This window comes from Streptomyces sp. NPDC058145 (assembly GCF_042884245.1).
Lineage (GTDB): Bacteria > Actinomycetota > Actinomycetes > Streptomycetales > Streptomycetaceae > Streptomyces.
The window spans coordinates 1-45,885 of the sequence record NZ_JBHVUH010000028.1 but is presented as its reverse complement, the minus strand read 5'-3'; the positions used below and the strand labels follow the sequence as shown (position 1 = coordinate 45,885).

Below are 45,885 nucleotides of genomic sequence, written 5' to 3'. Positions count from 1 at the left end.
GCCATCAACATCAAACACGCGGGCGGGCAGCCCGTGTCAGCCTGTGGAGACCTCGCCGCCAGGCGGTCTGTGAAGCAGGAACCTGAAAGCCGGGCAACCGGCCCAACCCCCTCATAGGGGAATCTCCCTCGTTCACGAGGGGGAGGACGTCAATAGGGAGCTGCCTCCGCCTCGGGGAGCAGTAGCCTGCCTGGCTCGCAGGAAAGCACGTAACACAACGTCACCCGGCCGGGCCGGTGAGCGGTGCGGCCCGGTTGCTGCACGGGGCGGCGGGGCCGGGCCGGACGCGGTGTTCAGCAGATCGTCAGGCGCTCAGGGTCTGGAGGAGTTGCTTGGCGCGCTCGTGCTGTTGATCGGGGAGGGCCCTGGCCCAGACGGCGTTTTCGGGCAGGTAGGTGAGCAATGCTCGGGTGTCGGGGTCGGTGATGTCGAGGAGCGGCGGCTGAAAGGGGGTGGCCTCACGGCGCGGAGCCTTGGCGAGGGTGTCGCTCAGGTGTCGGAGGGCGAGGACGGTGGTGCGTTCCGCTGCGGCGGGCCAACGGTCGTCCTCGTCGCGCGCAGTGTCGAAGGCGTGGTTGTCGTCGATGAGGGTGAGGGCCTGCCCGACGGTGCCGGCCGCGGCGTCGTAGTCGGTGCCGGGCGCTTGCTCGGGTCGTGGCATGTGGGTTTCCTCGTTCGTGTCGGTGGCGTGGTGTTCACCGTGCGGAATCGGAGGGCTAGCGGCGCAAGGCGCTGGTGTCGCGGGCAGCGGTCGGTCCGCGATGCCAGTGGCAGGCGGTGGCGCGGTCGGTCACGACAGGCTCCGCAGCCCGGCAGCTAGGCAGTGCTCAGGGTTTCGGCGGACGGGCGTCCCGGCCGACGTGGGGCGGCCCCGCACCGCGGGTGGTTGCGGGGCGGGGCCGAAGGGGGGCGGTCGGTGTTGGTCGTCAGGGCTGGGCATGGGGGTGGGCGGGTGCGCCGGTGATGAGCACGTGGAAGAAGCTGGCGGCGAGTCGCCAGGCGTCGGGGCACGCGGCTCGGTTGCCGGGGGGGTGAGGGTGAGCAGGGCGTTGACGTCGCCGATGGTGTCGGGGAGTTCAGTGAGGGTTGCGGCCTCGACGTGGTCGGCCGGGTGAAGGTGGCCGGAGAAGCTGCGGTCCTTCCGGTGGGGGCGCAGTGACCAGGACGGCGCGACGGGTTCGGTGGGCGCGGCGGTGGGTGCGCCGGGGCGGATCGCGTCGGGATGGAGGGTGCCGACGTGGCGGAGGGCGGTGAGCCAGCGGTGGCCGGGGACGGTGTAGGGGCGGACGCTGAGGATTCCGTAGGGAGTGATGATGACGGTCCCCCGGGTGCGGGCCTGACCGGCGTGGGGGCAGTCTTCGATGAAACGCAGCCCCAGCATTCCAGCAGAGCAGGTGGAGCGGGCCGGCGCCTCCGCTATGCCGCCATTGCTCACGAGAGTTCGCCGATAACCGCCAGAAGACGGCCGGAGGAGGGGTGTTGACCGATCGCGTCCGGCCGGGCCAGCTGTCGCCTGGCGACAGGGTTCAATCCTGGCTCGACCGGTTCAGCGGCGGAGCGCTCGTGCTTCGGCCGTGGTGCCGAGCGCTTCCGGGGCGCGTGCGTCTGGAGCACCGCGCAGGGCGGGGCGCGGGTGAGGCAACCGCTGGGGCCTGCCCGTTATCCCAGGGAGGCGGGGGCGACCGCGGAGGTCATCAGCCGGCTGGCTGTTCCGGTGCCGTCGGCCGGGACGGTCCACAGGTCCGAGCCGTAGTTTCCGGGGATGGCGTAGACAAGGGTGGAGTCGTCGGCCCACAGGGCCTGGTCGTCGATGTTGCGCCGCTCGGCGGTGGCCGTCTCCTTCAGGGTGCGCAGGTTCAGGACGTACAGCCGCCAGGGGGCGTCGGGCGAGGCCCCGCGGACGCGTTTCTTGTAGGCGATGCGGGTGCCGTCGGGCGAGAGGGAGGGGCATTCGACGTTTGCGTGCACGGTGGTGAGGGTGCGGGCGGCGATGCTGCCGCGGACCAAATAGGTGTGGCCGCCGGTGGCCAGTGTGGCGTAGAAGCGGGTGTCGTCGGCGAAGGTGACGCCCCAGACGTTGGTGTCGGCAGCACGGTAGGTTCGGCCGTCCTTGATGACGCGGAAGGTCTCCAGGTTGTCGTCGATGGTCCAGGTCCGGGTGTCGACGATGCTCGTGCGGGTGGAGAAGTTGGTGCCGGCGTAGGAGTCTCCGTTGACGAAGACCGTCCAGGCCACCAGGTGGCCGGAGGGCGAGACCCGGGCCCGGGTGGGAATGCCGGCGGCCGGGAAGCGGTGCCGTGCGTGCAGGTGCGCGTCGAGCACGACCGCCCGGTAGGTGTCCCGCAGGGTGCCGTGCACGGCCTGCAGGCAGATGCCGGTCCCGGCCGCCGCGTGGAAGCGCAGGCACTTTACGCCCGAGGCGGTGCGTGGCCCCTGCGGATCGCTCGCGGGTACGCTAGCGATCTCGTCGCGGTGCGGGCCCCAGGCCAGGTTGCGCACCAGCAACCGGCGGCCGTCCGCTGGCCGGAGTGAGACGCTGCCGGTGCGCACGGTCGGCCCGTTGGTCTGCTGCTCGTCCCGCAGGCCCGAGCGGTGGGCGGCGTACAGCACCGCCCCGGTGCCGACGCTGGCGAGCAGCAGGACGGCGGCCAGCAGGATCAGCAGCCGGGTGGATTTGGTCATGGGGACACCTCGGCGGAGTTCACGTCGGCGGCGGGACGAAGGACGACTGCGGCCACGACGGCGCTGACGGCCAGCGCGGCGGCAGTGAAGGCGAGCGCGGTGCGGCCACCCCACAGACTCCAGGCCGCGCCGAATGCGAGCGAGCAGCCGAACCGGGCCAGCGCCTGGCCGGTGCCGACCAGCGCCTGCCCGGCGCCCTGGTGCTGCGGCGGCACGGCATCGGCGGTGGCGGCCGCGAGGACTCCGTCGGTGGCCGCGTAGAAGGTGCCGTGCAACACCAGGACGGCGACCACGGCAGGAAGGCCGTGCCAGGGCGAGAGCACCAGGCCGTAACCGAGCAGCAGGACACCGTGGCCGGCCGGGAATAGCCGGCGACGGCTGATGCGGTCGGCGAGCGCGCCGAGTGGGACGGCCAGCGTGAGGAAGACGGCGGCGGTGCCCAGCGGGAGCAGCGGGAACAGGTCGGTAGGCAGGTCGGCTTCGCGCTGCAGCAGCAGATACAGGAAGGAGTCGCTGACGGTGGAGAGACCGAGTAGGGCCGCGCATGCGGTGAGCCTGCGCAGCTCGGGGCGGCGCAGCAGTCCCAGCGAATCGCGCAGGGCCGGCCGGGGCGGCTCGGGCTGCGTGACGGCACCAGCGGGGATGATGCGGCGAGGCACGAAGAGCACCAGCACCAGGACCCCGAGCACCGCGATGCAGCCGCTGACCGCGAAGGCCGCGTCGTAGCCGTCGGCGGTGGCCCGCAGCACGGCGAAGGCGACGAGCGGGCCGAGCAGCGCGCCGGTGGTGTCCATGGCGCGGTGCACCCCGAATGCCCGTCCCCGGTGCTCGGGCTCGGTGGCCAGCGAGATCATCGCGTCCCGGGGGGCGGTGCGCAGTCCCTTGCCGGTGCGGTCGGCCGCTAGCACGGCACTGAGGACAGGGAGGGTGTGGGCGAGCAGCAGCAGTGGCTTGCACAGTGCCGATAGGCCGTAGCCGGTGCCCGCCACAATCTTGTGGCGGCGGCCGCCCCTATCGGCGAGGTGACCGCCGGCCAGCCTCACCAGCGCGCCGACGCCGTTGTTGATGCCGTCGAGGAGACCGAAGCCGAGCGGCGACAGGCCCAGGCCCGCGACCACGTAGAGCGGCAGGACGGCGGTGACCATCTCCGAGGAGACGTCGGTGATCAGGCTGACCGCCCCCAGGGCCAGCACGGTGGGAGGCACGGCGGCCTGCCGCCGCCCCGGACCGGAGTCCGGGGCGGTGGCAGGCTTGGTGCTGCGGGAGTCCGCGAGATACACGGGCGTCAGTTCCAGATGCCGGCGATGTCGGACGCGGAGGCGGCGTTACCCGCGTGCGCGGACAGACCGGCCAGGTCCTCCACCGTGCGCAGCACGTTGTAGTGGTTGTAGGTGGTCGCGCTCGAGCTGCCGGGGGTGACGTGCTGGCCGTAGAAGAGGGTGGGGATGCGGTTGCCGGAGAGCTTGTTGTCCTCGTCGAAGGTGACGGCGAGGATGCTGTTGTGACTCTGGGCCCAGGTGGCGTAGGCGCCCAGGTTGTTTTTGATCCAGGTGTCGCCCGTGGAGACCGAGCAGTCGTGCATGTCACTGCACAGGTTCGGGGTGACGAAGGAGACCTTCGGCAGGGTCGTGTAGTCGGTCGGGAACTGCGCAAAAGTCATCGCGGTGTTCGTCGGCACGTTAGAGAAGCCGAACCACGGGTTGTGCTTCTGCGCGTAGTTGCCGCTGCTGCAGGTCGTCGAGCCCTGGCTGGGCAGCGACTCGTTGTAGCTCTTCCAGGTCTTGCCCGCGGCGATCAGCTCGGAGGCCAGGTTGGGCGCGGAGATGGAGCCGACCGGGACGCAGCTGTCGTCGGTACGACCTTGGTTGGAGCCGGAGAAAAGCATGTAGTAGTTCGGCTCACTGGGGTGGGTGAGGCCGAAGGACTGGGTGAGGTTGGCGCCACCCGCCTTGAGGGTGTTGTTGATGTAGGGGGCGCTGGAGCTTCCGATCACCTGCGAGTAGGCGTGGTTTTCCATCACCACGACCACCACGTGGTCGGGGGTGGGCAAAGCGGCGGCCTGAGCGGTGGAGGCCGTGACGGTCCACACACCGATCGAGGTGGCTGTGAGGGCGACGGCCCCAGCGAGAGCGGTGAGGGGGTGTCGGGTGTGCTTGGAAGCCTTGACGGCGGCCATGACTGTCCTCCGGACAGAAGTGACGGGCACGTGTGGGGGACGGCGCCGCAACTCTAGGAGCCTCGAACCGGAACTGAGTGACGTTAAGACGAACGCTGGGCCCCGCTCGGCAAAGTTCATTCCAGGCGCAGGTCATGTATAGGGAAGGCAGCTGAGCAGGGTTCATGTTCTTGTCAGGTTCGCGGAAGAATCGCCGGGCTAAGAGGTCCCCGGCCGCCACGTTCGGGGGCTCCCTAGGACGTAACCCGGATTTGCGCATGCCCGCGAGCCGGGAGCCGAAGTGATGCCTGACAGCCTCAACTTGACTTCCTCCCCCGCCTAAACGCGGGGGATTCCAGCGGTCGCCCGCTGGGGTTCCTGCTTCACCGACGACCGCCCCGTCCGGGAGGACTCCCGTTGAGGTCTTACACCGTCTCCACAGGCAGACGCCGCCAGCCCGGCGGCCAGGATGTTGCGTGCCGCGTTCACGTCACGGTCATGCACGGCGCCACAGGCGCACGTCCACTCGCGGACGTGCAACGGCTGCTTCCCGCGAACCGTGCCGCAGACCCCGCACAGCTTGCTGGACGGGAACCAGCGGTCGATCACGACGAGTTCGCGCCCGTACCAGGCGCACTTGTACTCCAGCATGGAGCGAAGTTCCGTCCAGGCAGCATCCGAGATGGCGCGCGCGAGCTTGCCGTTCTTCAGCAGGTTACAGACGGTCAGGTCCTCGATCACGACCGTTTGGTTCTCACGGACGAGCCGAGCCGACAGCTTGTGCAGGAAGTCGCAGCGCCGGTCGGCGATCCGCACGTGGATGCGAGCGACCGACCACGCCCAGTCGCTGCAGCAGCAGGAGAGGCGCGCCCGTCAAGTGGCTGACGCCTGGCAGGGGTCCGCCTCCTCCGCTGTCTGGCGCAAGGGGGTACTACCCGATGGGCGACGCAGTGCAGGCACCGGAATCCGGTTGGCACAGCCAGACGGACAAGCGGGCCTATGAATCCAAGAACTTTGTGCGCGGCAAGCTACCGACCACCGCCGCTGACGAAGGCAAGGTGAACTGGGGAAGCGGGGACACACTGACCCGTCCACTGGTGGGTGCGAAGGAGGCGTATCAGTCGATCGCCCTCAACATCAGTGAGGGAGCCCGGCTGACCGTGGCGGGAGCGAGGCTCGGCGAAACCACAATTCCGACGAGCCGAGGCACAGCGACCGTTCCTGCCTGGCTGTTCACGCTGGAGGGCTACGACACCCCGCTCAAACGCGTGGCTGTCACCCCGTCACGGCTTCCGCAGCCGCCGATTGGACAAGCCCAGCAGGGTTCTGCCGGCGGGCTCAGGCGAGTCGCCCAACTGGCCGGGACGGCGACGGACGGCCGGTCCATCATGGTGAAAGCCACTCACGGATCATGTGACGACGGCCCCACCGTGAAAGCGCTGGAGACGAACGTGAGCGTCGTGTTGTACGCCTCCATTACAGGGGCACAAAGCGGCCCTTGCAACGCCGACATGATCGAACAGAGCGTGAAGGTGCAGCTACGGAAGCCGCTTGGTGGCCGAATTCTCTTAGACGCCCTCACCGGCGAGCCAGTGCCGTACGGAGAACCCGACGGGCCCTCCCCGAGCTGGACCTAGTACCTCCGCAGCCTGTCGGGTGCATCCGCGACCGTGGGCATGTAGTCGATCGTTTGCTCGAAGGCGATGTCATCGGTGTGACCTAGAGTCCTGGCCATGACGACTCTGATGATCGACGCTGGCCCGTCTGCGCCGGACTCGCTGGTGACCCGGACGGGTGGAGTGCCCCTGGCTCCCGCAGGCACTGAATGGCCGTGCTGCGCGTCGTGTGAGGGCCCGATGCAGTTCCTCGCCCAGGTCGTCCTGAATGACCTTGATGGAGGGGCAGCGGAGAGCAAGCGCGCAGTCCTCGCCTTGTTCGCCTGCCAGAACGACCCAGGCATGTGCAGCGACTGGGAGCCGACCTCGGGAGGGAACCGCGCCCTGCTCTTCCCACTGGATGGCCTGGAGTCGCTGCCCCGCCCCGAAGGTGCCGAGGAAGCTCTGCTCGTGCTCGGCGATGTCCGGGCCGTCGACCTGGAGCAGGAGTCCGAGGACGACTACGACCTGGCCCGTGAAGCCTGGGCAGCGAGGAGCGAACGCCCCGAATCGTCCGTGCTCGGGCAGCTTGGAGGGCGGCCCGCCTGGATTCAGGGCGATGAGACCCCCTCCTGCTCCTCGTGTGCTGGCACGATGCCGTTCGTCGTGCAGCTTGAGGAAGGGCCAGATCACAGCACCGCCATGAACTTCGGCGGCGCGGGCTGTGCATACGCGTTCGCCTGTCAGCCGTGCGACCATGCGTTGCTCCTGTGGCAGTGCTGAGTCGCGCTCGGACCACTGATTCGACCGCGCTCACTGCATGGCCCGATCACCTGCGTCTGCGGGGCGGGAAGACGGGCGATCCGAGTGCCTGCCGTGGAGGCTTCCCGCAGCCGGATGATGTCCTTGTGAGGGTGGCGGTCGGGTCGGGAGTGGTCACGGCGTGGGGCCTCTCGTGGTTGGCGGCACGCGCCGCTCGTCGGTGGTGCGGTAGTCGCACAGGCCTTGATCGCGGCATCGGCACTCGGTGACGGTCAAGTAGACGTAGGCCTTGAGGTCGGGTCAGTTGTCGGTGCCGGTGCGCAGGGCGTTGCCGCGGCCGCAGGACGGGCAGCGTCTGCGCTCGGCGCGGCTGCCTTTGGCGGCGCGCTGGGGTCCGCTGTCGCGGCGGGTCTGGCCCATCACAGTTGCTCGGTGCGGGCGGGGGTGCCGCGTTTGGTGTGCGGCTGGTCCATGGGGTGGGTTCTCCGTTTGGGGCGTGGTCGGGCGGCCCGGGAGAGCGGGTTGTGTTGTCACCGCTCCCCCGGGCCGGTGCGCCCTACCGTGGTGTGGCGGCGAGCAAGGCTCGCTACCCCGTCCGCCGGGCGAGCCGTGACGGGCACGACGAGCGGCATGACGCAGCCGGCCCCGCCTCCTCTGGTCGGAGAAGGCAGGGCCGTGAGATGAGGGTGGCCGCTCAGCAGTCGGTGTTTCGGGCCTGGCCCTCCGCTTCCGCCGGTCAGGGGGTGGGTGCCGGTTTCGCGCCGACCAGGTGGTCGACCGCAGTCAGCAGGTCCGTGGTAGCCCTCGTTCCGTCGAGTACGAGATCGGCCCGATGCCGGGAGGGGGCGACGTATTGCGCGTGGCGGGCTCGGCCGCTGAGCAGGTAGTTGCGCAGGGAGACCAGCGGGTCCTGGTGCTGAATCTCGATCTTGCGCACCAGCTTGCGGGCCAGGCGGATGTCATCGGGGGCGTGGACGTAGATCCGCCAGGTGGCTCGGGCCGCGATCTTGGGCAGGGTGAGGGCGAACAGGCCCTCCACCACCACCATGCGGTGCTGTCCGCTGGTGGCCGCTGCCTCGAGTGCGGCAGCCACGGCGTCCTCGTCGACGGAGCCGGGATGGTTCCAATCCAGCGTCTCGGCCCCCGTGGCGCTCAGCGTGCGGACCCCGCGGTGGGGCTCATGCGCGGGGACGTAGAAGTCATCCAGGTGGATGAGAGCCACAGCCATGGGCCGGAGCAGCGCCAGCGCCTTGGCAAGAGTGGACTTGCCCGAGGCGGTGCCGCCGGCGATCGCCAGCACGGGCGCTCGGTGCCCGACGCTCGCAACACCCGTGTTCCGCAACGGCACTTCTTCCCCCGGGAATGGGGTTCCGCCGACTGCCGGGCTGGGGTGGGCTTTGGCGCCAAGCCCAATATCCGCGACGCGTCCAATCGGCAGCTCTGTGCGGTCGCCTCCGTCTCGGCCAGCAGCGCCGCGGCCCGCTCGCGCCCGTGGCCCGCGGCCTCGGCGATCCGCGCGGTCGCAGCCGCCATGTCGGCCGGCCCCTTCAGTCAGCGCTCACCGCTGTCCAGGCCGTGCGGCGGGATCGGGCGCAGCAGCCGCGCCGCATCCAGCACATCCGCCAACCGATGCTGCTCGGAGTCGGCATAGCGGACCGCGTTCGAGACCACCACCGGCACTCCGAGGTCGTCGCCGAGCTGCACCGTACGCGCAGCCAGCCGCAACGAGCCCGCCCCGGTGCCCGACCGGCACGCTCGCCGACGTGATGGCGGGGCGGGTGACGCCGCCCGCGGACAGGCCGCTGGTGTTCTCGCCGTTCGGCCTGGGAGTGCTGGACCTCGCCGTCGGCAGGTTCGTCTACGACGAGACCGTCCGCGCGGGCCGACTCCACGTGGTCGAGGACTTCTTCCACGACCTGAGCCGGCATGGCTGACGATCCGTCCGATCCGGCACAACTCCTCGCGACTGCGTTCGAACACCGCCGAGTCCGGGTGATTCGGCCCTGGTCTGTTGAAAGCGGAAACCTCACAAGCGCTTGCTGACGTCATGATGTGATCGCCGCGTGGGGAGACGCGGCAGGCCTTGGGGGGTCACATGGAAACTTTGCGCGCGCTGGGGGCGGGGGATCCGAATCGGGTCGGTCCGTACCGCGTGGTGGGCCGGCTGGGTGCCGGCGGCATGGGACGGGTCTACCTGGCCCGCTCCAAGGGCGGCCGAGCCGTCGCCGTGAAGGTCGTGCGGCCCGAACTCGCCGAGGACCGCGAGTTCCGGCAGCGGTTCGCCCGGGAGGCCGCCGCGGCCCGGAGGGTCAACGGCGTCTTCACGGCGGGCGTGGTGGACGCCGACCCGGACGCGGACCCGCCGTGGCTGGCCACCGCCTATGTGCCCGGCATCTCGCTGGACACCGCCGTCGCCCGGCACGGCGCCTGGCAGGCCGGCCCGGTGACCACGCTGGCCGCCGGGCTCGCCGAGGCGCTGGAGGCGATCCACGCCGCGGGGCTCGTGCACCGCGACCTCAAGCCGTCCAACGTGCTGCTCGCCGCCGACGGTCCGCGCGTCATCGACTTCGGCATCTCGACGGCGACCGAGGCGAGCGCGATCACCCGCACCGGGATGGTGATCGGGACGCCCGGCTTCATGTCTCCGGAACAGCTCACGGGGGAGCCGGTCGGCCCGGCGAGCGACGTGTTCGCGCTGGGCGCGGTCCTCGCGTTCACCGCGTCGGGCTCCGGCCCCTTCGGCACGGGCTCGGCCCAGGGGCTGATGTACCGCATCGTCCACGGCGACCCCGATCTCGACGCGGTGCCCGGGCCGATCCGCGGTCTGGTCGGACGCTGTCTGGCCAAGCGGCCCGGCGACCGGCCGACCGTGGACGCGCTGCTGTCGGAACTGATCGACGCGGCGGGCGCGCCACGCACGGCGCTCCTGTTCACGAACGCGACGTGGCTCCCCCCGATGGTGGCCGCGGAGGTGCGCGTCGCCCGGGACGGCGGCCCCGAGGCGACGGTGCCCGAGACGCCGCCCGGGGGCGGCCGTCCGCAGGGCGGCACGCCGCCGGCCGCGGACCCCGCCGGAAGGAATCACCAGGCGCCGACCGTGACCGGGCCGGTGCCGCCGACCCCGCCGCCCGCCTACACGCCGACCGAGGTGCTGCCGACCCCCGTTCCGCGGCCGCCCGGGAAACCCTCCCGGGCGTCCACCGGCAGACGGCGAGCGGCCGTGATCGGCTCCGGTCTCGCCGGGGTGGTCGCGATCGGGCTCGTGGCGTGGCAGGCCGACGCCGTGCTCGGCGGCGGGTCCGGCTCCGGCTCGCGGGCCTCCTCGCCGGGGTCCTCGCCCTACGACAGCCCGGCACCGCTGGACGGTCCCTCCTCCCCCGCCGCCACGCCGGCGCCGCTGGACAGCCCGTACACTCCGGCCGGCACGCCCGATGACACCCCGACCCCGCCCGCGAGCACCCCGCCCGAGGACAGCCCGTCCGCACCCGCCTCCGACGTGACCGACCTTTCCGGTCGGTGGAACGGGAGTTACGTCTGCAACCAGGGCATCACCGGGCTGGTGCTCACCATCGAGGACCACGGCGACGGCACCGTGGACGCCGTGTTCGCGTTCTACCCCGCGCCGTCCAACCCGCAGGTGCCGCGCGGCTCCTTCGCCATGGCGGGCACCCTCCAGAGCGGCGTGCTGACGCTGCGGGCCACACGGTGGATCGAGCAGCCACCGAACTTCCTGGCCGTCAACCTCCAGGGCTCGTACGACACCCAGACACCGGATCACCTAGACGGCCGGGTCTACGGCCCCAACTGCACGACGTTCTCGGCGGACCGTTCCTGACCCGCCGGGCCGGTCCACCGGGGCGAGCCCGCGGGGGGGAGCCCGGTGGCCGGCAACACCCGTGATCCGCCCGTGTCTACGCGCGCAACTTCCTTTATCCGTAGGAGGATTGACGAGCGGCTCGTGCGACTGTTTCACTGATTCGGCAGTGGCTGAGCCACTCACCCACCGGCCGCTGTCCCGGAATTCACCGCCGGGACTGGTTTGTCATGAGCAGGGCAAACAGTTCGGCGGCTCGCGGTGATCCGACCCCGATCACGTCGAACGCCCGGACGCGGACCGGAGTACTGCATCGGCGACATCTGACGCGGCGACACCGACCAACGGAGATCACGATGAGCAGAGCAAGCAGCAGACGCAGAGCACTGATCGGCGCGATCGTGTGCGCCGCCGTCGTAGGAACCGCCCAGCCCGCCGTCGCCTCCACGGTGGCCGACGGTGGCCGACGGCATCCGGCCGCCCCGCACTCCTCAGTCCACGGCGTCGAGATGGCGGTCGCACGCTCTCTCGCCTCGTCGCTGGCACGGTCCGACTGGCGGGCGCGGGTACGGGCGGCCACGCTCGCCACCGAGGACGCCGATCTGCAGGCGCTGACCGACAAGGCCGGAAGCCTCGCGGGCAAGGCTCTGCCCGCGTCCGTGGCCGGCGCGAACCGCCGGGTCGCTGCGCTGAAGGGGCTGCCCGCCTCGACCGGTTCACTGCTTCGCGTGCGCCTCGGCGCCGCCTCCATGCGTGCCCGTCTGACCCCGGACATGACCCCCTGGGTCGCGGTCGCCGCCTCCGACGAGCGCGCGAAGACGATCACGGCGTACGACAGCCGGGGCCGCGGCCACACCGTAAACGCGACACACGTACCCGCCTTCCCCCTGTACGTCCTGGACATCGACGCGGCCAAGGCGCACAAGGCCGGACTCCGAGTGCTCCGCGAGCAACTCGCCGACAACGGCGTCAGCACACCCGCGCCCCAGGGCGCGCACGCCGCGGACACGGCGGGCTGGTGGGCCACCAAGGTCACCGCGGTCGAGGTGAACGACGACCAGGAACCCTGGTTCAAGGGCGCGGCCGAGATGTTCTCGCTGGTGACCGGCTTCGGACAGGACGGCAAGGCGCGCGTCGACTCGGTCGACATGCCCTACGTCGACTACGACGGGACGGTGTACTACCCCAACCAGATCCTGGTCAACTGGTCCAACTACAAGTACAACCTGGCCGACGTCGTCATGATGGAGGACGACGACGGCACCAACTACAAGTCGCTCGCCCAGGCCCTCACCACGGCCCTGCTGACCGTCACCGACCAGGGCACCTACATCCCGCTGGTGAACGCGGTGCTGTCGGCGATGCCCGACTCCTGGTTCACCGACGACCCCGACTACGTGGAGTCCTGGTACACCCTGGCCAGGAACTCCACGGGCCGTCTCAATGGAGCCGCCGGCAACGGCTGGATGACCGTCGAACCGTACTTCGTCGAGCAGTTCTGACCCTTGGGCCAGGGTTCACCCGAGGCCTGCGAGCGGGGCGGACGGCTGCCAGGCGACGGGCATGACGACGTCGACGGCGTCACGACGGGCCAGCGGCAGCAGTCGGCCCGTCGTGACGCCGAGGTCGTCCATGACGTATGACATGGGCCGCAGGGGCCGGTGGAGGCCGAGGAAGAAGTCGTCCCAGTGCACGAGGACGACACGGCGGGCCCCGGTCGTGACCACGACCTCGTCCTAGTAGGCACGCACGAACCCGGCCGGTCGCCTGCCCAGGTTGCCGACACCCAGATAGACGATGTCGGCGTCCACACCACGCAGCGCGCCGGGCCGGAAGTTGGCACTGGCGTGCAGCAGCACACGGCCCCCGGGATGGCACTGTAGGCGGTGCCGGTCCGCCAGGCGCCTGCGCGGGCCGGCGGGACGAGGGGCTCGTCGACGGTGCCGGGGAAGCGGTCGCCGGGGCTGTGCACGGAGTCCAGGAAGGTCAGCCCGAAACTCCCGTACGACACCGTGTCCCCATCCGCGACCGCGCGCAGGGACGACTCCGGCACGCCCGAGCCCCGGCCGATGTTCGCGGTGGACCGTGAGCCGATCAGGTCGGCGCCGGTCTCCAGCGCCCACACCGGGGCGTCCAGGGCGTGGTCGTAGTGGGAGTGAGCGCAGAACACCGCCGCGAGGTCCCGCGCCCGGAGCCGGTCGATCGCGGCGCGCACGAGCGCGCGGTCGGGTGAGATCCTGCCCACCGCCACCCGCAACAGCCCCGGTCGGCTGACGAATCCGTCGCTGAGCACCGAGGTCTCCCCGTCGGAGAACAGCACGGAACTGGTGCCCAGGAAGTGCGCGACCACCCCGTCGTGGCCGGGCGCGGCGGGCTGCTTGTACGGAAGGCACGGGCGCAGACTCGGACGGCCGAAGGGCGTTCTCATACGGGCATCCTGGCCCATCACGACGCCGCCGGGCGAGGGCGGCGTGACGGGAGGATCGGACGGCCCGCCTAGAGGTTGTCCCGTAACCGGTGGGGTGGTTGGTGCGTTGGCTGGGCATGGGTGGTGTGATCTCAGCGGATGATCCGAAGTGGATCGAGCCGTTCTCTGGGCTGACCGAGGTGCAGTTCGCCAGGTTGGTGGCGTTGGTGCGGAGTCGTGGTGGTGTCGTGCAGCGCGGCCGGCCGTGGCGGCTGCCGTTGGAGGATCGGGTGTTGCTGGTGGCGACGTATTGGCGCACGAACCTCACGTTGCGGCAGGTGGCGCCGTTGTTCGGGGTCTCGAAGTCGGCGGCCGACCGCATCCTCGATCACCTTGCACCTCTGCTGGCCATCTCGCCGGCCCGTCGGCCGCGCAAGGACACCGTCTACATCGTGGACGGCACCCTGGTGCCCACCCGCGACCGCAGCATCGCCGCCTCGAGCAAGAACTACCGGTACTCGACCAACCTTCAGGTCGTCATTGACGCCAACAGCCGCCTGGTGGTGGCGATCGGCTTGCCGTTGCCCGGCAGCCGCAACGACTGCCGGGCGTTCACCGAGTCCGGCGTCGACCGGGCCTGCCGCGGAGCCCCGACCATCGCCGACGGCGGCTACCAGGGCACCGGCCTGCTCATCCCGCACCGCAGACGACGAGGCCAGACCCGCCTCAGCCCGCACCAGGAAGCGGAGAACGCCATCCACCGGGCGCGAGCGCGCGTGGAACACGCCCTGGCGCGGCTGAAGAACTGGAAGATTCTGCGGGACTGCCGACTCAAGGGCGACGGAGTTCACCAAGCCATGCTCGGCATCGCCCGGCTCCACAACCTGGCCCTCACCGGATAACCCACATCCCATACGGGACAACCTCTAGGGGATGGACTCAAGGAAGGGGCGACCGTGTTCGCGCATCGCCTGAATGGCCTCCTCGTATTCGGCCTCGTCTTCGAGGAGCAGAGCCATCCGCGTGTGGATGTTGTAGATGGTGCCGAGTCCGAGGTCGGATGTGATGACGACCCAGCCGTCCTCGGTCCCGTCCCACAGGTAGTTCAGGCTCTCGGGTTGGGCGGTCATGGTGTTACCCCGTGCTTTGTGAAGGTGACAACCATGCCGTCATGCCCGATCGGAATGATCTGCGACGAACGCATGGGGGATCCTGCCTTTTCGAAGGCGTCCAAGAGCCTTCTGTCCGCTGGGCTCGGGTAAGCGTATCCCTTTGGGTGCGTGTGGTAGACGAGGATGGTGTCCGCCCGTACGGGGACCTGGACTCGGTTGGAAAAGCCGGAGTAGAGGAAGTACTGGCCGCCGGTTCCCTTGGGTCCTGGGCCCAGCTTGTAGACCACGGCGAACTCGACTCCGTGCTTGATGGTCAAGTTTTCAAGCTCGGTTGACCGGGAAGGTTCGCCGGGTGAGTACGCTCAGCCGGGCTGTTTTGGAGGAGGGCGGGCGTGGCGCGGAGACCGTCGGTGGATGAGGCCTTGGGACTGCTGGAGGGCGAACTGGGGGCCCGGGCGTTTACCGATCCGGTCACGGAGGACGTCTGGCTTGCCTTTCTCCGTTTCAGCCGATGGCTGTTCCACGTCCCGGACAGACCCGATGTCGACGGCCTTTTGTTCCAGTACGGCACCTACACGTTCGACGGTCCTCCGACGTTCACACTGGACCTCACCCGACAGTTCGAGGTCTCCGACAGCGACGGTGATCACGACCACTACGTGCAGGTCCACTGCGAGCTCAGATACGAACTCACACCCGACCTGGAGGCTCTGGGAAGCTTCGACTCGTGGTACTTTCACGACGCCGGAGGCGATCTCGAAGAGTGGGTCCAAGGACTGGTCGAACGGGCAGCGTGGGCAGCGATCCGCAGACTCAAGCCGACCGAGATCAGGGCGTACCAAGAGCAGGTGTAGTCCTCAGGCCGCCATAGTGGTGGGACGTGGGCTTCACCGAGGTCGAACGCGAGCGGCTTTCGGATGGACCGGATACCCCCGGCGAGACGGGCGTCCAGGTGAGGCGGCGCCTGCAGATGTAGCCTGACCCAGCCGGCGAGTTCGGTGAATACGAGCTTGTCCCGCCTGCCGCGGACGCGTGCTCATGGATCTGACCGTCGCCAGTGCCCTGCCGCCATAAATGGGGGCATGTCCTTCAGCCCACGGCACCAACAGGCTGCGATGGGGAGCTCTCGGGGAACAAGGGCAGCGCGGTTCGCCGGGGCCCGGGGCGGATGCAGGGGCTGTCCGGCGGTGATCTCCGCACAGCGGGCGGTGAGGCGTTCGAGGGCGCCTTGAACCTGCCCGGTTCGCGGCGAGTTGTCTTGCTCACCCAGTAGGCCGTTGCTATGCCTTGGGCACTCAACTCTAGGGAGCACGCTGTGTATCAAGAGCCCCCTCTTCCCGCTCCTCCGCGTTCACGTGCCCGGGGATTCATCTGTGCCGTCGCGGCGATCTCCCTCGTGACGCTCACCGCCGCGACAAGTCCCCCCGACGCGCACACCCGGACCGCGGCGGACCCGGCAGCCGTGGTCCGCGAGTGGAACGCCATCGCCACCGACACGATCAAGACCAGCCTCGGCCCACGCCCCTCCGGGCAGGCAACGATCTGGGAGGGATTCGTCTCCGTCGCCGTGTACAACGCCGTGGTGGGGATCGAAGGCGGCTACGCCCTGTACAAATGGCACGAGCGCGGTCCGGCCAAGGCATCCTCTGCGGCGGCCGCCGCCACCGCGGCCCACGACATGCTGCTCACCTACTTCCCCGCCTTCAAGGAGCGGCTCGACACCGCCTACGCGGACTCGCTCGCCGCTCTTCCGGCCAGTCATACCAGAGACCAGGGCGTGGACTACGGAAAGCGCGCCGCCGCCCGCATCATCGAACTCCGGGAAGGGGACGGAAGGTTCGCCGACGTTCCGTTCACCGCTTCCCCGGCACCGGGGGTCTGGCGGCCCACCCCGCCCGCGTTCCAGCCCTTCATCGACACCTGGCTCGCCAGGCTCCGCCCCCTCCTGCTCGCCTCCCCGCAGCAGTTCCGGCCCGGCGGACCACCCATCCTCTCCTCGGCCGCTTACGCCGAGGATGTGCAGGAGCTGAAGACCATGGGCGTGAAGACCGGCTCGGGCAGGAGCGCGCAGCAGACCGAGACCGCCCTCTTCTTCAGCGGCAACCTGGTCGAACAGGTCCAGATCGCCGTACGGGACCACGCCGCCCGGCACCGGCTCGGCATCGCCGAGACGGCCCGGCTGTTCGCCGCGGTGAACGCGTCGGCGACCGACGCCGTCGTCACGGCATGGGACGCCAAGCTCCACTACGGCACCTGGCGGCCGATCACCGCCATCCGCCTCGCCGACACCGACGGCAACCCCGCGACGACGGCGGACCCGGCCTGGGAGCCGCTGCTCCTCACCCCACCACACCCGGACTACATCGCCGGCCATACGACCGTCACCGCCGCCGTGGCACGCGCCCTGACCGGCGTCCTCCGCACCACGCACATCGACCTCTACGTCCCCTCCGAGGTCACCGGCACCACGCGGTTCTACGGGTCTGCCGACGACCTCAACCGGGACGTCGTCGACGCGCGTGTATGGGGCGGCGTCCACTCCCGCACGGCGGACGTAGTCGGCTGCCGGGCCGGCACCCGTGTGGCCGCCTGGGCGCTGGACCACTACTTCCAGCCGGTCGCCAAGGACGGTACCCAGCCTTCCCTGCCGACCCGAGCGGCTCGGCAGGACAGCCTCGCCGAGCCGGAGTGCGGCGACGACACCGACTGACCCACAGAGCCGCAGAGGACCCGGCGTCGAGCCGGGTCCCCTGCGGACCCTGCCTCGAGCACTGGATCAGCGGGGAGAGTTCTCCGAAGTCTCCGAGCACCACCTCTACTGAACGGTAACGTCAGAGGGGCCTTCGATACAGCCTTCACGCAGGCCGGGTGGGCCGACCGGAGGAACGCGGATAGTGATCGCTTGGATCACATCGGATCATGGTGCTCGGACTCCGATGCGACGCCAGGATGTGATCATGTGACGACTTCCCCAGGGTCCGAATCGGGGGCCGACTCCGGCTCGCACGTGATGGTGCGACGGGGCCTGACGAGATCAGCATGCTCGCGGGCGGAAATGGCCGGGGTCGTGCTGGTCCTGCTTCTGACGGGGTGGCCGGTGGCCTGGTGGGGCCTCCAGGACCTCAGCGAGGCTCTGACCTTCCCGAGTTGCGTCATCGGAGCGGCCCTCATGCTGGTGGCCCTCACCATGATCGTGGGTGTGGCCGCGGTTCTGGACTGTTGGGTCCGAGGGCCAATTTCCAACTTCAGGGTGGTCGCGCTGATCAGTACCGGCGTGGCGTTCCTGACGAACATCTTGCTCCTGTTCCAAACATGGAAGGACGGCGAGAAAGTCCGCTATCCGGTATTTTTCAGTCTGCTCGTGCTGGGTTCGCTCTGGGCAGTCATCTCGGTGTGGCGGAGACTGGACCGGATTCCCACTCCGAAGCGAGTGGCTATGGCAGTCATTGTCACCACCATTGTGGCGATCGCTAATTTCAGCTACCAGTACCTCTTTCAGCCGTACCGGCGAGCGGCCGCACCTCTCGTGCAGCTGTCCGTGGGCAAGGCGGTGCCCAGCGAGGACGGAAAGGCGTTCTCCCTGCCGGTCGACATCAAGCTCGTCAACCACAGTGATGTGAGTTTCCATGTGCTGGGTGCCGAGTTCCATGTCATGGGAGAGAAGGTCAAGCTGAACCCGAACGACCTGCCTCCCGCGAGGTGGCGGGAGGAGGCCGAGCAATGGGCCAGGGCTCGGGAGAAGCATCCGCTCACTCGCCGGGAGGTCTACCAGCCCGGCGAGCTGGTGGCGGCGCAGCCATGGATTCCCGCCGGAAACTGGATCCAGGAAAACGACGAGTCGCTTACGCGAATCATTGTCCAGCTTCCCAACGACACGCCGTACAAGAAGCTGACCTTCTACTCCTCCCTGAGTTTGGCGCGCAAGGACCGGCTTGTTATGGGAGTTTTCGGACCACCCGGATACTCTTGGCGGGGCGCCGAGATGCCCCAGTGGGTCAAGGGCTCGAAAGGGGACAACACCATCGTCAAAACTGCCAAGATGAGAGAGAACAGCGCGATCGATCGCTATACGAGGGCCCAGCGGTACGTCAGCACCTATTGGCGCTTTGGTTCCCACGGCGCTGAAGTGTCGGTAGTCATCGCGCGAAAGGGTGAGGAGGATCGAAAATTCCCCGAAGAGACAAACCGCGAGGTGCGGACCCGCTACGGTCTGCTCGACGTCCTGACGGGCCCAGTCGAACAGACGCTGGGTGAGATCAAGAGACTGAGCCGGCGCTGACCAGCCCCTCCAGCCACATCACCAGGGCGAGCGAGCTTTTCACGCGGCCCCAGGAGTACGCCGGAGAACGTCGCACCCTCAAAGGACACTCTGCCACCGGAGAACGTCGCACCGTTGAAGTTCAGAGGGCCGTCGATAGTGACGCCGGTGAGGTCCAAGTCGCGACCTTGCCAGGAGCGGCGGGTTCCTCGGGGGCGGCGGTAGTGGTCGCCGATGACGCGCAGAACCGTGTGTCGCACCTTACGGAGGGCCAGATAGCGGTGGTGTTCCTCCTGATGGGCGGGGTCGTCGCCCGGGGTCGGGGGTGAAGGGTAGCTGGAGATAGGCGCATAGGACGTCGATGCAGACACCTCACGTTGCTATGCCGTCAAGTTCAGGGGATCAGTCCTCCGTTCACGGCGCGGAGGTAGAGCCGCTGGTGCCACTCGTTGGCGTCCGGTCCTGGGGCCGCAGCAGTCGTCCGGGCCGAAGCAGGCGACCAGCGCCTTCGCTTCCTCTCCGGTGACCGGCTTCAGGATCGCATTGAACTGCTGGACGCGCCGGTCGATCTCTTCTTCGCTCGCGTCCCAATCGGGGAGCGGGCCGTCGGCGACGAACGTCTGCACTTCAGGTCTCATGAGCGAATGATCGGTTGCCATCCTCACCTCAGGCACGACACCTTCGCAGGTCAGGCCGCTGCCACCTCGGCGAGCGAAGGTCAGGCGGCGGTCTTCTTGCGGCGGCGTCCGGTGCGGGTGAGTGCGTCGACGAGCTGTTCGCGGCTCATCTTGGAGCGGCCTTCGATGCCCTGCTCGGTGGCCCGCTGGTACAGCCCCGCCTTGTTCAGCTGCTGCAGGTCGCTCTTACTTGTGCTGCGCTGGCGGGCTTTCGAGGGGTTTCGTGTCGTCTTCGGCGGCGCTTTGTGGGCAGCGGCTCTCTTCGCCGCCTTCGCGGCTGGCTTTCGTGCTGTCTTGCGGGCGGGGGCCCTCTTGGCCGACCGCGACTCGGCGTCCGTCTTTTGACCGCGGGCCTGGTCGAGGCTGCCTTGCAGAACGGACATCAGGTCGATGACGTTGGTGGCCTGCGGAGCTTCCTGCGCCACCTCAATCTGCTGGCCCTCGGCCTTCGCATGCACCAGCTCACGGACCTTCTCCTCGTAGGTGTCGTGATACCGGCCTGGTTCCCAGGGTGCGCTCAGGGCTTCGACGAGCTGGATGGCCAGGGTGAGTTCCTTGCCTTTGCCTGTGCGGTGCGCAGGGAGTTGAGGCAGTTCCTTGCCAGGATCGCGCACCTCATCCGCCCAGTGCAGCGTCTGCAGCACCAGCAGCCGGTCTTCGGCGCGCAGCGCGGTGAGGTACTGCTTGCCGCGCATGACGAACGTCGCGATCCCTGCCGGCGACGACCGGGCCCGCCGCCGGTCCGAGCGACGTATCAAGGCTGCCGGCTTCCCCCGCGACAAGTCGCTGCGCAAGTTCGACTTCGATGCCAACCCGAACATCGACGCGGCCATGGTCCACACCCTCGCCAAGTGTGAATGGATCAAGAAGGGGCTGCCGCCCTGCCTCATCGGCGATTCCGGCACGGGCAAGTCGCACCTGCTGATCGCGCTCGGCACCGAGGCCGCGATGGCCGGCTACCGGGTCAAGTACGTCCTGGCGACGAAGCTGGTCAACGAGCTGGTCGAAGCGGCCGACGAGAAGCAGCTGACCAAGACCATCGCCCGCTACGGCCGCGTTGACCTGCTCTGCATCGATGAGCTCGGCTACATGGAACTCGACCGCCGTGGCGCCGAACTCCTCTTCCAGGTTCTGACCGAACGCGAGGAGAAGAACAGCGTGGCCATCGCCTCCAACGAGTCTTTCTCCGGCTGGACCGAGACCTTCACCGACCCCCGGCTCTGCGCGGCCATCGTCGACCGCCTCACCTTCGGCGGCAACATCATCGAAACCGGCACCGACTTCTACCGCCTCGCCACCACCCGCGCCCAAGCGGAACGAGCAGCCGTCTGAGCGCAGTGAGTCTGCTCTATCGAACTGGCCCGCACTCATCGACGATCACGGTCGGCTCCGACAGGAAGACATCCCGGTCGACGAGGCCGTAAGCGATGTTGAACGTGTCGAGCCAGTACGACCAACCTCGGATCCCCAGGGCGCTGGTGAACCGGTAGTTCAACTGCCAGCGGACCCACTGCCCGGGAAGCAGCCGAACTGCCGGCGGCCTGCGCGGCCGAGGCGGCAACCCGAAGAGCGGCTCCACACGAGCGAGCACTCGGAGCCGATCACCTTCGTCCCGCAGGCTGACACCGATCTCGCGAAGGTCCTTCTGGCTCGAACGCGGCTCAAAATCATTACGCTCGGACATCTGGACGAAGTGGGCAAACCCGGAGGGCACCTGAGGCAGCGAGAAGCCGACGGGCGCCGCGTTCCTGCGGGCAGCGGCCTCCCCGCCCCGAGACTGCTTCGTCCACGACGTCTTGATCCACTGCACCGTGATGTCCACCGCACCTGCCCTTCGCCGAGAGCCTACGGTCAACATTTGCTTGACGTCACCCAGGTTCCGACGCAACTGCCTGCTGCCAGTTCTCAGCAACATTCCAGATGGCTAGAGACTACGCAGCCAGGTCAGCGCAGCCGCATCACGACCGAGGCCGAACCGGCCTTCCTCAACTCGCCCCAGCGCAAAGCGCTTGAAGCCCTCGGTGAGAGCTTCCTGGCCTCGCAAGCCTTCACACCGTCGCCCGAAATCGGTGCGGTCGCGGCACTGGAGTTCGGCCCCAACGGCAAGGTGACCGCGGTGGCCGAGCCCAATCGCCGCGGCGGCGGCTCGGCGATGGTGGTCCACGAGACCCCCTGAAAGCCCCACCGGGACCCGTCACCACTTCTCCCTACCCCGGCCGACGGGCCGGCGCGCCCGCTGCCCAGGCAAGGCCACCGCAGGCGGCATCTGCATGAGCTGACCTTCGCTCGCCCGGCGTCCGTGGGTGCCTTCCTGGCCACCCGCTCGGCGTTCGGCCTGCTGGCCCTGTGGAGGGCGAGTCGGCCGACGCCCTCGCCGCCGCGCAGGCGATGCGCCCCACCAGATGCCCTCTTAGACAACGGTGAGTCGGGTGGGGCGCGGTGCCTGCTTGAGAATACGGAAGAGCTTCTTGATGTCCCAGGGGGCGAGCTTGATGCATCCGTTGCTCAGGTAGCTGTTGTCGCCCTTCCAGCGGCTGCCGCCGCTCGCGGTCATCTTGCTGTGGATGAGCAGGTCCCTGCGCCAGGTCTTCGTCTTGCCGTGGCACTGCTGGTTGCTGAGCGGGATCGCATAGCCGTGGATCTTCGTCCCGGGGTAGTTGGTGTAGAGGCTGCCGACCTGGTAGGTGCCCGTCGGCAGCCAACCCTTCATCGGCTTGCACTCGTCCGTGGACCCCATCCCGGATCCGGCCCGGAAGTCCGCCACGACCCGGCCAAAACGCCACACCTGAAGTCGTGACTGCCGCGGGTCGTGCGCGTTGCGCACAAACCTCAGCGAGGGGTTCGCGGCGACATGAGGAGTCTTGTGGTGCGCGCCGGTGCTCCCGTGACGGCCCGGGGCGGGGTCGGCCGCGGTGGCGAAGGAGACGGTGACTCCGGCGGTGAGAACGGCGAAGGCTGCTGCGCCGACCAGGGCGGTACGGACCCGGTTGAGCGATGTGACGGACATGGGTGATCACTCCTTCGAGCGGTTTCACAGGGAACGGGGTGATGCGCGTACGGCCGGCCCTCCGGCTCCCGCACTTGGCGCTGGGGCCGTGTTCACGGGGCCGCGACGGCTGCCACGACCCGAGGATTTCACCGCTTCCGGTGCTATCAGCAGCCTTGGGCAGAGAGGCTGATGCGGCATCATGCATTCACTCATGCACGGCTGTGACCTGTACTTATGCAGGCAGTGGAAGGGGGAGGAACCGATGGCCGAGGCACAGCGGCAGCGGGGGTGCGCGGAGAGTCCGGCGGGCGCGGAGTTATCAGCGCGGCTGCGTCGTTGGTGGGAGGCGGCGGGCCGTGAGAGGGACGGCAAACCGCCGGCCCAGGAGTCACTGGCGCGCCGGGTCGGCGTGGCCCAGACCACGCTGTCGCGCTATCTCAACCCCGTGCACCGCTCCACGGCGCCCGTGGAGGTGGTCCGCAAGCTGCACGCGGCGCTGAACGCTCCGCCAGACGAGCTGGGGCCCGCGCTCGAACTGGCTCGTGCAGCGGCGGACACCGCGACCACGGCACCCCCCATCGGCAAGGAGCCGCCGCGGCGCGCGTGGCGGTGGACCCGAGCCACACGTGCCGCGGTGTGCGCGCTCACGGCGGTCGGCCTGTTCTGGACGGGATGGGAGGGGGCCCGGCTGTTTCCCCCGCAGGCCCGCCGGTCCGCGGCCGCAGTCTCCCCAGGTCCCTCGGCGACGCCGACCGCCCGCGCCGAGTGGCCGACCGTACGCCCCGGCGACAGAGGCTCCTTGGTGTGGACCGTGCAGCGGTTGCTCAAGGTGCGCCGTCAGCCGGTGAGGCTCACCGGCATCTTCGACACCGCGACCAAGAGCCGTGTCGTGGCCTTCCAGCACGACAGCGGCCTCCAGCCAGACGGTCTGGTCGGGGCGCGGACCTGGTCGATGCTCGCCATGGCGACCGCACCCGGCGACACCGGTCCGCAGGTCGAGGCGGTGCAGAACCTGCTGGCCCGCGCGGGTTGGCCGGCCGACATCACTGGACGCTTCACCGCGGCGACCCACCAGTCGCTGCTCGGCTTCCAGCGTGAGCACGGCCTGCCAGCCACCGGCACGGCAGATACCGCCACCTGGCTGGCCCTGACCACGGCGGAACGCCGCCCCTGAGCGGACCGGTCAGTCGCCGCCGTCCGACATCGCCCTCAACGCCTTCCATTACAGGAAGCAGCAGTGCGGGGTGCTCATGAATGCCACGCCACATGAGCGAGCCGAAGACGCTGCGCGGCCTGCAGTTGGCCTACTGCCTCTACACCGCCCGCTTCTCGCTGGCCGACCTCGAACCCGCCCGACGCCCGGCGACCACCCTCTCGGACCCGGACCGGCAGCCCCCGGCCGACCCGGGCACACAGGCCGCGCCCCGTCCTTCGGACGTGGAGCCGGGCAGCGGGGGATACCCCGCGTCCCGTTGCAGCACGAGCGGGCCGTTCTCGCCGGCGCGGGTGGTCCTCGAGAAGCTGCGCACCGTTGCCGCGCGGGGCCGGGTGTACGACGTCGTCGCGCACCAGCAGGCGGCGATGCCCGAGCAGTTGCTCGCGTTCCCGGCCGCCGAACCGGGGCATGACGACCAGGAGCCGGAGGCCGGGCGCCGGGAGGCGATCGACCTGACGGCGCTCTTCAGGACCAGCCATGACCAGAACTACAGCTGCCGTGGCTGAGCGGTCCGGCGGTTCGCCCGTAATGTCCTCTGCCGGTTGAAGGCAGGCCGTCGCGTGTCGCCGCGGCTGCGCCGGGTTCCACGGGCCCGGAGACAGCGGGTTTCCTCCTTCCTGGTCTTCGTCGGGGTGGGGGCCGGCCGTCAGGCCGTCAGGTGACGGCCGGAAGCTCGGTGAGCCTGGTCCAGCAGGTGGTGAACGCGGTGGCCCAGGGCCAGGTCCGTTCGATGCGCAGGATGCGGCGGCGGGCGTGGTCGGCGAGTCGGGCGGGCAGGTGGTAGAGACGGAAGTGCATGGTGTCCGGTTCGGGCGTGTTCGAGCTCGTCCTGGTCGTGCAGGGTGAGCAGCCGCAGCCAGGCGTCGAGATCGGCTGCGAGGTTGCAGGCGAGCATCCATCCGGCGTTGATCTGCCACGACTGGGACGGGGGGTTGTGCAGGCCCACCGCTTTGCCGGTGCGGATGCGGTCCTCGACCTCGGCGTGGTCGCGGTGCAGGGCGTCGAGGAACTGGACCTGGTGCGAGCCGGGGATGCCCCACAGGTGCCGGATGTTCGTCGCGGTGATCGAGTAGCGCCAGCCGGTCTGCTTCTCGAAGTCGGTCAGCTTCTTGTGCTGCCGCCGTGAGGGTCTGACCCGGCGGACGATCAGCCGCATCCCCTCGGGCCAGCCGTCACGGGTGTTCACTCCGGTCAACTCGGCGACCTGGTAGCCCTCCTGAACACTGCCGTCCTGGTGCAGGGAGGTCTCCCATGCCCCTTGGGGAAGCTTCGCGATCGCCGCCTCGTCCTCGGGCGTGATCTTCCAGCCGACGGTGTAGCGGACCGTGCGCCGCTTCGTGTTCAGGGCCTCCAAGTGCTCCAGCAGGCCGTGCGTGGCCCCGGCGCCGTCGACACGGATGAGCAGCTTGGCATGCGAGGAGCCGGGGACCTGCTCCAGACAGGCGGCCAGCACGCGAAGATGGTCCTCGACGGTGTTCGCCCCGGCATTCCCGCAGCGCAGCTCCATCGCCAGGCTCTCACCGGTGTTCGCGCCCCAGCCGGCCAGCGGGTGGAAGCCGGACCGTGCCCTTGAACGTCGCGCGAACAGGTGTGGCGGTTGGCTGGTGACACAGCACCGGACGTTGGCGGGCAGGTGATCGTGGACATCGACGGTGTCCTCGTCCTGGCGCACTCCGAGAAACAGGACGCCGCCGCGACCTGGAAGACGGCGGTGACGACGTCTCGCCCGCCGATTGTGCGCTGATGCTGCCTCGCCTGGAGAGCATCACCCATCAGTGGGCGCAGGATGGCAACGACACGCTCCTGCACGAGCACATCGAAGAGGCCCGCGATCTGGCGGCAGTCCTGCGAGTCTGCATCGAGAAGAACGTCCCGCTGCGCTTCCTCTGAAGCACGGCGCCCGCTGAGCCCCCGTTCGCGGGACAGCCCTTCAGGCTGCTTCGATGTGCTGCCCGCGCCCGCCGGGCCGCGGAACCCCCTTCACCGAAATCATCCTCAGCGAACTCCTCCAAGCCCTCCAGGACCCCGCCACAGGAAAACCCCATCTCGGGAACCGCCTGGTTTAACGAGGCGACGTTCAGCGGGGATGCCCGGTTCGACGAGGCGACGTTCACCCGCGACGCCCAGTTCGGCAAGGCCAAATTCACCGGCTCCGCCGCGTTCAGTGGGGCCATGTTCGGCGGAGACGCACGCCCAGTTCAGTGGGGCAGCGTTCACAGGCACCGCCCGCTTCATCCAGGTGACGATCACCGGAGGTATGCGGTGCAGGCGCGGTTCGGGCCATTGGCGTGCGCAGAACAAGTTGATCTGCACGGTGCAGTGTTCGAAGCACCGATAACGATGGAGATCGCGACACGTGCGGTGCGGTGCGTACGGACGCGGTGGGAGTCAACGGCAATCCTGTACCTGCGGTACGCGACCGTGGACCTCGGTGGCGCGGTGTTCTCCGCCACGGTCGCCGTAAAGGCCGCTCCCGGGCCCCTCAGTGACCTCGATACCAAGGGATTCACGCCGCTGCCCAAGCGCTGGACCGTGGAGCGGACCTACGGGTGGCTGATGTTCCACCGCCGTCTGGCCCGCGACTACGAGACCCTCCCAGCCCGCTCCGAAGCAATGATCCACCTCGCCATGACCGATCTGCTGGCCCGCCGCCTCACCGGCGAAGCCACCATCTCCTGGCGCGATCCGACACCACGGGATCAAACACCAATTCTGGGATAAAACACCGGGATAAAACGACCTCTTAGGAGTTCGATCGCTCTTCCGCACTGCCCGGGAGCCACCCGGCCATGCTGGACATGCCAGACCGCCTTGGAGTGCTGACGTCCCGCGACGTTGATGTCACTCGTGGATCGAACGGGGCAACCGCGCCCGAGTTCTATGGCGTCCTTACCGCCACGCTGGGGCAGCATTTTGTCAGCGGATTCCGGCGGAGGGCTGCCTTTTCCCGTCCTTGGGCAGCACGGGCCGGTGTCGGCGCCCACGATCGGCGGACACGAACGGAAACGGGACATGGGCCGCCCGGTGTCCGGGACAACCGCCCGATCCGTTGCCGGGCATCAGGCGGGCGAGGAGTTGTCGGGTGTCAGGGTCGGTGGTGTGGACCCCTCGGCCGCCCCGGGACAGGCCGGGCGCGGCCGACGAGTTGCCGGACCTCAGAGCGACGTCATGACGTGCTTGATCCGGGTGTAGTCCTCGAAGCCGTATGCGGAGAGGTCCTTGCCATAGCCGGACTTCTTGAACCCGCCGTGCGGCATCTCGGCGACGAGGGCCATGTGGGTATTGATCCACACACAGCCGAAGTCGAGGTTCTTCGACATCCGCATCGCCCGCGCGTGGTCCTTGGTCCACACCGAGGAGGCCAGCGCGTAGTCGACGCCGTTGGCGTACCGCACGGCCTGGGCCTCGTCCGTGAAGGACTGGACGGTGATGACCGGGCCGAAGACCTCGTTCTGGATGATCTCGTCGTCCTGCCGGAGGCCGGAGACCACGGTCGGGGCGTAGAAGTAGCCCTGCTCGCCGACCCGGTGGCCGCCCGCCTCGATCCTGGCATGCTCGGGGAGGCGCTCGATGAAGCCGCTGACCTGGGCGAGCTGGCCCGCGTTGTTCAGCGGTCCGTACAGCACGTCCTCGTCGTCCGGCAATCCGGTCCTGGTGTCGGCCGCCGCTTTGGCGAGGGCGGCGACGAACTCGTCGTGGACCGACTCGTGGACCAGGACGCGGGTCGCGGCCGTGCAGTCCTGCCCGGCGTTGAAGAAGCCGCCGATCACCAGGTCCTCGACCGCCTTCGCCAGATCGGCGTCCTCGAAGATCACCGCCGGGGCCTTGCCTCCGAGCTCCAGGTGGACCCGCTTGACGTCCTTGGCCGCGCTCTGGGCGACCTGGATGCCGGCGCGTACAGAACCGGTGATGGACGCCATCGCGGGGGTCGGGTGCTCCACCATCAGACGGCCGGTCTCACGGTCACCGCAGACCACGTTGAAGATTCCGCGGGGCAGCGACAGCTCCTCCAGGACACCGCAGATGATCTCGGCGATCAGAACCGTGGAGGCCGGGGTGGTGTCCGAGGGCTTGAGGACCACGGCGTTGCCCGCCGCGAGAGCCGGGGCGAACTTCCACACCGCCATCAGCAGAGGGTAGTTCCATGGCGCGACCTGGGCGCACACACCGACCGGCTCGCGGCGGATGATGGAGGTCGTTCCCTCCATGTACTCGCCGGCCGAGCGGCCCTCCAGCATGCGCGCCGCGCCCGCGAAGAAGCGGATCTGGTCGATTGCGGGGGCGAGTTCCTCACTGCGGGTGAGGTGGAGCGGCTTGCCGGTGTCCCGGCTCTCCGCGGCGACCAGTTCGTCGGCCCGTGCCTCCATCGCGTCGGCGATCTTCAACAGTGCGCGCTGCCGTACGGACGGTGTGGTGTCGCGCCAGACGGGGAACGCCGAGGCCGCGGCCGCCATCGCAGCGTCCACGTCCGCGGCCCCCGAGAGCGGGGAAGTCGCGTAGACGTCACCAGTGGTGGGGTCCACCACATCGAGCGTGCGGTCGTCCGAGGCGTCCGCGAACGCACCGTCGATGTAGTTGCGGAAGGTGGTGCTCATGGAACGTATCCTCTGGTCAGGCGGCGGTACGGGCGGAAAGGTGCTCGTGGACGGCGACCCAGCGGCCGTCGTCGGCGCGAGTGAAGACGATGGTCTCCCGTTCGTGGACCGTCTCCTGGCTGGTATGGGTGGCGATCCGGGTTTCGACGTCGTGACTGAAGACGGCGGTGTCGCCGAAGTGCTGGATCAGCTGTGCGGACGAAGTGCAGCCGAGGATCCGGAAGCCGTCCTGTTCCACCCACTGCTGCCACAGCGCCCGGTACTCGGCCGTGGAGCCGAGCCGCTGCGGGGTGGTGTGGAAGACGAAGGTCGCGTCGGGGGCGAAGGCGCCGAAGTAGTCGTCGAGACGGCCCTCGGCGAAGGCGGCGACAAGCGCGTCTGCGGCGGTCCGGACCTCCTGGACAGTGGTGGTGCTCATGTACGGCTCCTGGTCACGGGCGTCCGGCGGTCGAGGCCGGAACGCAAGGCGTTCGGTTACGTAGGTGACGGCGAGGCCTCAGTGGGCCACGGCGGGCTCGGTGACGGTCTCCCCGGTGTCGCCGGTGATCGGTGGCACGGGGGCATCCGACGCCCGCACGAATCGGGGTCCGGCCGGTCCGTACACGGCGCGCGGTTCGGGGAACACGGCGAGCAGGGCGAGGTAGAGCACGATCGCGAGGGCGAGGCCGACCAGCAGCGAGATGTCCGTGCCGCCCGCGAGATCGCCGAGCGGGCCGACGAACTGGCCGGGCAGGTTGGTGAAGAGGAGCGCCACGACGGCGGAGACGAGCCAGGTGGACATGCCGCGCCAGTTCCAGCCGTGCGTGAACCAGTAGCGGCCGCCGCGTTGGCGGCGGTTGAAGACCTGCAGAGCCTCCGCGTCGTACCAGCCGCGCCGGGTGACATAGCCGAGCGTCATGACGATCATCCACGGTGCGGTGCAGGTGATGATCAGCGTGGCGAAGGTGGAGATGGACTGCGCGAGGTTGAGCGCGAAGCGGCCGGCGAAGATGAACGCGATGGACAGGGCACCGATGAAGAAGGTGGCCTGGACGCGGCTGAAGCGCGTAAAGACGCTGGAGAAGTCGAGCCCAGTGCCGTACAGGGATGTCGTGCCGGTGGAGAGGCCGCCGATCAGGGCGATCAGGCAGAGCGGCAGGAAGTACCAGCCCGGTGAGATCGCGAGCAGTCCGCCCACGTAGTTGGGGGCGGCAGGGTCGACGTACTTCTCGGCCTTCGATGCGATGATCGACGCGGTGGCCAGGCCGAAGAAGAACGGCAGCAGGGTGGCGATCTGGGCGAGGAACGCGGCCCCCATCACCCGGCGGCGCGGAGCCCCGGCCGGGATGTAGCGGGACCAGTCACCGAGGAACGCGCCGAAGGAGACCGGGTTGGAGAGCACGATCAGCGCGGAGCCGATGAACGAAGGCCAGAACAGCGGGTCGGCCGTGGAGGCGAAGGCTCCTGCGTAACCGGGGTCGAAGTCGCCCGCGAAGGCGAAGGCGCCGAGCACGAAGAGGGCCGACGCCGCCAGCACCGCGATCTTGTTGACCAGCAGCATGAACCGGAATCCGTAGATGCAGACGACCAGGACGAGCCCGGCGAAGATCGCGTACGCGATGCCGTAGGTCACGTCCGACTCGGGGACGTGGACGAGCCGGTGGGCGCCGCCGACGAGCGCGTCCCCCGAAGACCACACCGAGATCGAGAAGAACGCGATGGCGGTGAGCAGGGAGAGGAACGAGCCGACGACTCGGCCGTGCACGCCCAGGTGCGCGGAGGAGGAGACAGCGTTGTTCGTGCCGTTGGCGGGGCCGAACAGCGCCATCGGGGCCAGAAGGAGCGCACCCGCCACGAGACCGAGGACGGTCGCCGCGAGACCCTGCCAGAAGGAGAGGCCGAAAAGGATCGGGAAGGCGCCCAGAACACAGGTCGCGAAAGTGTTGGCACCGCCGAAGGCGAGCCGGAACAGATCAAGGGGGCGGGCTGAACGGTCCTTGTCCGGGATCCGCTCGACACCATAGGTCTCTATCTCGGTTATCGAGGTCGTCATGGGTGCTCCAGATTCCGGTCATGCAGGGGGGATGGTGCACAGTGTGGGGCCCGCAGACGGGTAGCGACAATTGTGTTTGCCACAGAGCCGTACGCTGTTTTGTGTGGCGAACAACAAACTCACCGTCGGTGATCTGCTCTCCTTCCCGGCGCTCCAGCTCTCTGTGAAGGCCGGCAGCGCCGGTCTGGACCGGTCCGTCTCCTGGGCGCACGCCAGCGAGCTTGCCGATCCGACGCCCTGGCTCCTGGGCGCCGAGGTGATCATGACGACGGGCCTGGCGGTCCCCCGTACCGCGGCCGGACAGCGCGCCTACCTGGAGCGGCTGGACGACGCCGGGGTATCCGCTCTCGCCCTTTCCGCGCAGCTGCACATACCCCCGCTGCACGATGCGTTCTTCCAGGCGGCGGAGGAGCGGGGCTTCCCGGTCCTCGAAGTGCCGCTCGCCGTCCCGTTCATCGCTGTCGCCCAGGAAGTCGCGGCCGCGGCCCAGGAGGACGCCCGGCACCGGCTGGGCGCGCAGCTCCAGGTCTTCGGCGCGCTGCGCTGGCTGGTCGCCGAGGATCTCGACATGCCGACACTTCTGCGCCGTCTCGAAGGCCTGTCGGGTTACGACGTCTATCTCTGCACACCGCAGGGTCACCCGCTCCTGCCCGGCGTTCCCGTGCCGGATCCCGCTGTCCTGCCCGCTTCCATCGACGCCCCGCCGACGGTCCCCGGCGGATTCGTCCTCCCAGTGCCCGCGCCCGGCGGCCCGGCGGGCTTTCTGGTCGCATACGAGCGGCAGGGCGCCCAGCCCGCGGGACTCGCCGTCGTCCAGCACATCGCCACGGTGGCGGCGCTGCGGCTGGCGATGGTACGCAACGAGCGCGAGACGCTGCGCCGCGAGGGCGCGGAGACACTGGCCGAACTACTGCAGGAGGTGCTCGACCCGGAGGCGGCGCGCCGCCGGCTCGCCCGGCACGCGATCGAGGGCGCCACCGTACTCCTCGTGGTGCGCCACACCACCGACGAGGCGCTGCTGTCGTGTCTGCAGAACCAACCCCATCTGCTGCTCACCCGAGGTGAGGACCGATACGTCCTGGGAGCACCGGAACTGGCAACGGCCATCGGTGGGCTGCCCGCCGTGGCAGCCGGGGTCAGCCGCCCCTTCCTGCCGGGCGCCGCGCTGAAGGTCGCCCAGCGCGAGGCGCTGTGGGCGGTGGCCAAGGCCGTGGAGTCGGGCCGCCCCGTCGTCCATTACGGCGAGGACTCGACGGGTCGGTGGTTGCCGGACGACCCCGCTGTCCTGGCCGCGCTGGTCGAGCATGTGCTCGGCGAGGTGCTGCGCTATGACGCGGCCCATGATTCGCGGTTGCTTGTCTCCGCCCGCACGTGGATGGAACGCGACCGCCGTACCGAGACGGCCGCGGCGGCGCTCCACATCCACCCCAACACCCTTGCCTACCGGCTGCGTCGTTTCGGTGCTCTTGCCGACCGTGATCTGACATCGACGCAGGCCCTGACCGAGGTCTGGCTGGCGATTCAGGCAGCGGGGGCGCTGGGCCTCACCGACTGAGCACGTGCGGGGCAGACCGGGAGGGCAGAGCTGGGAGACTGATGAGGGAAGGATGCGACCCTGGCCGGCCTCGACGGAGACCTGCGCGCCAACATCCCTGGCGCATCCTCCGCTCCCCTGCCGGATCCCTACCGGATCCGCCCCTTCGCCGAGTGGAACAGCCAGACCACTCCCCGGTCACCGCCGCCCGCTCCCGCGGCACCGACCCCCATTCCTGCGCTGCCGAGCCACGCCCCTGCGACCGCACTCACGCCGGGACAGAACCTGGTGCTGCCCGAGGAGGCCTGGCAAGAGCTGCGCATCGCCTTCAGCTTCCCGGGCGCCGACGCCGACCTCACCCTCTTCCTGGCCGACACGGGCGGCCAGGTCACCTGCGACGAGGACTTCGTCTTCTCCAATCAGCCCTCCGCCGCCCACGGCGCGGCCCGCCTGCTGGGCAAGCAGACCGAGGGCCCGCGCACCGTCGAACGCGCAGCCCGCCACCTCGCCGCCCTGCCAGCCCACATCCAGCGCGCGATCGCCATCAACACGGACGTCGACACCGGCCTGACCTGCAGCGCCCCCACCCACACAGCCCCGTACATGGATTGCGTCACCAGGGCCGCGTGGACCTTCCAGCCGCCTGCCAGCCCCGACATCCGCGCCATGGCCGTCGCCGAGCTGTACCGGCACACCACCAACGGCCAGCCCGTCGGCAACCTCCGCGCCATCGGCCAAGGCTGGGCCTTTCGCCGTTTTCTTCGCGCCCGGGGCGCCGGGACGACGTCGCCCGCCGCCCCGGCGTGGCGCATAGCCCGTACTTGCGTGTCCGTCTGGGCAACGCAGTTCAGAGCCGCATTCCCGGCCTCGGACGGAAGAAGCTCGCCAAGCTCACCGCCGAGGAAGTCCGCACCTGGCTCAACCAGCTCCGCACCACCTGCCAGTGCTGCAGGCCGGACCGCCCGGTCTCATCCTGAAGGGCTTCTACTCCAAGAACCGCACCCTCGACGGTGCCGTCACAGCCTCGGCCGGAGGCGGCAGCGGTCGGCGCCACCGCATCGGGCTCGCCTCTCACTCACGCGTTAGTCCACCTGCGGGAGCCGGGCGCGCTACCGGCTCCGCTCGGGGCGCCGCTCCTGCCTCCGGCCCGCTCCGCCCCGGCTGCGCCTCCGCGCGCCCACAGGTGGATAGGGCCGATGGTCATGAGTCGATCACGCATAGGACAGGCCGCGGTCAAGACGGTGCCTCCGGCGGGGGATCGGCCGGCACCGGGATGGAGGGGGCGCCGTTCCCGACTGCGGGACCGTAGTGGCGTGCGCGGAGAACTCCCATCCCGTCCGCCGTCGACCCAGGCAGAGCCGAGCAGACGCGGCCCAGGGCGTCAAGGTCGTTCGTGCAGTGACGCGCTCCACCTTGACGCCCTGAACCACGCCCGCTCCACGGTGTGTGGGTCGACGGCGGGCGGGATGGGAGCTGGGGTGTGTTGTGGCTGAAGGTGGATGGTTCGTAACGCGTCGCTTCTGAAGCCATTGCAGATCTCGCCAAAGGCATCAGGTCCGCTCGCGAGCGCCCGTCACCCGGACGTCGGCCCGGACGGGCGAGGGCTCCTGGGGAGCGGGCGCTGCTGCGTCGGTCATCCCTCAAAGCTAACAACGCGCGGACCTGCCCGGATGGAGATGACGTGCTTGGCCGGGAGCGTGGCATGCAGCTAATGCGATGGCACGCGGGCATAGAGGGTCCGATTCCGGCGTGCATACGTTGGGTGACAGCCCGGCGTGCGTACGTGGGGTGACAGCCCTACGTTGGGAAAGCCGAGGTCGCAAAGCCACCAAAATGACTGCCGGCACTTCCACGGCCGAGGCGCCTCGGATCAGCAGAGGAGATCGTCATGGCAAGCAGCAACCGCGCCGTCGTCTTCCAGAACCCGAGAGACATGCGCGTCGAGTCCCTCGACTTCCCGAAGCTTCAGATGCCGAACGGGAAAAAGGCCCCGCATGGCGTCATCCTCAGACTCGTCGCCACCAACATATGTGGTAGCGACCTGCACATCTACCGCGGGTCCTTCCCGGTGCCCCAGGGCATGGTGATGGGGCACGAGATGACCGGGGAGGTCATCGAGGTCGGCCCCGACGTCGAGTTCCTCAGTGAGGGCGACCTCGTCTCCGTCCCGTTCAACGTCGCCTGCGGCCGATGCCGCAACTGCCGGGCGCGCCGGACCGACGTCTGCGAGACCACGAACCCCAAGGTGTCCTGCGGAGCGTACGGCTTCAACCTGGGCGACTGGACCGGCGGCCAGGCCGAATACCTGTTCGTCCCGTACGCCGACTTCCAGCTCCTGCGCTTCCCGGACAGGGACCAGGCCATGGCGAAGATCCGTGACCTGGCGCTGCTCTCGGACATCCTGCCCACCGCGTTCCACGGTCTCATGGAGGCCGGTGCCAAGCCGGGCTCGACCGTGTACATCGCCGGCGCCGGCCCGGTCGGCCGCTGCGCCGCAGCAGCGGCGCGCCTCCTCGGGGCATCCTGCATCATCGTCGGCGACCACAACAAGGACCGCCTGGAGCTGGTGAAGAAGAACGGCTGCGAGACGATCGACCTGAGCCAGGACGCAGCGCTCACCGACCAGATCGAGGCCATCCTGGGCGAACCCATGGTCGACTGCGCGGTCGACTACGTCGGCACCGAGGCACACGGCATCGGCCGCGAGGCCGAGGACATGGACCCGGCCTACGCCATAAACCAGGTGATCGACGCCACCCGCGCGGGCGGAGCCACCGGAGTCATCGGCGTCTACGGCCCCGACCCACTCGCGAAGTCGAAGGCCGAGCAAGAGGGAACGTACCCGATCGACTTCGGCAAGGCCTGGATCAAGTCGCCGCGGATCGCCGCCGGGCAGGCACCGATCATGCACTACAACCGCGAGCTGATGATGGCGATCCTGTGGGACCGCATGCCCTACCTGAGCGCCATGCTCAACACGAAGGTGATCAGCCTCGACGACGCCCCCGACGCCTACGCGACCTTCGACACGGGAGTGCCCCTCAAGTTCATCATCGACCCCCACGGCCTCATTCCCGCCTGAGGCCCGCCCTCCCCGACCCGCAGTCCTCGTTCGGGGAGGCTGCGGGCCGTGCGGGGCTGCTCAGCGACAACCAACGCTGACAAACGTCGACTGCTCCGCCGCTGGTGTCCCCGTTGATGACCCTGCGGTGACTGGCCCAACGGCCGCCCTGCTCGCGCTCAAGGCTTAAAGGAGCCCTTGGTCTGCTCCTTCGTGCCCCGCATCTTGCCTCGTGCTTCGAGAGCGGCGCCTTTCGCCGCAAGCGTTTCCTTGTGTATCGCGTGGGCTGCCGTCCGCAAGGTCTTTCCGACGATCTGTTCGGCCTTTGCCTTGGCCCGTTCTCCGGCGCTCATCTCGGTACCTCCGTGGGTCTCACTGGCCGTGTGCCCCTTGAGGCAAAGGGTGAAGCCACTCTGTGGGCCGCGTGGGTAAGGAGCGGCCAAGGTCACCACGGGCCCGAGCCCCGCACGAGGGCCATACTGACTGTGTGAGCGCAGCTCGCCCGGCCATGCTCCGCGACCGTCCGGAGCTTGACGTTCGTCGTCTGGGAAACCTCCTTGAGCATCGCGAAGGCCTGCTCGGATCGCACTCCCTCCAGAGCGATGACCACGCCGACCGCCTGATCGATGACGGCGTGCGAAATGACCGCCTGCTCCAACTGGCCGATCCGCTCCAGCAGGCCCCCGATCACCTCGGGCGGACCATCGGCGCCACGGCGAGGATGCCCTATGACGAGGTCGAGCCCGGCCTCGAACGGCGACTTCACGGAATCATCTCCCCTTCGAACGGATGTCGCCTGGGGCACCATCACGGGCAGATGGGGTGACGCCGGCTGCCTCACTCGGCCCGCGGAACCGCGTTGACCCGGCCGGCGCGGGAAAGCCGCCGTCGGGCTGCCACCAGGGCACTGTCCACATCTTGCGCGTCCATCGACACACACAGCGTGGAGGACACGTCGTGCATACGCTGCCGCGCCTCGGCCGCACCGTTCTCGGCGTGCAAGGCCGCAAGCGTCTCGTACTGATCGACGAGATTGCGCAGCAACGCGGGGTTGCTCATCAACATCATGTGCTCCCTACACGGGCCAGGACGCCGGCGGGGCACAAGGCACCTCGCGAGACCCGGCTGTGCGACGGGATGACCGGTTCCCCAAGGCCTTGCCCTGCGGAACCTGGGAGCTGGATTCACAACCCCTCGGCCGTCGGGTAGCCGAGCGAATGCCGTTCACACATGAGGAGCCCGTACCCGCGGCCCACAGGTCCCCGCAGATCTCCGAGGGAGCGACCGAGCAGAGAAGGGTCAGTCTTGCTATGCCTGCGGCCCCTCGGCATCCCTCCGGCTGGACACGACGTGCCGCGCGATCGTGGACAAGGCCAGCTCACGATCCTCGTCAACGACAAGCCAACCCTTGTCCAGGAGCGATTGCAGCAGTGGGCGGACCTCTTCGCCCAGTTCCTCCGCCAAGTCGTCATCCGTGAGGGAGAAGCCATCCTGCACACGGCTCGCCACGTGGAATACGACGGCTTCCTCCCCCGCGGTGATGTTGAAGTCCATGACGTGAAGGTATGCGAGCCCCGTGGGCGCAGCACGCCGATGGCGCCTGAAGCCGAGGTACCGCAGCGCCACGGGCCAGCTGCACCGGCCAGGCCACCGACGAGACCCCGGCCGCGGCCGGATGCGCCTGCGGCTGATCCGAACGGCCGCGTCAGCCCACTCCGTCCGTCTCAGTTTCCGTCTCATTCAGGGACGGACACCAGCGTTCAGGCGGGTCCGTCCCTCGGCTCGCGTTGAGCGTCCGGACGGACATGAACGCAGGTGAATGCCCCGAGACGGCCCCTGGTGGGCCGCCAACAGACTTGGAAAGCGTGCACCATCATGCGTTGTCAGAGGCGGGTGGGATCGTGCGCGCATGGAAACGGATGTTGAGAGTCCCGAAGCAGAGACGCCGGAAGAAGCGGTCATCGCCCACTACCGGCTCAGCGACAGCAAGTACGGCTCGCGTGCCGAGCGCAACGCGATCTACAACGCGGAGCGAGCCATGGCGGCCGCCGTTGAGAAGGCGGGAGTGGGCGAGGTCGACGGGAACGAGTTCGGCGGAGGCGAAGCCGTGCTGTACGCCTACGGGAAGGATGCGGAACCGCTCTTCAAGGTGATGGAGCCAACCCTCCGCGGTCTGCCCTTCAGGCCGGCACACGTCGTGCTGCGGCAGGGAAGCCGGGAGGCACAGTCCCGAGTGGACCTGTGAGCGGTACAGCAGCGAAGTACAGCAACCCCAACAACCGGCAGCGCCCATCCTCGTCGCTCACGACCCTCACGGCATCCTGAATGACCTTCGTTGACCCATCTCTCTAGAGCTACGGATCCGAAGGTGGCAGCAGGTAGGGACGGTCTGGCTCCCTGCCAGGCCGTCTCAGTTTCCCTCTGTTCACCCAGGTTCACCGCCGTACAGAGGGGGCCATCGGTAGCGGTCGCCCCGGCGTTCATCCGTCCATGAACGCCGGTGAACGGCCATAGCGGCATCCCTAGCGCCCGCCAACAGACTTCAAAAGCGTGCACTTACGCCGGGGGTGCCGTGCTGGTCATGTCAGCCAAACGTGTCTGTCCACGCTGTGAGCAGGACTGTGTCCAGCCGTACCGCTTCAAGGCCGATGGGACGCGCTTCCTGCTCTGTACCGAGTGCGACTCGCTGTGGTGGCCCCACGAGACGGTCGGCGTCCCCCAGGCGCACTTCCTCGATGATGTCGTCGCGGCACGCCTCGGTGTGGAGGGCAATCCGTGGGCCGATCGTGTCTGGGCTGACGTCATCGAGCTGGCACCCGGACTCCAGCACTGAGGTCCGCTGCACCACAAGGGCACCAGATCGAGCGGGGGACAGCGGGGAACCACGGTGAGTGCAGCGGTGCCAGGCGTGGGCCTCTCGCTCTCACACGATGCGGCGGAGCCAGTCCTCCACGCGCTCGCCCACCTCGCCTACCGTGGTGACTTCGCCGTGCCCCGGGCACACCACCGTCTCGGGGGGCAGGGTGACGAGGCGCTCGCGGATCGACTGGATCATCGCCTGGAAGTCGGAGTCCTCCGGCCCGATGGTTCCAGGGCCGCGTGAGAACAGCATGTCCCCGGTGAAGACGCGGCGCAGCGCCGGATCGTACAGACTTACGGATCCCGGCGTATGTCCCGGAGTATGACGTACCGTCAGGGCGGTTCCGGCGACGTCGATCACCCGGCCGTCGACGAGTTCCTCGTCGGGGACACGGCTGGGAAAGCTGCGGCGCCACAGCTCCAGGTCGTCCGGGTGCAGCATGATCGGAGCGCCGGTGCGGTCCGACAGAGCCACCGCCGCGTCGACGTGTCCGTTGTGTGCGTGGGTGCACGCGATCGCCACCACGCGGCGGTCGCCGAGCGCCGTGGCGATGACGTCCGGCTCGTGTGCGGCGTCGACCACCATCGCCTGCTCGTCGTCACCGATGATCCACACGTTGTTCTCCATCGGCGTGGTGTCGGCGTCCGACCCGGCCACGACACCGGTCGTCACCACGCACTCGACCCGCGCGGTCACGACATCACCGCCGGGAGCGCTCGGCTGCGGTCAGTCATCCGCGCTCTGGGGTCCTTCGCCTGCCGTTCCATGGAACAGCCCCTTTCCGGATGAGGCCCTCTACTCCAGTGGACCCCGCCGGGCATGCGGCAGCAACCGGCAGCTCTTCCCCTACGGGGGCGTATGCGCTGACCTGCAGGGACTCAAGGCCCGTCCGCGACACGGCGGGATCGATGCCGCCCCTGCCCAGTGGCCGAGGCGACAGGCAGGTATGGGTTTGACTGGATCTATTGGTGATCACGCCGACGGACGGCCTGACGACGACTGGGGCAGGGTCGCATGGAGTACAACACGTTCCTGGCGAAGGCAGCCGAGCGGGCGGGCGTCTCCCTCGACGTTGCGGAGACGTCCCTGGTCAGGGAACCCGCGATCGGAGAGTCTGGGGGCATGCTGCTGCCGCTGACCCATCGGAAGACCGAGTTCATCGAGGTCGTCCGCATCACCGACCCCGTCAGGCACCTCAGTTCGGAGGATCTGGCCGGCGACACTGCCGCGATCTGGGAGGGAGATCTAGCCCAGCAGGCCCTGTGCCTGATCGCCGACCTGCCAGGAAGCGAGCCGTACCGCTGCTTCCTCCCGGGATGGGGTATCCGGGCGCACAGCTCCACCGATCAGCTCTTCGAGATTGCCTTCTGCTTCCGCTGTCACGGTGCCCGTATCTGGGGGCCGGGTCTTCCTGTCGATCGACAGGGCCAGACCTTCGACGCAGAGAGCCCTGCCGCACTTGAACTGCTCCACCGATTCCGCTCCTGCCTGCCGGACTGAAGTCTCGACAGCTCGTGCACGTCACCGGCCCGACGCCCCAACTCTCTCCTGAAGTGGTCGTCCAGCTCGCTCACCGAGTCCACACCCGCTGGAACTCGTCGGCCGGGATGGCCTCCAGCGGATCCTCTTCAGGGTCGATCGCTTGGTCTGTCAGGCCGCCGTGCTCGTCCTCCAGGTGCTCCCAGCTGTACCGATGGAGCTGGCCGGCTGAAGTCAGCTCGGCTTGTTTGATGACGATCAACTCGCCGCAGTCGGGTACGGCCTCGACGTACCACAGACCGCCCTCCTCGTCGGCGTAGTGAAAGTGGCGCCGCAGGGCGGCGTTCTCATCGAGTGCTCGGAAGTACGTCACGGTGTCTGCTTTGATGCGCTCCAGTTGACGTCCTCATCTGGTACGGGTGCACACCCCGCGACTGCCAGCGCAGCCTCTTTGGGGTGCACGGCCACGGCGCCTTCCTGCTCAAGGCCCAGCTGAGCAGCGCCGTGCTGGGCCTGGCGCTGATCCAGCTGCTCCTCGCGCTGTGGATGTACGGCCAGCTGCCCGGCCTGCGCACCGCACCCGGTGCCCACCGTGCACCGCCTGATCGGTCTGGTCGCCTTCCTGCTCTTCATCCCGGTCGCCCAGGAATGCATCATCGCCTACGGCGTCAGCCTGACCGGATCCAGTGGCGCTGCACTCGCTCGCCGGCTGTTTTTCTCTACGGGGCCTTTGTCGCCAAGGTCGTCGTGGTGCGCCACCGCCGCTGGCCGGGCTGGGCCCGTTCCCGCTCGCCGGGGGCGCGCTCGTCACGATGTTCGCCCTAGCCTGGTGCTGGGCGGCGTTCTGGTACCTGGACGGGTACTGGGCGCCGGGTCTGTAGGCGGACGACGCCGGTTCGGTGCCGTCGTCGGCCACTATCGGCAATGGTCACCAACCGCCGCCTTGCGCGAAAGCCGTTCCGGTCATTCGGAGTGCTGGTTCCCCCGGTTCTTGAGGTGACCGGCGCCAGCATAATTTGCGGCCGAGGCGGCACCGGCCGCCGGCACCGGGGTGAGGTTTGCCGGCTGCGGGCCCGGCACGCAAGCACGCGCCTTATATCGACGCCGACGTGCAAAAATGGCATATATAGCACTGAAGGCAGGCGAGAGGAGTGAATCATGATCGCCAAGCTGCTCGCCAAGTTGTCGTTCACTCGCAACTACGGTGCGTACGGGGCCCACGACTGGGGTACGTCCGCCGACAAGGCGTGACCGCGCTGCCGGGCGCCCCGAGCGGGCGCCCGTCGGCTCCCGGCCGTGCTGCCGACGATATCGGCCCGGACAGGGTACGAGCGTCAGGGGCGATCTCATGGGCCGAGTGAATGAGCCGCCGCGGTTGCCCGAGGCCAACTTTGCGGCCTGGAGCCGTGACCGGCTGGCACTGGCGCGCCGTGGCGCTGACGAGTGCGGGGACGTCTGGCAGCTGGAGCCGGGTGTCTACGTAGCCGCCACGGCCGGGCCGTGTGAAGAAGTCCTACACCGTGCGCAGGACTTCCCCAAGCCGCCCTCGCCCCTCTTCCCGCCGTTGAAGCGGGCCGGCGGCGCCCCGACGTCCGAGGAGCGTGCGCACGCGCGCGCCGCACGTATGCGCGGGCTGCGTCCGCAGGCGGTTGCGGCCCGGATCGGTGAGATCGCGTCCGGGACCGTTCGGTTTGCCGACCAGTGGCCCACGGGCCGGGACGTGGAGATTCTGCCCCTGGTCCGGTCGGTCCTGGCGGAGGTCGGCGTGCGCTACCTCTTCTCCGAAGACGCTCCCGCCCTGCTGCCCTTCGCCCGGCAGCTCTTCGTGGCCCGGGAGGTGCTCGTTCGCCCCACGCGCTGGGTACGGCCGGGCTGGGTCCCCACACCGGCTCGGCGGTTCCGCACCCGGCAACAGGTCGCCTTCACCAACGCCTTGCAGCCCATCGTCCGCAGGCGCCGTTCATCGGGCCAACTCGGTAACGACGTGCTCGGACAGATGCTCCGCCCCTCCTGCCGTTACGGCCTACTGTCGGAAGGGGTCATCCTCGACACTCTGCCCGGAATCACCGTCGCCACCTTCGAGACGCCTTCCCGGGCAGTCGGATGGATCCTGCTTCACCTGGCCCGCCACCCCCGGGCCGCGGACCGCATCGCGGACGAAGCTGCCCTCCTGCCCGCAGACGCGGCCGCGACGACCAGCACCCACCTCGAGCGCCTGCAATACACTCGCGCAGTGGTACGCGAAGTGCTCCGGCTACACCCCCCGAGCTGGCTGCTGACCCGGCGCGCCCCGCGGCGGACCCAGCTCGCCGACTACACCATCGACGCCGGTTCCACCGTTCTCGTGTGCCCCTACACCGCCCACCGTGACGCACGGGAACACCCCGAGCCGGACCGGTTCCGACCCGAACGCTGGCTCGACGATCCGTGCCCTCCGGCGAAACCCGGGGTCTTCCTCGCCTTCGGCACCGGGCCCCACAGCTGCGAGGGAGCTGCCCTGGCCATGGCCATGCTCACGGCCCTGACCGCGCACACCGCCCACCGCTACCACCTGAGCGAGCCACCCGGTCCGGAACCCGGCTACCGGGTCACCACCTTCGAAGGTCTCGCCACCCCCGGCCTGCACCTGCGTGCCACCGTGCGCGGCCGGGGTAGGCCTGCCTTCGGTGACAGACCGCCTCAATGTGGGGCCCTGTAGCTCCCACTCCCTGTGGAGGTCGGGGTGAAAGCTGTCGTTGATCTTTCCCGATGTGAGGGGTATGCGCAGTGCGCGTTCCTGGCTCCGGAGGCGTTCCGGATGCACGGTGAGGAAGCGCTCATGTACCACCCGAATCCCGACGACGCCCAGCGCGACCTGGTGCTCCGCGCCGCGGCGGCCTGCCCGGTCCAGGCGATCCTGGTCGACCAGATGGAGGCCCGGCGCGCACCAGCGAAGGCGTCGCCGTCATGACCGGTGTCGACAACCTGCGTGCGTTCAAGCGCAATGGCCGCATCGTGGTTGTCGGGGCTTCGCTGGCGGGGCTGCGGGCCGCGGAGGCTCTGCGAGACGAGGGTTTCACCGGATCGTTGACCATGATCGGTGACGAGTTGGGTGAGCCATACGACCGGCCTCCCCTGTCCAAGCAAGTACTGACCGGGTGGGTACCGGCCGGGGGCACCACTTTGCCCCGCCGCCGTGGCATCGACGCGGAGTGGCTGCTGGGGGTTCCCGCCGGCCGGCTGGACCTCGCGACGAACCACGTGCGTCTCGCCGACGGACGCGAGGTTCCCTTCGACCGGGTGCTGATCTCTACCGGGGTACGGGCCCGGCCGTGGTTCGTCGAGTCCGAGGCGGCCCTGGACGGAGTGTTCGTCGTACGTACGCGAGAGCATGCCGAGAGCCTGCAGCGGGCCCTCACCGCCGGGCCCTCCCGGGTGTTGGTCATCGGTGCGGGATTCACCGGCTCCGAGATCGCCTCCGTCTGCCGCGAGCGGGACATCCCGGTGACCGTCGCCGAACTCGCGCCGGCTCCGCTGGTCGGGGCGCTCGGCGCCATGATCGGCGAGGTTGCGGCAGACATGCAGCGCGCCCATGGTGTCGATCTGCGGTGCGGTGTCAAGATCGCCCGGCTGGAGGGCGACGCGCAGGGACGGTTTTGCCGTGCTCACTTCGACGACGGCAGTACAGTCGACGCCGATGTGGCGGTGGTGGCACTCGGGAGCATCCGCAACACCGAGTGGCTACGGGAGTCGGGACTGGCGGCGGGCGCGTGGGGAATCACCTGCGACCCGGGCTTCCGCGCCCTCGACATCAACGGCCGCGTCACCGGCGACGTCTTCGCCGCGGGAGACGTGGCACGTTGCCCGAACCCCATCTACGGAAACCGGCTCATCTCACTGGAGCACTGGGCCAACGCCGTGGAGCAGGCAGAGGTCGCGGCACACAACATGGTCAGTGCCCAGGCGGACCGCTGGTCCCACGCGTCCATCCCAGTGTTCTGGTCGATCCAGTTCGGCGTCAACATCAAGTCCGTTGGCGTGCCGACCTTCGCCGACGAGATGCTTGTCACCCAGGGATCGCTGGACGACCACCGTTTCGTCACCGCATACGGCTATCGGGGCCGCGTTACGGCTGCCGTGAGCTTCAACAATGGTAGGTGGCTGGACCACTACCGACGGTTGATCGAGACGGCCGCGCCTTTCCCGCCCCCCTGCCCCACGCCAGACCAGCCGGCCGACATGAAAGCGGTTCCCGCCGACTTCCCCGGCCCCGCCCTGCTCGCGCAGGGAGCCACGGCGGTCGTGACAGGCCACCACCCGGGTGAGTGCCGCGTCACGGCCGCGCACCAGTATCGGCAGGAGGAAGGCCACACGACCACGACCCACATGCCCGACACGCTGCAACGGATCTTCGACTACTCCGCCCGGGCCGACCCCTACCCGCTGTATGCCGAGTTGCGTAAGACGCCGGTGGCTCGGCAGGAGGACGGCAGCTACGTCATCAGCACCTACCGCGAGATCACGAACATACTGAACGACCCGCATCTGAGTTCTGACCTGCGCAACCTGACGCGTCCGCCGATGCCCTCAGCCGAGGAAGGGGTCACGTCGTCGTTCATCCACATGGACTCGCCCGAGCACGATCGCCTGCGGCGTATAGCGATGCGTCACTTCGGTCCCCCGCACACCCCTGGGCTGGTGACCGGGCTTGAAGGCTTCCTGACCGCCACCGTCGGCAGCCTGATCGACCATTTGGCGGGCAAGGAGCACGTCGACGTCGTCGACGATTTCGCCTCCTCGTTCCCCGTAACCGTGACCTGTCACTTGCTCGGCGTGCCACGCGAGGACGAGCCACGGTTCCACCTCTGGGTGAACGACATCATGAACTCGATCGACTACAACCCCGAGACCGACGCGAAGGAGAAACTGGACAAGGGCGTACAGGCCCGCAAGGACTTGCGCAAGTGCCTCGGCGAGCTGGTGGAACAGAGCCACGGCCGGCCGGGAGACGGCCTGCTGTCACGGCTGGCCAACGACGACGGGCCCGACGATCGGATGGCCGACGCCGAAATCGTCGCCACCGCCAGACTGCTCCTCATTGCCGGCCATGAGACCGTCGTCAACCTCATCACCAACGGCATGCTGACGCTGCTGCGCCACCCGCAGGTGCTGCAGCGACTGCGCGACGAACCGGACCTCGTAGTGCCGCTGCTCGAGGAACTGCTGCGCTACGAGCCCCCCGTGCACATCATTCCCTGGCGGGCGGCGTACAGCGACATCACCATCGCCGACACCGTCATCCCCAAGGGCTCGCAGATCATGCTCATGCTGGCCTCAGGCAGCCGCGATCCGAAGCGCTTCCACGATCCGGACCGCTTCGACCCGGATCGGCGTGACAACCAGCACCTGGGGTTCGGCAGCGGCATCCACCTGTGCTTCGGCAGCCCGCTGGCCCGGCTGGAAACCCAGATCGCGCTGACCGAGCTGGTACTCCGGCTCGACCGCGCCAGGCTGGTCGCCGACCCACCGCCGTACCGGCCCAGCCCCGTTCTTCGGGGTCCGATCCATCTGGACATCGAGCAGGGTGACGGCTGACGCGGCAGCCGAGGGCAGTTGCAAGGTCGCGCCGCGGACGGCCCGACTGGCTCAATAGCGAACGTCGATCAAATTCGAATACCGTTCCACACACGCCCGGACGATCTGCTCACGGCCCGCTCATCGTGTGTCGCCGGTCGAACTCATCGGCGAGCACGCCCATCATGACGAGGTCGTGATGCCCGCCGGCGAAGAAAACGTGTTCCCGCAAGCGCCCCTCCTCGGTGAAGCCGAGCCGACGAAAAAGTGCCAACGACGCCTCGTTGTGGGCCAAAACCGCCGCCAGGCACTTGTGATAGCGCCGCTCGGCGAACATGAAGCGCAGCAACAGCACCACGGCTTCCGCCGCGTAGCCCTTGCGCCGGTGGCCGGCGCCGATCATGACATCACACTCGAACCAGCCCGACCAACGACCGGTGCGATGTGAGCCGACCGCGCCGACCAACTCCCCCGTGGCCGTCGTCTCGACCGCCAACCGGAAACGGTCGTCATCGCACTCGGCAACGGCCTGCTCCTGCGCCCAGGCACGATAGCTCTCGGCGGACCGCGGCAGCTCCAACCGGCCCACTCGCCGCCCGTCATCGTCCGCGAAGCGCGCGAACGCCGTCCAGTCATCGGGTCTCCTTCGTGGATACCCCGGGCCTTCAGGCCGGGGTATCCACGAAGGAGACCCGGTGAAGCAGTACATCGAGCAGCAGAACCGGCCGCTCTGACCTGGACTGAGGTGACCAGTGTGCATCCGTGCACACAGCTGAGGTCAGAGCAGGCTAAAGATTGGCTTCACCACCGGGCTGAAGCCCGGTGCACTGCGAACAGACCCGGTAGCGATACGTGAGGCTGGCTTGCGGGGGATGATCTCGATTGTGTTCGGTGAAGACGTGCCCTGCTGCGTGCGGTGGGAAATCCTGATGCACGAGCGGTTCAGCGGCGTGTGGATCTGCAAAGACTCCCGGGCGTTGACGGTGACGACGTCGTGAAGGGTTGAGACAGGTTGACTTCCTCCCCCTCGTAAACGAGGGGGATTCCTACGGCTCGCGCCGTGGGGTTTCCTGCTTCGTCGCCGACCGCCCGCCCGGAGTACTC

The 45,885-nt window shown here is 68.7% G+C and carries 49 protein-coding genes and 7 pseudogenes; 28 read left to right on the top strand and 28 right to left on the bottom strand.

Annotated elements, in window-relative coordinates:
- Positions 1-304: 304 nt before the first annotated feature.
- The 6 genes and pseudogenes from ACFVVO_RS36970 to ACFVVO_RS36945 form a co-directional block, all read right to left on the bottom strand.
- Positions 305-661 carry a hypothetical protein gene (locus ACFVVO_RS36970; protein ID WP_390061066.1) on the bottom strand — a complete coding sequence of 119 codons (357 nt, stop codon included), beginning with the start codon at positions 659-661 and terminating at the stop codon, positions 305-307.
- 129 nt (positions 662-790) lie between these two features.
- The gene (locus tag ACFVVO_RS36965; RefSeq protein WP_390061064.1) at positions 791-1,381 is read right to left on the bottom strand and encodes a hypothetical protein; all 591 of its coding nucleotides are present in this window, start codon (positions 1,379-1,381) and stop codon (positions 791-793) included.
- Between the two features lie 278 nt (positions 1,382-1,659).
- Entirely contained in the window at positions 1,660-2,682 is a 1,023-nt protein-coding gene (locus tag ACFVVO_RS36960; RefSeq protein ID WP_390061063.1) for a TolB family protein, read from the bottom strand.
- Positions 2,679-3,962 carry an MFS transporter gene (locus tag ACFVVO_RS36955; RefSeq protein WP_390061061.1) on the bottom strand — a complete coding sequence of 428 codons (1,284 nt, stop codon included), beginning with the start codon at positions 3,960-3,962 and terminating at the stop codon, positions 2,679-2,681. Before ACFVVO_RS36955 ends, ACFVVO_RS36960 begins: the two co-directional genes overlap by 4 nt.
- A gap of 5 nt (positions 3,963-3,967) precedes the next feature.
- A complete protein-coding gene (locus tag ACFVVO_RS36950; RefSeq protein ID WP_390061059.1) occupies positions 3,968-4,858 on the bottom strand; it encodes an alkaline phosphatase family protein in 891 nt (296 codons plus the stop codon).
- Positions 4,859-5,176: 318 nt separating this feature from the next.
- A pseudogene (locus tag ACFVVO_RS36945) lies at positions 5,177-5,668 on the bottom strand (RNA-guided endonuclease TnpB family protein); the annotation flags it as partial.
- Positions 5,669-5,775: 107 nt separating this feature from the next.
- Between ACFVVO_RS36945 and ACFVVO_RS36940 the strand changes: the two are divergent.
- Together ACFVVO_RS36940 and ACFVVO_RS36935 are read left to right on the top strand one after the other, a co-directional pair.
- On the top strand, positions 5,776-6,474 hold the full coding sequence (locus tag ACFVVO_RS36940) for a hypothetical protein (protein WP_390061057.1): 699 nt from the start codon (positions 5,776-5,778) through the stop codon (positions 6,472-6,474).
- Positions 6,475-6,570: 96 nt separating this feature from the next.
- Positions 6,571-7,215 (top strand): DUF1963 domain-containing protein, encoded by a 645-nt coding sequence (locus ACFVVO_RS36935; RefSeq protein ID WP_390061055.1) that lies wholly within the window; start codon positions 6,571-6,573, stop codon positions 7,213-7,215.
- 715 nt (positions 7,216-7,930) lie between these two features.
- On the opposite strand, the gene ACFVVO_RS36930 is transcribed toward ACFVVO_RS36935, so the two are convergent.
- Positions 7,931-8,494, bottom strand: coding sequence for a uridine kinase (locus ACFVVO_RS36930; protein ID WP_390061054.1), 564 nt, complete (start codon positions 8,492-8,494; stop codon positions 7,931-7,933).
- Positions 8,495-8,745: 251 nt separating this feature from the next.
- Positions 8,746-8,919, bottom strand: a complete 174-nt coding sequence (locus ACFVVO_RS36925; protein ID WP_390061077.1) for a hypothetical protein — start codon at positions 8,917-8,919, stop codon at positions 8,746-8,748.
- 20 nt (positions 8,920-8,939) lie between these two features.
- Here ACFVVO_RS36925 and ACFVVO_RS36920 point away from each other — a divergent pair.
- The 3 genes and pseudogenes from ACFVVO_RS36920 to ACFVVO_RS36910 all read left to right on the top strand — a co-directional run.
- Positions 8,940-9,128 (top strand): annotated as a pseudogene (locus ACFVVO_RS36920) (2,3-diaminopropionate biosynthesis protein SbnB); the annotation flags it as partial.
- A 161-nt stretch (positions 9,129-9,289) separates the two neighbouring features.
- Entirely contained in the window at positions 9,290-11,029 is a 1,740-nt protein-coding gene (locus tag ACFVVO_RS36915) for a serine/threonine-protein kinase (RefSeq protein WP_390061052.1), read from the top strand.
- A gap of 335 nt (positions 11,030-11,364) precedes the next feature.
- Positions 11,365-12,510: a DUF3103 family protein gene (locus ACFVVO_RS36910; protein WP_390061051.1), complete on the top strand. Its 1,146-nt coding sequence runs from the start codon at positions 11,365-11,367 to the stop codon at positions 12,508-12,510.
- 15 nt (positions 12,511-12,525) lie between these two features.
- On the opposite strand, the gene ACFVVO_RS36905 is transcribed toward ACFVVO_RS36910, so the two are convergent.
- Positions 12,526-12,735, bottom strand: coding sequence for a hypothetical protein (locus tag ACFVVO_RS36905; protein ID WP_390061050.1), 210 nt, complete (start codon positions 12,733-12,735; stop codon positions 12,526-12,528).
- Positions 12,736-12,744: 9 nt separating this feature from the next.
- Positions 12,745-12,867 (bottom strand): hypothetical protein, encoded by a 123-nt coding sequence (locus ACFVVO_RS36900; protein WP_390061049.1) that lies wholly within the window; start codon positions 12,865-12,867, stop codon positions 12,745-12,747.
- A gap of 685 nt (positions 12,868-13,552) precedes the next feature.
- Here ACFVVO_RS36900 and ACFVVO_RS36895 point away from each other — a divergent pair.
- Complete coding sequence (locus ACFVVO_RS36895) at positions 13,553-14,317, top strand: transposase (protein WP_390061075.1); 765 nt, start codon at positions 13,553-13,555, stop codon at positions 14,315-14,317.
- A gap of 24 nt (positions 14,318-14,341) precedes the next feature.
- Here the strand turns inward: ACFVVO_RS36895 and ACFVVO_RS36890 are convergent, their stop codons facing one another.
- Together ACFVVO_RS36890 and ACFVVO_RS36885 are read right to left on the bottom strand one after the other, a co-directional pair.
- Entirely contained in the window at positions 14,342-14,545 is a 204-nt protein-coding gene (locus ACFVVO_RS36890; protein WP_390061047.1) for a hypothetical protein, read from the bottom strand.
- A complete protein-coding gene (locus tag ACFVVO_RS36885) occupies positions 14,542-14,844 on the bottom strand; it encodes a hypothetical protein (protein WP_390061046.1) in 303 nt (100 codons plus the stop codon). The genes ACFVVO_RS36890 and ACFVVO_RS36885 overlap by 4 nt, the downstream gene beginning before the upstream one ends.
- Positions 14,845-14,919: 75 nt before the next feature.
- Here ACFVVO_RS36885 and ACFVVO_RS36880 point away from each other — a divergent pair, with 75 nt between their 5' ends.
- The 3 genes from ACFVVO_RS36880 (at position 14,920) to ACFVVO_RS36870 (ending at position 18,806) form a co-directional block, all read left to right on the top strand.
- A complete protein-coding gene (locus ACFVVO_RS36880) occupies positions 14,920-15,381 on the top strand; it encodes a hypothetical protein (protein ID WP_390061044.1) in 462 nt (153 codons plus the stop codon).
- Between the two features lie 542 nt (positions 15,382-15,923).
- The gene (locus tag ACFVVO_RS36875; RefSeq protein ID WP_390061042.1) at positions 15,924-17,237 is read left to right on the top strand and encodes a vanadium-dependent haloperoxidase; all 1,314 of its coding nucleotides are present in this window, start codon (positions 15,924-15,926) and stop codon (positions 17,235-17,237) included.
- A 345-nt stretch (positions 17,238-17,582) separates the two neighbouring features.
- On the top strand, positions 17,583-18,806 hold the full coding sequence (locus ACFVVO_RS36870; RefSeq protein ID WP_390061040.1) for a hypothetical protein: 1,224 nt from the start codon (positions 17,583-17,585) through the stop codon (positions 18,804-18,806).
- On the opposite strand, the gene ACFVVO_RS36865 is transcribed toward ACFVVO_RS36870, so the two are convergent.
- From ACFVVO_RS36865 to ACFVVO_RS36855, 3 genes are all read right to left on the bottom strand, one after another.
- Complete coding sequence (locus tag ACFVVO_RS36865; protein ID WP_390061073.1) at positions 18,731-19,045, bottom strand: pentapeptide repeat-containing protein; 315 nt, start codon at positions 19,043-19,045, stop codon at positions 18,731-18,733. The two genes, ACFVVO_RS36870 and ACFVVO_RS36865, sit on opposite strands and share 76 nt — an antisense overlap.
- A 120-nt stretch (positions 19,046-19,165) precedes the next feature.
- On the bottom strand, positions 19,166-19,423 hold the full coding sequence (locus tag ACFVVO_RS36860) for a hypothetical protein (RefSeq protein ID WP_390061038.1): 258 nt from the start codon (positions 19,421-19,423) through the stop codon (positions 19,166-19,168).
- A gap of 80 nt (positions 19,424-19,503) precedes the next feature.
- Positions 19,504-20,157, bottom strand: a complete 654-nt coding sequence (locus ACFVVO_RS36855) for a hypothetical protein (protein ID WP_390061037.1) — start codon at positions 20,155-20,157, stop codon at positions 19,504-19,506.
- Between ACFVVO_RS36855 and istB the strand changes: the two genes are divergently transcribed.
- On the top strand, positions 20,156-20,794 hold the full coding sequence (gene istB / locus ACFVVO_RS36850) for an IS21-like element helper ATPase IstB (RefSeq protein WP_390061035.1): 639 nt from the start codon (positions 20,156-20,158) through the stop codon (positions 20,792-20,794). The two genes, ACFVVO_RS36855 and istB, sit on opposite strands and share 2 nt — an antisense overlap.
- 16 nt (positions 20,795-20,810) lie before the next feature.
- Here istB and ACFVVO_RS36845 read toward each other — a convergent pair whose 3' ends face one another.
- Entirely contained in the window at positions 20,811-21,284 is a 474-nt protein-coding gene (locus ACFVVO_RS36845; RefSeq protein ID WP_390061033.1) for a hypothetical protein, read from the bottom strand.
- A gap of 36 nt (positions 21,285-21,320) precedes the next feature.
- Here ACFVVO_RS36845 and ACFVVO_RS36840 point away from each other — a divergent pair, with 36 nt between their 5' ends.
- Positions 21,321-21,638, top strand: a complete 318-nt coding sequence (locus tag ACFVVO_RS36840; RefSeq protein WP_390061031.1) for a hypothetical protein — start codon at positions 21,321-21,323, stop codon at positions 21,636-21,638.
- A gap of 234 nt (positions 21,639-21,872) precedes the next feature.
- Here ACFVVO_RS36840 and ACFVVO_RS36835 read toward each other — a convergent pair whose 3' ends face one another.
- On the bottom strand, positions 21,873-22,469 hold the full coding sequence (locus ACFVVO_RS36835; protein WP_390061030.1) for a L,D-transpeptidase: 597 nt from the start codon (positions 22,467-22,469) through the stop codon (positions 21,873-21,875).
- Positions 22,470-22,713: 244 nt separating this feature from the next.
- On the opposite strand from ACFVVO_RS36835, the gene ACFVVO_RS36830 reads away from it, so the two are divergent.
- Both ACFVVO_RS36830 and ACFVVO_RS36825 read left to right on the top strand, forming a co-directional pair.
- Positions 22,714-23,625, top strand: a complete 912-nt coding sequence (locus ACFVVO_RS36830; protein WP_390061029.1) for a peptidoglycan-binding protein — start codon at positions 22,714-22,716, stop codon at positions 23,623-23,625.
- Between the two features lie 92 nt (positions 23,626-23,717).
- Positions 23,718-24,173 (top strand): hypothetical protein, encoded by a 456-nt coding sequence (locus ACFVVO_RS36825; RefSeq protein ID WP_390061027.1) that lies wholly within the window; start codon positions 23,718-23,720, stop codon positions 24,171-24,173.
- A gap of 140 nt (positions 24,174-24,313) precedes the next feature.
- Here the strand turns inward: ACFVVO_RS36825 and ACFVVO_RS36820 are convergent, their stop codons facing one another.
- A complete protein-coding gene (locus ACFVVO_RS36820; RefSeq protein ID WP_390061072.1) occupies positions 24,314-25,174 on the bottom strand; it encodes a transposase in 861 nt (286 codons plus the stop codon).
- Between the two features lie 236 nt (positions 25,175-25,410).
- Between ACFVVO_RS36820 and ACFVVO_RS36815 the strand changes: the two genes are divergently transcribed.
- From ACFVVO_RS36815 to ACFVVO_RS36805, 3 genes and pseudogenes are all read left to right on the top strand, one after another.
- Positions 25,411-25,557, top strand: a complete 147-nt coding sequence (locus ACFVVO_RS36815) for a hypothetical protein (RefSeq protein WP_390061025.1) — start codon at positions 25,411-25,413, stop codon at positions 25,555-25,557.
- 45 nt (positions 25,558-25,602) lie between these two features.
- Positions 25,603-25,848, top strand: a pseudogene (locus tag ACFVVO_RS36810) (pentapeptide repeat-containing protein); the annotation flags it as partial.
- Between the two features lie 342 nt (positions 25,849-26,190).
- Positions 26,191-26,388 (top strand): annotated as a pseudogene (locus ACFVVO_RS36805) (transposase); the annotation flags it as partial.
- Between the two features lie 434 nt (positions 26,389-26,822).
- Here the strand turns inward: ACFVVO_RS36805 and ACFVVO_RS36800 are convergent.
- The 3 genes from ACFVVO_RS36800 to ACFVVO_RS36790 all read right to left on the bottom strand — a co-directional run bounded on the left by ACFVVO_RS36800 (position 26,823) and on the right by ACFVVO_RS36790 (position 30,294).
- Entirely contained in the window at positions 26,823-28,262 is a 1,440-nt protein-coding gene (locus ACFVVO_RS36800) for a gamma-aminobutyraldehyde dehydrogenase (protein ID WP_390061024.1), read from the bottom strand.
- 16 nt (positions 28,263-28,278) lie between these two features.
- On the bottom strand, positions 28,279-28,680 hold the full coding sequence (locus tag ACFVVO_RS36795; protein ID WP_390061023.1) for a nuclear transport factor 2 family protein: 402 nt from the start codon (positions 28,678-28,680) through the stop codon (positions 28,279-28,281).
- 78 nt (positions 28,681-28,758) lie between these two features.
- A complete protein-coding gene (locus ACFVVO_RS36790; RefSeq protein WP_390061021.1) occupies positions 28,759-30,294 on the bottom strand; it encodes a purine-cytosine permease family protein in 1,536 nt (511 codons plus the stop codon).
- Between the two features lie 103 nt (positions 30,295-30,397).
- On the opposite strand from ACFVVO_RS36790, the gene ACFVVO_RS36785 reads away from it, so the two are divergent.
- From ACFVVO_RS36785 to ACFVVO_RS36775, 3 genes and pseudogenes are all read left to right on the top strand, one after another.
- Positions 30,398-31,849, top strand: coding sequence for a PucR family transcriptional regulator (locus tag ACFVVO_RS36785; RefSeq protein ID WP_390061019.1), 1,452 nt, complete (start codon positions 30,398-30,400; stop codon positions 31,847-31,849).
- Between the two features lie 267 nt (positions 31,850-32,116).
- Positions 32,117-32,560 (top strand): annotated as a pseudogene (locus ACFVVO_RS36780) (TerD family protein); the annotation flags it as partial.
- A 1,156-nt stretch (positions 32,561-33,716) separates the two neighbouring features.
- Entirely contained in the window at positions 33,717-34,910 is a 1,194-nt protein-coding gene (locus tag ACFVVO_RS36775; protein ID WP_390061018.1) for an alcohol dehydrogenase catalytic domain-containing protein, read from the top strand.
- Between the two features lie 158 nt (positions 34,911-35,068).
- Here ACFVVO_RS36775 and ACFVVO_RS36770 read toward each other — a convergent pair whose 3' ends face one another.
- The 4 genes from ACFVVO_RS36770 to ACFVVO_RS36755 all read right to left on the bottom strand — a co-directional run bounded on the left by ACFVVO_RS36770 (position 35,069) and on the right by ACFVVO_RS36755 (position 36,443).
- Complete coding sequence (locus tag ACFVVO_RS36770) at positions 35,069-35,242, bottom strand: hypothetical protein (RefSeq protein ID WP_390061016.1); 174 nt, start codon at positions 35,240-35,242, stop codon at positions 35,069-35,071.
- Between the two features lie 92 nt (positions 35,243-35,334).
- Positions 35,335-35,655 (bottom strand): ANTAR domain-containing protein, encoded by a 321-nt coding sequence (locus ACFVVO_RS36765; protein ID WP_390061014.1) that lies wholly within the window; start codon positions 35,653-35,655, stop codon positions 35,335-35,337.
- A gap of 71 nt (positions 35,656-35,726) precedes the next feature.
- The gene (locus tag ACFVVO_RS36760; protein WP_390061013.1) at positions 35,727-35,954 is read right to left on the bottom strand and encodes a DUF5133 domain-containing protein; all 228 of its coding nucleotides are present in this window, start codon (positions 35,952-35,954) and stop codon (positions 35,727-35,729) included.
- A 243-nt stretch (positions 35,955-36,197) separates the two neighbouring features.
- On the bottom strand, positions 36,198-36,443 hold the full coding sequence (locus ACFVVO_RS36755; RefSeq protein WP_390061012.1) for a hypothetical protein: 246 nt from the start codon (positions 36,441-36,443) through the stop codon (positions 36,198-36,200).
- Between the two features lie 355 nt (positions 36,444-36,798).
- Here ACFVVO_RS36755 and ACFVVO_RS36750 point away from each other — a divergent pair, with 355 nt between their 5' ends.
- Complete coding sequence (locus ACFVVO_RS36750) at positions 36,799-37,134, top strand: hypothetical protein (RefSeq protein ID WP_390061011.1); 336 nt, start codon at positions 36,799-36,801, stop codon at positions 37,132-37,134.
- Positions 37,135-37,470: 336 nt separating this feature from the next.
- Entirely contained in the window at positions 37,471-37,722 is a 252-nt protein-coding gene (locus ACFVVO_RS36745; protein WP_390061010.1) for a hypothetical protein, read from the top strand.
- A gap of 90 nt (positions 37,723-37,812) precedes the next feature.
- On the opposite strand, the gene ACFVVO_RS36740 is transcribed toward ACFVVO_RS36745, so the two are convergent.
- Entirely contained in the window at positions 37,813-38,445 is a 633-nt protein-coding gene (locus ACFVVO_RS36740) for an MBL fold metallo-hydrolase (RefSeq protein WP_390061008.1), read from the bottom strand.
- 318 nt (positions 38,446-38,763) lie between these two features.
- Between ACFVVO_RS36740 and ACFVVO_RS36735 the strand changes: the two genes are divergently transcribed.
- Positions 38,764-39,249, top strand: coding sequence for a hypothetical protein (locus ACFVVO_RS36735; protein WP_390061006.1), 486 nt, complete (start codon positions 38,764-38,766; stop codon positions 39,247-39,249).
- A 70-nt stretch (positions 39,250-39,319) separates the two neighbouring features.
- Here ACFVVO_RS36735 and ACFVVO_RS36730 read toward each other — a convergent pair whose 3' ends face one another.
- Complete coding sequence (locus tag ACFVVO_RS36730; protein ID WP_390061004.1) at positions 39,320-39,601, bottom strand: hypothetical protein; 282 nt, start codon at positions 39,599-39,601, stop codon at positions 39,320-39,322.
- An 83-nt stretch (positions 39,602-39,684) separates the two neighbouring features.
- Here ACFVVO_RS36730 and ACFVVO_RS36725 point away from each other — a divergent pair.
- From ACFVVO_RS36725 to ACFVVO_RS36700, 6 genes and pseudogenes are all read left to right on the top strand, one after another.
- Positions 39,685-39,847: pseudogene (locus tag ACFVVO_RS36725) on the top strand (DUF6529 family protein); the annotation flags it as partial.
- A 29-nt stretch (positions 39,848-39,876) separates the two neighbouring features.
- The gene (locus tag ACFVVO_RS36720) at positions 39,877-40,053 is read left to right on the top strand and encodes a DUF6529 family protein (protein WP_358938534.1); all 177 of its coding nucleotides are present in this window, start codon (positions 39,877-39,879) and stop codon (positions 40,051-40,053) included.
- Positions 40,054-40,948: 895 nt separating this feature from the next.
- The gene (locus tag ACFVVO_RS36715) at positions 40,949-41,926 is read left to right on the top strand and encodes a cytochrome P450 (protein ID WP_390061003.1); all 978 of its coding nucleotides are present in this window, start codon (positions 40,949-40,951) and stop codon (positions 41,924-41,926) included.
- 24 nt (positions 41,927-41,950) lie between these two features.
- The gene (locus ACFVVO_RS36710; protein ID WP_390061002.1) at positions 41,951-42,178 is read left to right on the top strand and encodes a ferredoxin; all 228 of its coding nucleotides are present in this window, start codon (positions 41,951-41,953) and stop codon (positions 42,176-42,178) included.
- A pseudogene (locus tag ACFVVO_RS36705) lies at positions 42,175-43,542 on the top strand (NAD(P)/FAD-dependent oxidoreductase); the annotation flags it as partial. The gene ACFVVO_RS36710 and the pseudogene ACFVVO_RS36705, both read left to right, overlap by 4 nt.
- Before the next feature lie 51 nt (positions 43,543-43,593).
- Positions 43,594-44,802: a cytochrome P450 gene (locus tag ACFVVO_RS36700; protein WP_390061070.1), complete on the top strand. Its 1,209-nt coding sequence runs from the start codon at positions 43,594-43,596 to the stop codon at positions 44,800-44,802.
- A gap of 109 nt (positions 44,803-44,911) precedes the next feature.
- Here the strand turns inward: ACFVVO_RS36700 and ACFVVO_RS36695 are convergent, their stop codons facing one another.
- Positions 44,912-45,460, bottom strand: a complete 549-nt coding sequence (locus ACFVVO_RS36695; RefSeq protein WP_390061068.1) for a GNAT family N-acetyltransferase — start codon at positions 45,458-45,460, stop codon at positions 44,912-44,914.
- Positions 45,461-45,885: the final 425 nt, after the last annotated feature.

What these genes read in the sequence shown, in the direction of transcription:
- ACFVVO_RS36970 (WP_390061066.1), bottom strand. Translation starts at nt 661, where the DNA reads ATGCCACGACCCGAGCAAGCGCCCGGCACCGACTACGACGCCGCGGCC.
- ACFVVO_RS36965 (WP_390061064.1), bottom strand. Translation starts at nt 1,381, where the DNA reads ATGCTGGGGCTGCGTTTCATCGAAGACTGCCCCCACGCCGGTCAGGCC.
- ACFVVO_RS36960 (WP_390061063.1), bottom strand. Translation starts at nt 2,682, where the DNA reads ATGACCAAATCCACCCGGCTGCTGATCCTGCTGGCCGCCGTCCTGCTG.
- ACFVVO_RS36950 (WP_390061059.1), bottom strand. Translation starts at nt 4,858, where the DNA reads ATGGCCGCCGTCAAGGCTTCCAAGCACACCCGACACCCCCTCACCGCT.
- ACFVVO_RS36940 (WP_390061057.1), top strand. Translation starts at nt 5,776, where the DNA reads ATGGGCGACGCAGTGCAGGCACCGGAATCCGGTTGGCACAGCCAGACG.
- ACFVVO_RS36935 (WP_390061055.1), top strand. Translation starts at nt 6,571, where the DNA reads ATGACGACTCTGATGATCGACGCTGGCCCGTCTGCGCCGGACTCGCTG.
- ACFVVO_RS36915 (WP_390061052.1), top strand. Translation starts at nt 9,290, where the DNA reads ATGGAAACTTTGCGCGCGCTGGGGGCGGGGGATCCGAATCGGGTCGGT.
- ACFVVO_RS36910 (WP_390061051.1), top strand. Translation starts at nt 11,365, where the DNA reads ATGAGCAGAGCAAGCAGCAGACGCAGAGCACTGATCGGCGCGATCGTG.
- ACFVVO_RS36895 (WP_390061075.1), top strand. Translation starts at nt 13,553, where the DNA reads ATGGGTGGTGTGATCTCAGCGGATGATCCGAAGTGGATCGAGCCGTTC.
- ACFVVO_RS36890 (WP_390061047.1), bottom strand. Translation starts at nt 14,545, where the DNA reads ATGACCGCCCAACCCGAGAGCCTGAACTACCTGTGGGACGGGACCGAG.
- ACFVVO_RS36870 (WP_390061040.1), top strand. Translation starts at nt 17,583, where the DNA reads ATGGCCGGGGTCGTGCTGGTCCTGCTTCTGACGGGGTGGCCGGTGGCC.
- ACFVVO_RS36860 (WP_390061038.1), bottom strand. Translation starts at nt 19,423, where the DNA reads ATGAGACCTGAAGTGCAGACGTTCGTCGCCGACGGCCCGCTCCCCGAT.
- istB (WP_390061035.1), top strand. Translation starts at nt 20,156, where the DNA reads ATGACGAACGTCGCGATCCCTGCCGGCGACGACCGGGCCCGCCGCCGG.
- ACFVVO_RS36855 (WP_390061037.1), bottom strand. Translation starts at nt 20,157, where the DNA reads ATGCGCGGCAAGCAGTACCTCACCGCGCTGCGCGCCGAAGACCGGCTG.
- ACFVVO_RS36835 (WP_390061030.1), bottom strand. Translation starts at nt 22,469, where the DNA reads ATGTCCGTCACATCGCTCAACCGGGTCCGTACCGCCCTGGTCGGCGCA.
- ACFVVO_RS36830 (WP_390061029.1), top strand. Translation starts at nt 22,714, where the DNA reads ATGGCCGAGGCACAGCGGCAGCGGGGGTGCGCGGAGAGTCCGGCGGGC.
- ACFVVO_RS36825 (WP_390061027.1), top strand. Translation starts at nt 23,718, where the DNA reads ATGAGCGAGCCGAAGACGCTGCGCGGCCTGCAGTTGGCCTACTGCCTC.
- ACFVVO_RS36820 (WP_390061072.1), bottom strand. Translation starts at nt 25,174, where the DNA reads ATGGAGCTGCGCTGCGGGAATGCCGGGGCGAACACCGTCGAGGACCAT.
- ACFVVO_RS36815 (WP_390061025.1), top strand. Translation starts at nt 25,411, where the DNA reads ATGCTGCCTCGCCTGGAGAGCATCACCCATCAGTGGGCGCAGGATGGC.
- ACFVVO_RS36800 (WP_390061024.1), bottom strand. Translation starts at nt 28,262, where the DNA reads ATGAGCACCACCTTCCGCAACTACATCGACGGTGCGTTCGCGGACGCC.
- ACFVVO_RS36795 (WP_390061023.1), bottom strand. Translation starts at nt 28,680, where the DNA reads ATGAGCACCACCACTGTCCAGGAGGTCCGGACCGCCGCAGACGCGCTT.
- ACFVVO_RS36790 (WP_390061021.1), bottom strand. Translation starts at nt 30,294, where the DNA reads ATGACGACCTCGATAACCGAGATAGAGACCTATGGTGTCGAGCGGATC.
- ACFVVO_RS36775 (WP_390061018.1), top strand. Translation starts at nt 33,717, where the DNA reads ATGGCAAGCAGCAACCGCGCCGTCGTCTTCCAGAACCCGAGAGACATG.
- ACFVVO_RS36770 (WP_390061016.1), bottom strand. Translation starts at nt 35,242, where the DNA reads ATGAGCGCCGGAGAACGGGCCAAGGCAAAGGCCGAACAGATCGTCGGA.
- ACFVVO_RS36760 (WP_390061013.1), bottom strand. Translation starts at nt 35,954, where the DNA reads ATGTTGATGAGCAACCCCGCGTTGCTGCGCAATCTCGTCGATCAGTAC.
- ACFVVO_RS36755 (WP_390061012.1), bottom strand. Translation starts at nt 36,443, where the DNA reads ATGGACTTCAACATCACCGCGGGGGAGGAAGCCGTCGTATTCCACGTG.
- ACFVVO_RS36750 (WP_390061011.1), top strand. Translation starts at nt 36,799, where the DNA reads ATGGAAACGGATGTTGAGAGTCCCGAAGCAGAGACGCCGGAAGAAGCG.
- ACFVVO_RS36745 (WP_390061010.1), top strand. Translation starts at nt 37,471, where the DNA reads ATGTCAGCCAAACGTGTCTGTCCACGCTGTGAGCAGGACTGTGTCCAG.
- ACFVVO_RS36735 (WP_390061006.1), top strand. Translation starts at nt 38,764, where the DNA reads ATGGAGTACAACACGTTCCTGGCGAAGGCAGCCGAGCGGGCGGGCGTC.
- ACFVVO_RS36720 (WP_358938534.1), top strand. Translation starts at nt 39,877, where the DNA reads ATGCATCATCGCCTACGGCGTCAGCCTGACCGGATCCAGTGGCGCTGC.
- ACFVVO_RS36700 (WP_390061070.1), top strand. Translation starts at nt 43,594, where the DNA reads ATGCCCGACACGCTGCAACGGATCTTCGACTACTCCGCCCGGGCCGAC.